Here is a 54,733-nt window from a genome sequence, read left to right as displayed (position 1 = left end):
GCGGGGACGGTTGCGATGACATTTTCCTGGAACCAGGCATAGGGGCGCGTTGTCGCATGCTGGTTGACCGCGGTCGGCGCCTTGCGCGTGTCGATCGGCCCGCCCATCATCGTCAGCGTGCGCGGGCGGCATTTATGCTTTGCCGCCGCCATGATCGCCGCGGCGGCATAGCTCGGCACCGACGGCTGGCACACCGCGAGCATATGCGCGCCCGGCCCGATATGCTCGAGCCAGCCGATGATATAGTCGATATAATCGTCGAGGTCGAAATGCCCGTCCTCGAGCGGGACGTTGCGCGCGTCGCGCCAGTCGGTGATCCACACGTCATGGCCTGGCAGCATGCGCTCGACCGTGCCGCGCAGCAGCGTCGCATAATGGCCCGACATCGGCGCGACGATCAGCAGCTTGGGCGCATCCTTCGTGCCCTTGTGCTTGAAATGCTTGAGCTGGCCAAAGGGCTTGCGCGCCTCGACCGCCTCGGTCACGCGCACCGTCTCGCCATCGACGACGGTGTCGTACAGGTCGAAGCGCGGTTTGCCGCGCGGCGCCGCGGCGTGCGCGAACACCTCGAGCGCCGAGGCGAAGGCGGGGCTGCCGCCGAAATAGCCGAGCGGGTTGGCGGGATGTTGCATGACCTGCGCGCCCGCGGTCGCCAGCGCGCTCGCGCCGGCAAGCCAGCTCTTCTGCATTTCAAATGCGTGATACAGCATCGATATTCCTTGCGTCCGTCTCCGGCGCTCTGACGGCGCCGCGTGTTGGCGGGCATCCTAGGCCATCGGTGTCATTGTGCAACGCATCATTTGGCTGGGCTTCAAAGCGCTTGAAGCAGGGCGCGATTCTGCGGCGTTGAGCGGCTGCGGACGGGCTGCTAGGGCGATGACCGATGGCGACAACAACCGAACAACCCGCCCCGCCCGCCCCCTCCCCCGTGCAGGATTCGCGGCCGCGAAAGCTCGGCAGCCTGCGCATGGTGTGGCATTTTGCGAGCGATTATCCGCTCCAGATCCTGATTGCGGCAATCGCGCTCGGCGTCGCCGCGCTCGCGACGCTCGCGATCCCGTGGCAGTTCAAGGAGATGATCGACAGCGGCTTCGTCGCGGGTGGCGGCGACGTCGCGCCGCATTTCCGCCTCTTCTACCTGATCGTCGTCCTGCTCGCGCTCGCGACCGCGGTGCGCTTCTATTTCGTGTCGTGGGTCGGCGAGCGGACCGTTGCCGACATCCGGCAGGCGGTTCAGCGCAACCTGCTGCGGCTCGCCCCCGGCTTTTTCGAGGAAAACCGGCCGTCCGAAATCGCCTCGCGCATGACGTCGGATACCGCGATCATCGAACAGATCGTCGGCACCACCGTCTCGGTCGCGCTCCGCAACACCGTCATGGGCATCGGCGGCATCATCTATCTCTTCTCGCTCTCGCCCAAGCTCACCGGCGGCATCTTGCTCGGCATTCCCATCATCATCCTGCCGATCGTCCTGCTCGGCCGCCGCCTTCAGAAGGTGTCGCGGTCGAGCCAGGACCGCGTCGCAGACATCGGCGCGACGACCGCCGAACAGCTCGGCGCGATGAAGATCGTCCAGGCGTTCGGACAGGAAGGGCGCGAAGCCGAGCGGTTCGCCGGCGCGGTCGAGGCGAATTTCGCGACCGCGCGCCGCCGCATCCGCCTGCGCGCGGTGATGACCGCGATCGTCATCGGGCTGCTCTTCGGCGCGATCACGACGCTGCTCTGGTACGGCGCGGCGGGGGTCGCGGCGGGGACGATCACCGGCGGCACCATCGCGGCCTTCGTGCTCACCGGCGGGCTTGTCGCGGGTGCATTCGGCGCGCTCACCGAAGTCTATGGCGACCTGCTCCGCGCCGCGGGCGCCGCCGAGCGGCTCAACGAGCTGCTCGTCGCCGAACCCGATATTTCGGTGCCCGCCGCGCCGCGCGCCTTCCCGGTACCGCCGCTCGGCACGCTCGAATTCGAGCGCGTCGAATTCCGCTATCCGACGCGCCCCGATGCGCCCGCGCTCCACGACTTCACGCTCGGCATCCGCCCGCGCGAGACCGTCGCGATCGTCGGCCCGTCGGGCGCAGGCAAGTCGACGCTCTTCCAGCTCGCCGAGCGCTTCTACGACCCGCAGGCGGGCGAGATCCGCCTCGACGGCGTTCCGCTCACCGCGGCCGACCCCGCCGACATTCGCGCGCGGATCGCCATGGTGCCGCAGGAAACGGTGATCTTCGCGGCGTCGGCGCGCGACAATCTGCGCTACGGCAATTGGGACGCCGATGACGACGAGCTGTGGGCCGCGGCACGCGCGGCGAATGCCGAGGAGTTTCTGCGCAAGCTTCCCGACGGGCTCGACACCTTCATGGGCGAGGGCGGCGCGCGGCTGTCGGGCGGCCAGCGCCAACGCGTCGCGATCGCCCGCGCGCTGCTGCGCCGCGCACCGCTGTTGCTGCTCGACGAGGCGACTTCGGCACTCGACGCCGAGTCCGAACGGCTCGTTCAGGACGCACTCGAAGCGCTGATGCACGACCGCACGACCATCGTCATCGCGCACCGCCTCGCGACCGTGCGTGCGGCCGACCGCATCGTCGTCATGGACGAAGGCCGCATCGTCGAGGAGGGGCGCCACGATGACCTCGTCGCCGCCGACGGCCTCTATGCGCGGCTCGCGCGGCTGCAGTTCCAGGACAATCTCGTCGCCTGACCAAAGGACACATCATGCTCTATGAATCGACCGTCCCTGCTTACGCCAACGGCCTGCGCGCGTTGTCGGCGCAGCTCGACAAGGCGCTGGCGTGGGGCAAGGACAATGGCGTCGGCGAGTTGCAACTGCTTGCCGCGCGGATTGCCCCCGACATGTTCCCGCTCGCGGCGCAGGTTCGCTTTTCCTGCCTCCAGGCGCTTCAGTCGCCGACGCGGCTGGGGGCGACCGGTGCCCCGGCGTTCGAGGAGGATGCCGCCGATTTCGCGGGCCTTCAGCAGCAGATTGCCGACAGCCTCGGCTGGCTCGAAACCGTCGACCGTGCCGCGCTCGACGCAGACCCTGATCGCGCGGTCGGCTTCACCCTCCCCAACGGGATGGCGTTCGACATGACCGCGGCGACCTATGTCCGCGACTGGGCGCAGCCGCAATTCTACTTCCACCTCGTCGCCGCCTATGCGGTTCTGCGCCATATGGGCGTCCCGCTCGGCAAGGCCGACTATGTCGGCTATATGATGCAATATCTGCGCCCCGGCACCGCTCCGGCGTCCTGAATCGACCGGCGCGGGCCGCACGCGCGACAGATTAGATGCTGTCGCGATACTGGTGGATACCGGGAAAGCCGACCGATTTCGCGCCGTTGCGGCGGATCGCCCCGATTGCCTGGTCGACGCGCAAATAGCGCGCGCGGGCATCGGGTTCGAGCAGGATCGCGGCGGGCTGCGCGCGCTCTGACGCGCGCTTGACCAGCATGCCCAGCTCCGCAACATCCACCGCCTCGTCGTTCCAGCGGATGACATCGGCCGTGTCGATCGTCACCCGATTCTCGTCGGCGACGGGAATATCGGGACCACCCGAAGGCAATGTGATGTCGACGACATGCGTCGGGGCCGGGATGGTGATGACGAACATCACCAACATCACGAGCATGACGTCGATCAGCGGCGTCGTGTTGATGTCGGGGCTGGCGTTCGGATCGGCACGGAAAATGCTGCGGCGCTTGCGCATGGCGCTCTCTCCCTTTCGGGCACGGGCCGCGGCGCGCTGTCGCCGGCGTCCGCGGCGTCGTGCAACCGGCGACGCTTCCGCGACAGTCGCGACCGCTCCTCACCGGCATTGAGACGATATAACATTTTTACCACGCTGCCAAATGAATAAGCAGCGCGGCTGGCAGCGCGGCGATCAATGTGTCGCGGCGCTTGACGCACGCGCCAACGAACAGCGCACGCATAAAGAAAGGGCGGCACCTTTCGGTACCGCCCCTCTTTTCTTCCAGTCCCCGTCGGGAATGGAAACCGGTCTTACATGCCCGAGTTCGGACCGTAAGTGATTTCCACGCGACGGTTCTGGTCGTTGCGGACGCCGTCGGCGGTCGCAACAGCCGGACGCGTTTCGCCGAACGCTTCCGAGCTGATCGAACCGTCGGCAATGCCGCGGGCCGTCAGATAGCTGCGGACCGACGCGTTGCGGCGTTCCGACAGACCGACGTTGTAGCGTGCCGAACCCGAACGGTCGGTGTGACCGGCGAGCATGACCTGCGTACCCGTGCAACCGCGGTTGTAGGCGCTGATCGCATTGTCGAGCGTCGAAGCCGCTTCCGGCGTGATGTTCGACTGATCCCAGTCGAAATACACGATGTACGGCCCAGGCTCGCACTGCACGACCGGCGGCGGCGGCGGCGGCGGAGGCGGAGGCGGCGGGGGAGGCGGCGGCGGCGGCGGAGCCGGCGGCGGCGGCGGTTCCGCTCCACCGAAGTTGTACGTCAGCGTGCCGAGGATCGAGTGCGACCGGAAGCGCGTCGAAACGTCGCGGCCAGCCTGATCGACGAAGTCGAGGCCGCTGGCGTTGAAGAAGCGATACTTCAGGCCGACGTCCCAGTTGCTGCTGAGCGGTGCGCGGATACCCGCGAGCGCCTGCCAGGCAAAGCCCGTGTCCGAATCGTCGATGAACGGACCGGCGAAGACCGGCTCGACCGAAACGCGCGAGATACCGGCGCCACCGCCGACAAAGCCCTGCAGACCATCGTCGGGACCGAAGTCCAGCAAACCGTTGACCATGAAGCTGAGCGCGTTCGAGTCGCCGTTCAGGTCGGTCGAGCCGACGAACGAACCAGTGCCGTTCGCTTGGCTCGGGATGCCCGGAGTGACGAAGCGGCCCGACTTGATGTCGGCTTCGCGCCAGCTGACTTCGACTTCGGCGCGGAACGGGCCGAAATCATAGCCGACAACGCCTTCTGCGTCATAGCCGGTGCGATGGTCCAGCGTGCCAGCGTTGTTGAAGGTTGCGATATCAAGGTCCATGTCCTCGACGATCGTCACACCTGCCCCAACACCGACATACCAGGAGTTGTCGCGCGCCAATGCTGGCGACGCAAGGGCAGTGGAGGCCAACGCCACTGCGACGGCAAGCTTCCTCATAATAAATTCCCCTTTCAATTGAGATTTACGTCTCGTCAGACGTCCTACCCCTGCCTTTGGTTCCGTGCAAGCCAACAAATCGTTAATCTGTTGCCAAAAAGTCGCAGTTTATAGGTCAAGTAATGCAAAATCAGCTTGGTATCATAAGACCCTGCGCGGCAAGCGCCAAAATCACGGCCGCTATTGCGGCGCGCGCCTCGTCGTCGACTGTTGCGCCGCCGACAGGTACGGCGACGCTGTCGGGCGCCACCCATAAACCGGCAGCGAAGCGAAGCATCACCCCGTCCGAAAGGCGTGCAGCCCGCATGCCGGCGCGTGGCACGACGAATCGCCACCCGCCGGCGGTCCAGATGGCGATCGTCATGTCCTGCCCCGCCCAGGCGCCGGTGGCCGCGGCCCCGACAAGCCAGGCATCGCCGGGCGTCGGCGCCGCCGGTGGGTCGGATTGCGGTCCGTCGACCACGGCCATTTGCACGAGCGCATCGATCAACACCAGCGCCTCGTTGTGCGTGACTTCCTTTTGCGCCTGCGCGGTCGCGAGCAGCGGCAGCGACAGGCGCGGTGTTGCGGACAAGTCGGTCATGAAGTTTCCTTTCAGGTCAAGGGCATGCGCAGCGGCAGCGACAGGCCGAAATCGCCGACCTGCCGCACCTCGATGGCGGTCCCCGGTGCGACCCCGGCCATAGCCGCCGCGCCGATTTCCAGCCGGGGCTCCGACACGGACCACGGGCCGACGCCCGGCGCGGGCGGGTCGAGTGTGACGCGCCACGCGGCGGCCGCTTCGCCAGGCGGCAGATCGACCGCGTCGCGCCATCCGGTGTCGGCGCGGCTTCGGCGTATCCATTCGACCACCATCCCTCCGCCGTCGGTGCGGATGCGACCGTGAACGGGGGCGAGCGGGCGCAGCGCGGCGGCGCTTCCCGGCACCGCCTCGACCGTCATGTCGACCGCGCCCCGCGCCGCCCAGTGCAGGGTCGCATCGGAAGATTCGGCGAACCGCGCGAGGGCATCGGGCAGCGCCAGCAGCGCGGTATCGTCGAGAAGCACGAACGGCGTCCCCGCCGGATGCGCCACCGCCTCCGTCCCTGCCCGGCCGCGCAGCAGGCGCGACAATCGCCACAATCCGGGGCCAAGCGGCTCGGCATCGCCGAACTGGATCAGCTCGTCGCCGATCATCGCGCGGTTGGCGCCGCCGAGCAGCGCGAAATCGTCGATCGATTCGAGCGTCATCGCCGGATTGACCAATGCCGCGGTCGCACCGTTCGCCGCGTCGAATATCCATGCGCTTCCCGCGCCGAGCGGCGCCGAAAGCGCACCAAGCGCCGCCGCCGGCCGAATCGTCCCGAGCGCGACCGGCTCGCTCCCCGGCGCCGCGACGAACCAGCCGTCGGCGCCGCGCCACCCGTCGTTGCTCCCCGCCGCTGCGACAAGGATGCGCGGCGCCGTCGCGGCCTGTCCGTCGATGCTCGGAAGGTCGAACAACCGCACCACGCCGTCGGCGTCGGGCCAGTCGGGCGCCGCGACCGGTTGGCCCGGGTCTGCCGCGACCGGCGTTGTCGGAACCGGCGCATGACGCCGCAACTCCAGCGCAATTTCGCCGTCGCGCACCGTGCGCGCCGCCAGCCGCCAGATTCCACCCTCTGCTGCCGCAACCAACCCGCCCACGGGCAAGGCGAGCGCCGCCAGATCGCCGCGCACGACCAGCGTCTCGCGCCCGTCGCTTGCCGCTGCGGCAAGCTTTTGCGCCAGCGCGCGCGCCGACGCCGCCCCCAATGCCGCGGGCAGGTCGATACGCTCCTCGCGCACCCCGCCGCCCGCTACCGCCGCCGCCTGCTGCCCCAGTTGATAGTCGCGCGCCGGTTCATAGTGGCGCAGCCGGATCGACGCCGGCAGCGACGCGAGCGGTACGCGCCGCCGTTCGGCCGCCTCATCGGCTGCCCCCGCGCGCCGCGCTTCGGTATAGGCGGCGAGCGGCGCTGGATCGCCGGTCGCCTCGGCGGGCGCAAGCTGCCACGCCGCGCCCGCACTCACGAGCCGCGTCGCGTCGGCCTCGAACAGCGGCGCCAGCGCGTCGCGCACGCCGTCGCCCGACGCGGCATAGCCCGCAAAGGGCCAGTTCCCCGCAACGCGCCCGTCCTCTCCCGTCAGCGCCGCCGCGACCAGCCCCGCGTCGACATCGCCCGCATCGGCCTCGACTTCAAAGGTCAGCGCCGGGATGCGGTTGCCGAACGCGCCCAGCTCCAGATCCTCGAACACCGCATAGGCGAGGCCGCGAAAGGCGCTCGCCGACGCAAGCCCCACCGCCGACGCGACGAGCGGGTCGACCGGCTGGTCTTCGCCGCCGCCATGCCAGCGAAAGGTGCAGCGTTCCTTGAACGTCCCGCTCGCGCCGCGCAGCAGATTGCCGTCGGCCCAGATACGCCGGATCGCCCGGATCGGCCGCGACGACAGCGCGACCGCGATCGACACCGTATAGCTATATTCGGTCGTCGACGGCCGCCCCTTGCCGCCGCCGCGCTTGTTCCGGTGCTCGATCAGGTCGGTCGCCCAGATCACGCTCCCCGCGACGCGCATCGTCCCGAACAGCATCGGGACATGCTGGCCATAGGTTGACGCCTGCACGCGCAGGTCGGCGAGCCGCGGCCCCTCGCGCCCCTTGGGCTTGAAGATCGCCGCATCGACCTGCTGCCCGACCGCCGCGCCGATTGCCGCGCCGACGGGACCGCCGACGATGCCGCCGACCACCGTCAGCACCAGAGTTGCCATGATCCTCTCCCTCAATCGTCGCCGCGCAGCCGCCAGCGCCGCGCCGCGCCATCGGACGCCTCCAGCGGCGTCTCGACCACGCGCCGCAGCCCCGCATGCGCGTGAACCAGGCTCTCCGGCCCCGTCAGCGCCAGATGAAATTGCCCCGCGGGCAGCGCGATCAGCGCCACGTCGCCCGCTCGCGCGCCGCCTTCAACCGCGGCAAACCCCGCCGCCCGCAGCGCCGCCTCGATCCGTTCGCGACTCCACCCGCGCAGCGGATAGGCGCGCGGGCGCACCAGCCGCACCCCCGCAGCGGCATAGGCCGCCCACACCAGCCCTGCGCAGTCGAGCCCCGTCGCCGGCTCGCACCCCTGCGGGCGGAACCGTACCCCGACCAGGGCCCGCGCCGCTGCAAAGGCCCGAACCCCGACCTCAGCCACCCGGATAGCGCGTGAGCAGATCATTGCCCGGCAAATGCGCCTCGCCCCGGAAATTCACCGCATTGCCAAAACGGTCGCGGCACGTCGCAAGCTGCTTGTCGCACCCCTCGACCAGCCGCACGCGCACCGGCAATTCGGGCATCGCCGGCGGTGCCTCGGCGAGGTGCAACACCGCCCCCTCGCTCGCCATCACCGGCACCTCGATCCCGCAATTCGTGCCCGCCATCCACATCAGCGCGCCATAGGTCATCGCCCCCGCCGCAACCGGCGCATCGAGCGTCACCGACCGCCCCGTGACCGCGACCACGCGCCGCACATGCGTCCGCGGCGCGAGGTCGACGCGGCACGCCCGGTCGCCAAGCGCCGCGCGGCACGAGGGCGAGGTCGCGGGACAGGCCGGCGCGTCGAGCCAGCGCGTCACCCCCTGCAATTCCGCCGTGAACGCCGCGCCGCGCCGCTCGACCGCGCCCAGCGACCCGCGCGCGACCGTGATCGGCGCGGCACCCGGCGCGGTCCAGTCGGTCACGAACAGCGTCATCTCGGCCCCGTCCCAGCGTCCCGCATCAAGGTCGCGCGCGGCAATCGCATCGCTCGTCACCGCGCCGCCCAGGTCCATCGTCTCGGCCTCGATCGCATCGCGCGTTTCGAGCGCCGACGGCTTCATCCCCGGCGCGGCGCGATAGACGAGCCCGTCGATGGCAAGGTCGCGGTCGTGCGACGTCAGCCCGATGACGACCCCGTCGCGCCGCGACAGCCGCCAGCACCAGGCGAGCGTCACCACTTCCTCGCGCAGCCAGTCGGGCGCCGCCGTCACCATGGCGCGCGCACCTCGACCAGCGGCACGCTCGCCAGCTCGCCCGCAAGGAAGGTCGCGCGGCTGACCTCGAGCCGGTCCTCGGCAAAGCGCACCGGCACGTCGAAGCGGAACCCCGCGCGCACCGCCGCGCCTGTGGGCGGCGGCGCGTCGAGCAGCACCTCGCCCGCCTCCGTGACCACGAACGCCGCCGTCTCGATCCCGGCCACCGACACGCGCACGCTTCCCGTGACCGGCAGCGCGATCCGCCGCTCCTGCACCGCCGCGCCGTCGCCGTACCGCTTCACCAGCGCAAAGCCGCGCCGCACCCCGTCACCGTCGCCGAGCCATTGGTCGCCGGGTCCGGGCAGCCCGCCGTCGGCCGCCGAACTCTGGTCGAAGGGGTCGCGAAAGCGGAACGCCCGCGCCGCCCCGCGCCGCGCGCGAAAGAAATCGGCGAGCGTCCGCACATCGGCTTCGGACCGCACCCCCGGCCCCGCGTCATAGCGCATCCGCGCCTCGGCCCACTCGCTCGCGCGCTGCTCGTGCCCCGCAGGCGAGCTTATGATCTGCGTCGAAAATTCGGTTGCCGCCACCGCCTCGCGCCCGATGGCGAGCGGAAAGTCGACCGGATCGAAAGCCTGCACCTCATCCTCCCCGTCAAAGCTCACAAAACCGTCGCGCGCGACCTGCGGCAGCGCCCAGACGAAGGCGCGCGCCACCCCCGCGCGCCGCGCGGCATCGGCGGCGTCGGCAATCGGCGCCCATTGCGCGCGATCCGCCGCGTTCAGCACGAAGCCCGCGAAATAATGCTGCCCGGCGACCGGATAGCCGAGCCGCACGGTCATCGCCGTCCGCGCGCCCGCCGTCTCGGCGCCGCGCCCCGCGGTCACCCAGTCATAATCCTCGAGCTGGAGCACATCGAACGCCGGCGTCGCCCAGCCGAGCGGCACATTGGCGCGGCGCAGCTCGGGCGCGTCGGGGTCGAGCGCAGTCGGCAGGAAGACGAGCAAATGGCTCCCCGTCCCAACTGCCCACGCCGCCCCCGCCTCGTCGCGCGCCGCCGCGACGAGCGCAGCGGTCGACGTCGCGAGCAGCGCCCCGAGCGCGTCGAGCATCGCGCACACCGCGCCGTCCTGCGGCCCGCGCACATCGGGAATCGCGACGCTCGCAGCGCCGAGCGCCGCGCTCGTCGCCGCGTCATAGGCGCAAAGCTGCCCGCCCGCATTGGTCCACCACCAGGGCTCGCCGACCTGGAACTTCACCGCCAGCCCCGCATCGCGCGCGAGTCCGACAAAGGCGCGCGCGACGAGCTGCAAATATCCCATCGCCGCCGCATTGGCGGGCGACAGCAGGGTCGAGGGCGGCTCCCACCCCGTCAGCGCCGGGGCGCCCGATGCGTCGCGCTGCTTCCAGTCGTTCCAGCAATAGGCGTCGAACACTTCGTACGACAGCGACCAGATGATCCCCAGCCCGGCATCGCGGCACGCCGCCGCCAGCGCCGCGTGCCACGCGGCGCACGGGCTCGCGAGCGTCCCGCCCGCCAGGCTCACATAATGGCCGCCGCCCAGCGGCTCGAGCCGCATATAATGGCTCATCCCGACATAATGGACGACATCGCCGCGATAGCCGAGCTGGACGATCTGCCGCACGACGCGCGCGGGGGTCAGATGATAGCAATCGTCATAGCCGTTGGTCATGCCGAGCGCCGTCTCGGGCAGCACCGCATCGCCGATCGCGAGCACCGACCCCGACCCCGAGCAGGCTATGCCGCTCATCTCGGCCCAGCCCTCGACGGGCACCGCCAGCACCCCCGCGCTCCCGTCATAAGCGGGCGGCACCAGCGAAATGAACATGCGGTCGACATCGCCCGCCCACACCGGATCGGCCTCGCCCGGCAGCGCAAAGCCGCCGTCGAGCGCGTCGAAATCCAGCGTGACGACAGCATCCTCGCCGCTCCCCGCCGCATAATTCCACAGCCTCACATACCAGGCGCGCGGGTTTCCCGCCGCGTCGCGCCCCTCGATCGTCAGCGTCGGCCCGTGCAGCGCGTCGAGCGGCTTCACCCCGCCCGACCGCCAGCGAAAGCTAAGCTGCGTGTTCCGGAAATCACGCCGCGTTTCATAGGCGAGCAGCGGATGGTCCCAGCGGTCCTCGGCTTCCCAGATCAGCCCCGCCAGATCGTGCCGGTTATAGAAAACCGCATCGACGCGCAGCGCGTCGGGCGCCATCGTCACCGCGCTCGCCATCATCGGCCGCGCGAAATCGACCGTCCAGAAACGCGGGTCGAAGCGTTTGACCCAGCTCCTGCGATGATGCGGCTCGGCCTTCGCCACCAGCGCCCAGCCCATCACTCCTCCCCCGCCGCCACGGCGCGCCGCACCGCGCGCGCAAGCTGCCGTCCCGTCTGCGCCAGCCGCTGCGGATCGGCCCCCGCCTCGCCCCGCACATTGACCGTGATCGCGATGTTGCGCGTTGCCGCGCCCGCAGGCTCGATCCGGCCGCTCGCGGTCGGCACGAAATATTCGGGGCCGCGCTCGCCGACGCGATAGGCGCGCCCGGCGCTCACCGGCCCGCCCGTCGCGCGCCCCGGCGCCCCGAACAGCGCGAGCGCGAGCGACGCGCCGAGCGACGCCAGCCCGCCGCCCCCACCGCCCTGCTGGCCGCCGCCCGCAACGGCGTTCGCAACGGCGGCGCGCGCAATATCGGCCATCACCGACAGCGCGAGCCGCTTCAGATCCTCGAACCCCAGCTTGCCGCTCGTGATCGCGCGCGCCAGCGACCGCTCGATCGCGCGCCCCGCCGCGTCGGCGCCCTGCGCCAGCGGCCCCTCCATCGCGGCGCGCATCGCGGCGATGTCGCGCCGGAACGCCCCCGTGTCGGCGCGCACCGACACGCGCATCTCGTCAAACTCGTCCATCGGGAAAGCTCTCCATCATCGCGCCCAGCGCCGCGCGGTCGACCCCCGCACCGCCCGCCTCCTCGTCGCGCCACCCGCCCAGCACCGCCGCAACATCGGCCGGCGTCGCCGCCCAGAACTCTTCGGGCCGCCACCCCGCAATGCGCGCCATCGTGCCGAGCAACCGGACCGCCGAGACGCCAAACCCAGGATCAGACACAGTAATCCTCCCTGTCGCGCAGCGATGGGGAGGTGGCAGCGGCAAAGCCGCTGACGGAGGGGCGAATGGCACGACATCACGGCCCCTCCACCACCGCTTCGCGGCGGTCCCCCTCCCCATGCCTGCGGCACAGGGAGGATCGCTCCTCCACCCCTCACCGCCCCTGCAAGATCTGCCCGATCAGCACGCGCAGCGCCGGCGTCACCGCCGCCAGCCCCGCTGCCACCACCGCCTCGCCGATCGCGTCGCGCGTCAGCCCGTCGGGCCGCTCCTTCACGCAATGCCAGAACAGCGCCGCAAGCTCGCCCAGCGCCAGCCGTCCGTCCGCCGCGCGCTCGATCAGCGCGAACAACGGCCCCAGCTCGGTCTCCGCCGCGACCAGCGCCGCAAAGCTCGGCCGCAGGACGAGGCACGCATCGCCCACGCGCAGCTCCGCCTCGCCGCGCATCGCATTCGCCGCGCCGCTCACAGGCTCACCACCGGACCGCTCGATTCGAGGTTCAGCGTATATTGCCGCTCGCCATTATAATCGCCGGCATAGTCGAGCCGCGTGACGAGGAAGCGCCCCTGCATCCGTTCGCCGCTCTCGAAACTCAGCTCATAATCGTCGATCGTGCCCGCCAGCGCATGTCCGCGCAGCCGCGCCTCGGCGTCCGATCCGGTAAAGATCCCCGCCGCGCTCACCGACACCGACCGCACCCCCGCGCCCGACAGCAATTCGCGCCAGCCGCCCGAATCCTTGGTCGTGACGTTCACCGCCTCGCCGTTCACCGACAGCTGCGTCGTGCGCAGCCCCGCGACGGTGGCATAGGCGGGCGGCGCCGCGCCGTCGCCGACCTTGAGCAGAAAGGCGCTCCCATTTTCGACGGCCATGGTTTATTCTCCTTTGGACAAGAACATCCGGAACTGGGGAGTAACGGGATGCTTATGACGACAATCGTCCTGGCGATGATGGTCCAGACACCGAGCGCGACGGTCGACCGCACGCGGGTTGTCTTCACCAAATGCCTGAACACGCACATGCTGAAGTCGCTCGACGACAAGAAATCGCCGACCGAATTCGAAATGGGGCTGAAATCGATCTGCACCGCAGAGCGCGGCGCCTTCCATGCCGCAGTCATCGCGCTCAACCGCGCGAGCGGCGATTCGACCGCCGATGCGACCGAAAACGCCGATCTGCAGGTCGAGGATTATCACGCGAATTTCAGCGAGAAATTCAAGGATTACAGCGACACCGGCACGCGCCCCGGCTAGGGCCCTGACCCTAAAGCCCCGCGAGACAGCGGCACCGGACGACCAGTTCGTGCCGCCAGCCGCCGTCGCGCGCATGGCTGAAGCGTGTCCGCACCGGCCGCACGCTGACGATCGACCAGCCGCCCGCCGCACCGCGCAATCCGGCCAGAGCCGCCTCGATGCGCGCGGCTGCATCGCCGACCGGCCCTTCGCCGGCACCGACGAGCGTCACGGTCAACCGGACCTCGCGCCCCGCCCGGTCCTTCGTCCCCCAGTCGTTTCCCTCGGCCGCGCCGACCGACACATAGGGGATGTTCGCGCGCGGCGGCGTTCCGTCGAACACCCCGTGGACGAAGGTGCGCAACGCGGGATCGTCCGCCAGCAGGTTCAACGCCCGCATCCGCACGACCTGTTCCGCACCGCTCATCGCGCGCCGCCCAGGCCGATGCGCCGCCACGGCTGCCATAGCGCCGCAATCGCCGCGGGCGGCGACGCCTGCACATCGTCGCGCGCGGCATAAAGATGCTGCGTCATCCGCAATATGCCGTGCCGGATCGCCTCGGGCACATTCTCCGCCGCTGCGGCGATCCCGGCGCGAAAGCCGATGCGCACTTGTCCTGCTCCCTGCGGATCGTCGATGCGGATCGCTGCGTCGCCGTCGGGGCCGATGACCGTCCGGTATTTGTCCGGGTCGAGCGCAATCTCGCTCCCGTCCGCGGCAATCAGCGCTGCTTCGTCTATCCCGATGACCGGACGCGCGCGCAGCGCAGCGATGCCTCCGCGCACCGCAACGCGCTCCTCGCCCGCGCGGATTACAAGCCATTGGCCGGTAAAGGCCTCGCAGATATTCGTGGCCGTGCGCACCAGCCGTTCGACGATCGCATCGTCGCCCGCCGCGCCCAGCCGCAACCAGGCGCGCGCGTCGTCGAGCGCGACCGGTATCGCCATCATCGTCATGGCAAGTCCTTCAGTCTGTCGTTGGAAAGCAAAGCCCGTGCTGCTTGGCGCCCGGCTGCGTCCGAAAGGGGGGACGGCAGCCGGGCGCCCATCGCGCGCCAGCTCAGCTGGCGGCGAACTTCATCAGCTTGACGGCATTCGAATCGATGATCGCACCGCCGACCCTTTTGGTTGCATAGAAATGCACAAAAGGCTTGTTGCTGAACGGATCGCGCAGGATGCGCGTCTCGCCGCGGTCGGCGATCAGGTAACCGGCGCGGAAATTGCCGAAGGCGATCGACAGGCTGTTCGCCGCGACGTCGGGCATGTCCTCGGCCTCGATCACCGGATAGCCCAGCAGCGTCGCCGCCTGCCCCTCGACCAGCCCCGGCTGCCACACGAACGCGCCGTCCGCCGTCTTGAATTTGCGGATACGCGCGAGCGTGTCCGAATTCATCACCCATACCGCGCCCTGGCGATAGGGGGGCTTCAGCGCATGGACCAGTTCGACCAGCTTGTCCTGCGGGTTCGACGCGGGAAACGCCCCCGCGCTTCCCGTCGCGAGGTGCTGGAGCGTGCCGAACGCGCGCGCCGCATCGCCCTCGTTCGTCGTCGCATAGGACAGGAAGCCCTTGGGCCGGTTCGTGCCGTTGCCGCTCACGAACGCCGTCCCCTCGGCGACCGCGAACTCGCGCGCGATTTCACCCGCCAGCCAGTCCTCGACGTCGAACATCGCATCGTCGAGCATCGCCTGGCTCGCCGCCGGATTGGCGTACAGCTCGCCCGACGGCGGCGCGATTTCGGCAAGGCTGCGCGTCGCCGTTTCGGGGCGCGCCGCCGTCTCGCCGACCCAGCCCGCGCCGGTCGATCCCGTCGCGACCAGCTTGCGATACCCGCTCGTCCCCGTCTGGACGACGCTCGCGATGCTGCGGATCGGCGACAGCGCCTTCAACGTCGCGGCGATGCTGGTGTCGATCTCGCGCGGCACCGCATAGCCGCCCTCGCCGCCGCTCGCCCCCGACAGGCTTTTCATCTCGACCCCCGCATCGAGCCCGCGCCGCAGATAGCGTTCGACAAAGGCATCGCGCGCCGGATCGGCCGCCTTCGCCCCGTCGAGCGGCAACCGCGACGCCGCGACCGCCTGCGCATCGACTTGGCGCCGCAGCGCCGCGACCGACGCCTTCAGCTCGTCGACCGCCTCCGCCGCCAGCACCGCATCGAACGCGCCGTCGAGCGCATCGGCCTTCACTTCCATATCCACTTCCATGCCCGTCACTCCTTCAAAAAAAATCCTCCCCATCGACTTGCGATGGGGAGGGGGACCGCGCCCAAAGGGCGTGGTGGAGGGGCGGCAACGTCGGCGCCATCGCCCCTCCGTCAGCGGCTACGCCACTGCCACCTCCCCATCGCAAGTCGATGGGGAGGATCACCAAATCACGACCTGCGATCCTCCACCCCCACCACCCGCGCCAGCGGCTGCATCGGCATCGCCACCAAACTCACCTCGACCAGATCGAGCGCCAGCAGCTCGCGCGGCCGCGCCCCGCGCGCCGCGCGCACCCGATATCCGAACGACAATCCCGTCAGCGCCCCGCGCGCGACCAGCCGCGCCGCCGTCGGATGCGTCACCCGCGCCACCACGCGCAGCCCGCGCGCATCCTCCGCCAATGCCTCGATCGCGCCGATCACCGCACCCGGCCGATGCTGCCACAGCAAGGGCACCGCGCGCGCTTCGCGCAAACTCGCCGCAAACGCCCCCGCGCGCACCACATCGCCCCCGCGATCGACCCGGTCGAACACCGACGCATAGCCCGCGAACCGAACCTCCCCCTCCCGCAGGCGGGAGGGGGTCGGCGGGTGGGCAGCGGCACCGATCGCCCTCACTTCAGCAACCCCGGCAGCCCCATCTTCACCGCCAGCCCGACCACCAGCAGCGCCAGCATCCCGCGCACCGCCCAGTCGACCGCCGCCTTCCACGCGCTCTTCTTCGCGTCGCGCCACGCGCCGAGCAGCTGGCGCAGATCGTCGATGTCGCCGCGCGCCGCCTCGTCGGCGAGCCCCAGCCGCGCGAGCGCCCGCCGCGCCCCCAGCTCGCTCGCCTCCTCGACCACCGCGCGCAGCAACGCCGCATCGGGCGCACCGGCCACGCCTGTCCCCGCCAGCGCGATCAACCGCGCCAGCGCCTCTTCCTCGTCCATGTTCAAATCTCCTCTTCGTCACCCCGGGCTCGACCCGGGGTCCCGCTATTCCCCGTCGCTGAGCGGGACCCCGGGTCGAGCCCGGGGTGACGGATCGGTCGAGCCCACCCCCAGCAAAACCTTCTTCTCGTCCGCCGTCAGCCAGTCGGCCGCCGACACCTCGCGCCACAGCGCCATCCGGTCGGCGGCCATCGCCGGCACCTTGTTCAGATCGACGCGCAGTTCGGCCCCCTCGAACCACCCCGCCAGCCCCTGCGCCACCGCCCCCAATATCTTCGCGCACAGCGGCAGCACCGTCAGCCGCCACAGCGCGCGGTTTGCCTCGCGATAATTGGCATAGGTCGCGTCGCCCGGCAGGCCGAGCAGCATCGGCGGCACCCCGAACGCCATGGCAATTTCGCGCGCGCTCGCATCCTTCAGCGCCAGGAAATCCATCTCGGCGGGCGACAGCGACAGCGCCTGCCACTTCAACCCGCCTTCGAGCAGCAGCGGCCGCCCCGCATTGGCGCTCCCCGAAAAGCTCTCCGCCAGTTCCTCGCGCAGCCGCTCGACCTGCTCGGCCGACAGCGGCACCCCCTTGTCGCCGGGGTCGTGCACGAGCGCCCCCGACGGCCGCGCCGCATTCTCCAGCAACGCCGCATTCCATCTGGCCGCCGCATTATGCGCGGCGATCGCGCCCGCCGCCGCGCCCAGGCACCCCGCGCCATAATGATCGTCGAGCGGGTGCAGCGCCTTCACATGCACCACCGCGGGCCGCCCCGCGCCATCCTCGGCGGCCAGCACCACCGTCTCGCCCCCCGCCTTGTAGCGATAGGCGACGGGCCAGCCGCGCGCGTCGGCCTCGACCGTCACCCGCTCGGGGCGCAGCGCGAACAGCTCGGCGGGCGCCCCCGCGCCGTCGGTCAATATCTGCACATAGCCATTGCCGTGGAGCAGCAATTGCGCCGCGAGCGTCTCGACCAGCCCCTGCCCGCCCGACGTCGCACCGACCAGCCGCTCCAGCGCCGGATCGCTCGCCTCCAACGGCGCCGAACCCGCCGCCTCGGCCACCAGCCGCACCGCCCGCTGGACGATCGCATTGGAAAGATACCCCTCGCGAACCTGCGCCTCGAACGACAAGGGCGCGGGCGCCGACCAGCTCCCATACACGCGCGACAATTGGGGCCGCGCAGCCCCCTGCGCAGCCTTCCGGCCAAACCAGTTCATGATGATCTCCCTACGCTGCGCCCTGGACAAAAACCCACGTCACCCCGGGCTTGACCCGGGGTCCCGCTTCTATTTTCAAACCAGCACGTCGAATAAATCCAGCCAATCGGGATTGCCCCGTTCGATCAGCTCGAATTTCCATGCCCTATGCCACCGCTTGATCCGCTTCTCCTGCGCGATGCACAGCGCAATATCATCGCCGCGCTCTGCCCAAACGAGGCGGTTCAACCCACGTCACCCCGGGCTTGACCCGGGGTCCCGCTTTCCAGCTAGCAACAAGCTCAAACCACCCGCACCCCCGGCGCCCGTCCTTTCGCCAACCCCTCGCGCAGCGCCGCGACCGCCCACACGCAGGCATCGGCCCGATCCGGCGACCTCCCCGGCCCCGCATAGCCGCCGCCGATCTGCATCCCGCAAAGCTCGTCCTCGAGCGCCGCGAACGCCCCCGCATGGACCACCTGCCCGCGCTCATAGGCGAGCGCCACCGGTTCCGCCCGCCGCGCCTTGCCGACGCTCGCGTGCACCGCGCGCACCGGCAGCGTCACATCGGCCTGCGCGAGCACCGCGGCGACCATCTCGCCGCCCATATTGCTCTCGGCGACCACGCGGTCGGCGTTCCAGCGCGCCGCGGCGCTTGCCACCGCCTGCGCCCAGACGTGCGGCGCGGCCTTTGCGACGCTCGCATCCTCGACCACCGCGACGCGGCCGTCGCGCAGCAGCGCCGCGACGACAATCCCGCACGCATCGCCCCGCCGCGTCGCGGGCGGATCGACGCCGATCACGACGCGCACGGGCTTCGCCGCCGCGTCCGCATCGACGCGGCAGCGCTCGATCAGCGCGCGGCTCCACAGCGCGCCCTCGACATCCTCCAGCATCTCGCCGTCGAGCTCCTGCCGCCCCAGCCGCGTGCCGCCATATTGCGCGATCATGTGCGCGACGAAGCTCGCGGGCAGGTGCGGGTTTTCCGATGTCCGCCCCAATGTCGTCACGCATCCCGGCAGCGCTTCGACCTTGCGCATCAGCGGCACCGGGCGCGGCGTCGTGGTCACCAGGACGCGCGGCGTGTCGCCCAGCCGCATCCCCAGCATCAGATTGTCCCACGCCGCCTCGCCGCGCTGCCCCCATTTGGCCAGTTCGTCGCACCAGGCCGCATGATGTTCGGGACCGCGCAAATTCTCGGGCGTGCCCGCCGAATAGAGCGTCGCGATCGCGCCGCTGTCGAAATGCAGTTGGCGCATCCGCTCGCGCCATTTGGGCCCTTCGTCGGTGCGCGCGACGCCGAGCAGCCCGCTCGGCCCCTCGATCATCACGCGGATACCGTCGGCCTCGTTCGCGGCGACCAGCGCGATCCGTGCGCCGGGCACGCTGCGCGCAACCTCGCTCACCCATTCGGCGCCCGCGCGGGTCTTGCCGAACCCGCGCCCGGCGCGGATCAGCCACACCGGCCAGTCGCCCGGTGGCTCGCGCTGCCCGTCGTGCGCCCATTGATACCAGCGGTCGTGCAGTTCCTGCACATATTTGCGCGGCATGTCGCGCAGCAGCTTTCCGCGCTCTTCGGCTTCCAGTTTGAGCAAGCGGTCGAGGATCGTCTCGCCTTCGCGCAGTTCCAGCCGCGCGGCCCAGCGCTTCGTCACCGCTCCTTTCCTTTCGGCGCGGCGCGCTGCGCCTCGATGATCGCGATGCGCCGCAGGATCTCGGCATCGGTTTCCTCGGCGCTCGGCCGCGCATGGATGTTCAGCCGGACGCGCTTGGCGCGCCCGCCCTCGACGCTCGCGCGGTGCTTCGCCATCACGTCCATCGCCTGCGCGACCGTCATCGCGCCGACGGGCGGCAACGGCGTGCCGTCGTCGCCGCCGTTCAATTTCTCGATCGTGTCGATGGCGCGCTCGACAAGCGCCATTTCCAGCCGCGCATAACCGCTTTCGAGCGCCGCCTGCCACGCGTCGGCAAAGTCGCGGTCGACGCGGCGCAGCTTGTACGCCGCCGAATGGGCAAATCCCGCAACCGCAGCGGCATGGCGCACGTTGCAGCATTCGCCCAGCACCTCGATGAACAGCCGCCGCTGCGTTTCGCCGATCTCGCGGAACCGCGTCACGCATTCGCCCCGCACCAACGCGCGCGGGCAGTCGCGCTTGCACTCGCCGCCTGTGTCCGATGCCATCGCCCGCCCTCCAAAAGCAATCGGGCCGCGCACCCCGAAAGGCGCCGGCCCGAATCGCAATTCTTCATGATGTGACACTTGTGGCGTATATGTAGTTTACAAACCCGCTCACCCGCCGATCAGGTAACGAACCGCAGAAACAAGCCCCGCAACGAATGATCCGGCGACAAAGGCAGCGGCAAGCCAGAACTCAATCGCCAAGGCTCGGGTTTTCCATTTTGGTTCGCGCTTCATCCCCTCACGGTCGCATGGCGCGGGAATGTAGGAAAGGGGGTGGTGATGTTGGAGTCTCAAAATTTCGTCCGTCTTTACGGATTGGTGAGAACAAACTATGTATGCCGCCACCAAGGAAGGGATATTGGTATGCCGTCTGTATTCGATGTGGCGCAGTATATTCTCGCCGCGCACGGCCCCATGACCACGATGAAGCTTCAAAAGCTGGTATACTACAGTCAGGCATGGTCTATTGTTTGGGACGATGATGTGCTCTTTCCGGAGCGCATTGAGGCGTGGAAAAACGGCCCTGTTGTCCGTGATCTGTGGGTGGCGACGCAGGGACGCTTTCGCGTGTCCGCAATCAGCGGCGGTGATGCCGATAGATTAAACCCTGCCCAACGCGAAACGGTTGATCTTATTCTGGGATTTTATGGCGATAAGGATGCTCAATGGTTGAGCGACCTTACGCACATGGAGGACCCGTGGAAAGACGCTTACGCGAAAGCGCAGAACACTGAAATTACGCCTTACGCGCTAATGGAATATTATTCGGCGTTGGGGCCTAATGACATTGCGTCGGACGAAATCGTAGTAGCCTGACGCTGATGACCAAGCGCGAGGCAAGGCTCGCGCGCGAGCATAAAAAGCTGGCACAACAGGAGCTAAAATCGGCTCGCCTGAGAGCGGAGCCGAGAGACCATGAGGTGCGCTCTGAATATGCTAAAGATCGTCCCAAGGCAGTCCGTGTGGGGGTCAATCCAGGCTCCATTTACAACCTAACGGTAACGTGGAGTTGCGAAAGTCCAGATATCGAAGGAGCGTGGGATTCAGGGACGCCGCGAGCATGGACCGACGAATGCTGGAATGAAACAATCCTCCCCAAGCTAAGTGAATTTGCCAAATTGCGCTGGCACGAGGTCGAGGCGCAAACTAGCGACACCGGCCACAGGATGCACCACCCTATGGAGGTGGCAAGCATCACCGAAGAAGCCCAATACCGCCTAGTCGAACTGAAGCACAGCGCCGACACAATCTATCGGTTTCGCCTTGGCAACCTGCCTCGCCTGTGGGGATTCCGGATCGTCGGCGAGTTTCACGTCCTATGGTATGACCCTAAGCACGAGATTTATCCAGTGGATTAGTCGGCCTTGCCCTTCTTTGTCGGCTTTTGCTTGACCATTCGTCCTAGGCGCTCGTCAAAGCGTTCAGGGTCGTCGTCGGTTTCCAAATCACGCGCAGCTTCCTTGAATTTTTCAAGCTGAGACGTCGTTTCCTTTCGACTCATCGCAATTTTCACTCCTTCCGTCCTGCATTTGATTCGTCTACTTTCACAGCTATCAATCAGGCGCTATCAAGATGCTGTGCCCGCATGGCGGAATGGTAGACGCAGCGGTCTTTAAAACCGAAATCCTTGGCGGGATGTGGGGGTTCGAGTCCCCCTGCGGGCACCAAGTCTCACTTTCAAAGGAATCTGACATGGCAACCGCGAAAGAGCAACAAATGAAAATCAAAGCGAAGCTAGAAGCCGTTCGCAAGCAGATCGACGAACTTCGCATCCAGGAGAAGTTGCTGATCGAACTGCTAGGCGATGACGCCCCCGCAAAACCCGTTAGGCAGCGCTCGCCGAGCATTAAGCCTCTCGTCCTAGATTATATGAAGGCGGCTGGCGAGAGTGGTGCGACTACCGCTGAGGTTGATGCCGCCATCAGGGCGCAAGTCCCGACGGTAGCAAAGGATACCGTGGGGTCTATTCTGTCCCGCCTCAAAGGGGACGGTGCGCTCGTCTACGAGGGCGAACGCTACTACGAGAAGAAGTTTGCGCCGCGCCCAAACCCTTTTAGTGACGTTGGGGGGCTTCGCGCCGTAAGCTAACATTGAAAACGCCGGGAGCGCTAACTCCCGGCGTTTTTTGCTGTGTGGCCCTCGTAGCTCAACTGGATAGAGCAGGTTCTTCGTAGGTCCCCGGCTGCTGGTTCGAGTCCAGCCGAGGGCGCGCATAGCGGAAGGCAGATACCTTGGCGGGATGTTCTCACTTCCATCGCCGATTTACGCGATACGCGTAAACAAATCACGTCAATCCTGTTGATAGATGACCGCTTTGATTCGTTGTCAAAGCCATCGTCGCTTCATTGTCCATTGACGTGAGACGTTCACCGAACGCTTCCGTGAACGATTCGCCGACGATTTCAGCGCATTTTCACGCGCGCTTTCCATCAAACTTTTGGAAAGAATCTACGATGCGTATGTCAGGCGCTTGCCAACGATGCCCCGCACCGCTTCGACAGCCCGACCGCGATCATCAATGCCGTTCGCTTCGCGCGTGTTGTAGCGGAACTCAAACTCGGCAAGGTAGCGGTGCAAATGCTGCTCGCCACAGTGCTGATAAACGCCCTTCATGCCGCGCTTGAAAATCGAGAACGCGCCTTCAACGGTGTTCGTGTGAATGGTGCGGTCGCTGTAATCGACATACTGGCGAGCGCCGTGGAGGGTCGTGCCATGCTCGGCAAAGTCGCGGCCAATCTTCTTATACATCTTCGCTTCGTCGGTCATCAAACGGGCTTCGCGGGCGATGTTATTCAGGACGATGGGGTGAACCTCGTCGGCGCGGAACTTGTCGAAGGTGAACGAACGCATGGTGCCGCTGTCGCGGTCCACGAGCGCCAGAACGCCGAACTTGTGAGCCGTGCCAGCCTTCGCACCGCGACGGCCCGACTTGACGCCGAAATAGGTTTCATCGACCTCCACGGCGCCACCGCCCGAACCGAACGGAGTAGCCAGATCGCCCGAGCGCATGGCTTCGCGGATACGGTGGGCGAGGAACCATGCGGTCTTATACTGGACCTCCAGAACGCGGGCGAGCTGGTGGGCGCTGATACCCTTCTTGCTCGACGCGATCAGGTGAACGGCCTGTAGCATCTTGTGGAGCGGCATACGGGCGTGCTCGAAAACAGTGCCGACCTTGACGGTGAACTGCTTGCGGCACTCGCCACATTTTTTCAGGCCGTGACGGACGACGCCCTCAGGGTTCTTCTTGCTCGGCTTCGAGCGGACACCTGACAGGTCATAGACGCGACCGCCCACAACACCGCAATGCGGGCAGACTACGCCGCCAGCCCAAACGATGCTTTCCAGATGCTCGAAAGCCTTGGCTTCGTCGTGGAAATAAGGGGAAGAAAGAACCGACATGGTGATGTGCTCCGTTGATGCACATTCTATAGCCGATCCGGTTGGGTTTGTAAACTACATATACGCCACACTTGTGCCATATCAGCGTTACGATGTCAATAGAAAATAACCTATATGGTTATTCGTTCGCCATCGCCGCTAGTCGCGCGGGGCGTGGTCGCGCGCGATCTCCTCGGGCGACAGGCGCAGGAAGCGCGCGGCATTGTTATAGAATATGTCGCGCCGCTGCTCGGCGGTCAGGAAGGGCGCTTCTTCGATCGACGCGACGCTTTCGCCGATGATCCCCGGCCACTGCATCTGGTCCGATCCCCACATGATCCGCTTGCCGAACCCGGCGTCGACCATCCGTTTCAGATGGTCGTAAAACTGCGCGCGCGGCGCCATCCCGACATTGGCCGAAATATCGACGTACAGATTGGGGTGCGCGTACATCATCGCGATCATCTCGTCGACCAGCGGCGAGGCATAATGCATGACATAGAGGCGCAGCTTCGGATGCGCGTGCAGCACCGCCTCGAGCTGGAAGGGAGAGGTCAGGCTGGCGCGATAGCTTTCATATCCCGGAAAGCGCGCGGTCGCGGGCGGCCCTTCGCCCAGGTGCAGCCCGACCGGAATGTCCCTTGCCTCGGCAAAGGCCCAATATGCCTCCCACTGCGGATCGTCGGCGCGGATACCGCGATATTGGGTAAAGCTTTCGCCGAGCACCGCGAGCCGCCCTTCGTCCGCGAGCGCGGTCAGCGTTTCGACGCTCACCGGCTCCGACGCGCCGAACCCCAGCGCGGGCACGATCAGGTCGGGCGCCGCGGCGCGCCATTTCGCGACGCTGTCGGGATCGCCCGACGTCACCGCGCGGCGGATATTGAAGCGCCGCATCGCGGCGATGCTCTCGTCCATCAACGCGGCGTCGGTCGCGGGCGCGGCGATCGGCGCGGCGCAGCGCGACAGCTCGACGGGATCGAATGCGTCGCGCGGGTCGACCGTCGGGATCGGCACCCCGCTGCTCCCCGGACAGATGCTCGCCCCCGCGACGAAATCGACCGTATAGGCGTGCGCGTGCATGTCGATGACCGGCGCCCCGGCCTGCTGCGCGGCGGCAGGCGAGGCGGCAAAGAACAGCAACGGCAACAGCTTGTGCATGGCGGGCTCCCTCGACCCGTCCATAGCGCAGGCGCGGTGAAAGCCGAAGGAAATCCGGCATATGGGGCGCGGGCGGCCGCCCCCCACACGCCCCGCCAGCCCGATCCTAGGGTCAGGACCCTAGATATTCCCCCGCACCGAAAAGGAGAAGATCGGCCCGATCATGCGGTTGCGGTCCTCGACGAAGGCGATCGGGCTCGCGCCGCGCACGCCGGTATAGACGGTGCGGTCGCGGCGCGAGCGCGCGTTCAATATATTCGCCACCGTCGCGCGCACCGTCAGCCCCAACACATCCTTATGCTCGACAAAGACGTCGGCGAACACGGGCCCTTCCCATATGCGGTCGACCTCCTGCCGGCGATAGGCGGGCTGGTTGTGGGTGTAATGGGCATTGGCGCCCCACGCCCAGTCGCTGCTCGGAATATCGTGGCGCAGCGCCGCCTCGATCACCGTGTCGGTGAAGCGGTTCCACTGCCGCTTCTCGCCGGTGAAGGGGTCGCGCAGCGACGATTTCTGGAACAGGAATGTCGTGTCGAGCTTCATCCCCTTCAGCCCCGCGGGGTCGAGGTTGAAGGTCGACGTCCAGTTCACCGCCCCCGCGGTCGACTTGGCGATATTGCCGACCGCCTCGCCATCGCCGACGGGGATGATGTCGACGCGGTCCTCGACGTCGCGATAGATGAAGATCAGCTTGGTCGATCCCCACGGGCCGATCTTCTTGTTGATCTCACCCTCGACGCTCCAGTCCTGCTGCGGGCGCAGTTCGTTGTTGCTGACATTCTGGTTGCCGTCGTTAAGGAAGGCGCGCGCGAGAAAGTCGTAGAACGACAGTTGCAGCACGCGCCGCCGCAGTTTGAGCGACGCGTCGAAATCGCTCGCCGGCGCCCAGGCGAGCGTCAGCGACCCCTTGGGCCGGAAAAAGCTGCGTTGCAGGCCGTTGACGCCCGTCTGCACGATCGTCGAATGTTCGGCGCCCGCGGTCAGCTGGAACGACAGCTTGTCGGTCAGCTTGCGGCCAAAGCTCAACAGCCCTTCATAACGGTCCTCTTTCACGCCGCCGGTGCCGCCCTCGAACGGCACGTCGACGAAGCGTCCCGACGGGTCGAGCACGGCGATCGACGCGACATTGTCGAGCGTGTTGAACGCCGCCTCGCCCGACAGCTGCCAGTCGCCGCCCAGCATCCGCCATTGATATTCGCCGCGCGCGATCGTCTCGCCAAGGTCGCCCGTTTGCGCGAAACGGTCGCCGGTCACGGTCGACCCGTCGGCGGGGGTCGTCACGACTTCCAGCGCATAGGGCTCGCGCGAGAAACGGCGCAGCCCGATCAGCTTGAGCTTCCCCGGCCCGGCCCCGAACTGGTAATCGCCGCCCAGCTCGTAATTCCAGCTGTCGGATTTCTCGCGAACGGTGCGAAAGCGGTCGGGCAGGCCGGGCGCGACGCGCAGCCCGTCTTCGCGATAGCGATCATATTTGCGTTGGTAATGGCCGCCGAAATTGGCGACCGTGTCGCCCGCGGGGTCCCAGGTGATACGGCCGGCGAGCTTGGGCGTGTCATAATGCGTGTCCCAGACATCGTCGCGCCGCTCGACGACATCGCCCGCGCCGTTGCGGATCAAGGTCAGCCCGCCCGCGCCGCTGCGTGCCGACTCAAGATTGCTCAGCGACGCCTCATATTCGACCTCGCCGCTGCGCCCGCGCAGCGAAATGTCGCCGCGCGTCAGCAGGGGGTCGGTGTGGTGCGCGCGAAACTGCGGCCGCCACGAAAACTGGCCCGACAGCCCGCCGGCGCGATAGATGATATTGGCGACCTGTCCCGACAGGCCGGGAATGTCGAGGCTCGCGCCGTCGACGACCTCGATGCGTTCGACATTGCCCGCGGGGATGCGCGACAATTGGGTGAACATGTCGTCGGCCTTGTTCGACGGCCGCTCGCCGTTGAACAGCACATTGCCCGTCGCCTGCCCCAATCCGCGCAGCTGCTCGTTGTCGCGGATCGTGAAGCCGGGGATCTGCGCCAGCATGTCATAGGCATTTTTGGGGGCGTAGCGCGCGAAATCGACGGGGGCGAAAACCTGCCGCGTCAGGCCGCTTCCCGCGGCGGCGGGCGTGCCTTCGGCGGGCGGAATATCGCCATTCGCGGCCGCTTCCTGCGCGAGCGCCGTCATCGACGCCGTGGCCGATGCGATCGCGCCGGCCATCAGCGCCAACCGCGTTGCGCAGCGCCTGTCCCGCCCGAGGCCGGAACCGGCGATTGAACTGCACATTGTCTTTATTCCTTGCCGAAGAACGGGGATGGCGCGCGCTGCCCGTCGCGCGCGCCAATCCCAAATGCCCTTCGACCAATGCGCGCCGCCGTTCGTCCAATGGCCGAACGACAGGGCGGGCAAGACGAAACCGCGATACCGCCCCTTGCGGAGGAAATTACGCGGCGATCAGCACGCCGCGATAGGCGCTGTCCTCGAACGCGCGCCCGGCGCCCTTGGCGACGCACATCAGCGCGTCGTCGGCGACCACGACCTGCATCCCCGTCGCGCGCGCGATCGCCTGGTCCATCCGGCGCAACAGCGCGCCGCCGCCGGTCAGCGTGATGCCCGCGTCGATGATGTCGGCCGACAGTTCGGGGGGCGTATTCTCGAGCGCCGCCATCACCGCGGCGACGATCTGGCCGACGGGTTCGGCCAGCGCGTCGGCGACTTCGGCCTCGGTCACCTGCACTTCGGCGGGGCGGCCGTTGACGAGGTCGCGGCCCTTGACGCCGATGACGATCCCCTCGTCCTCGGGGGCGGTGGCGCAGCCGATCGCCAGCTTGACGCGCTCGGCGGTCATTTCGCCGATCATCAGATTATGTTTGCGACGGATGTGCGAGGCGATCATGTCGTCCATCTTGTCGCCGCCGACGCGCACCGAATTGGCATAGGCGATGCCGCCGAGCGAGAGCACCGCGACCTCGGTCGTGCCGCCGCCGATGTCGACGACCATCGCGCCCATCGGGTCGGTGACCTGCAATCCCGCGCCGATCGCTGCGGCAATCGATTCCTCGATCAGCTGCACCGACACCGCGCCGGCGTTGGTCGCGGCGTCGCGGATCGCGCGGCGCTCGACCATCGTCGAGCTCGACGGGACGCAGATGACGACATGGCTGCGCTGGCGAAAGCGGCTCGCGCCGCCCAGCGCCTTGTCGATGAAATGCTTGATCATCTGTTCGGCGACGTCGATGTCGGCGATGACGCCGTCGCGCAGCGGGCGGATCGCCTGGATATTGTCGGGCGTCTTGCCCATCATCAGCTTCGCCTCGTTGCCGACGACCTTGACGCGGCGCACCCCGGCGCGCGTCTCGAGCGCGACGACCGACGGCTCGTTCAGGACAATTCCCCGATCCCTGACATAAACAACAGTGTTAACGGTCCCCAGGTCGATCGCCATGTCGTGCGATGCCGAGGAAAAACGGTGAAAGAAGCTCATTGGCGGGGGTGGACCCTTCGATTTTGGACAGGTGGATCGGGCCGCGGCCCCCTTTACCCTCCCGCGACACCAGTCGCCTGCGGGCTTGTGGCGGCGGCGCGGGCGCGTCAACTGTGGTGGGCGTCGGACCGGTGGTTTCTCAGGCCCGAACGAGGTTAATGCGCCTTCCGTCGCGCTCCAGCCACCCCTCGCCGCGCGAATCGCCCGGCTATTCGGCTGTGTTGCCGACGATGAATTTCAGGCCGCGCAGCCCGACGACCGCGTCGCCCGAACAGACCGGCGCCGCGATCAGCCGCATCCAGCGCGGCTCGGCGCGGTCGGGCCGGATCTCGACGTCGATGGTAAAGCCGCGCCGGTGACGGATCGCGTGCGCGCGCAGCCGCTCCATCGCCGCGCGCGAATTTTCGGCATAGAGCGCGACCGCGTCGCCGCGCGCCACCTCGGCGCAGCGCGCGATGCCGAAAATATCGTAAACCTCGCCCGACCAGCTCAGCCGGTTGTCGGACAGCCGGCATTCCCACTGGCCGATGCGCGGGTGGAGCGGCTGCCCCGCCGCGATCGCGTCGACAATGTCCGCCACCGTGTCGAGCCGCGCGCCGCCCTCGAGCTGCCCCAGCGCGAAATAGCGCTCGCGCTCGAAAAGCGGCCAGCTGTGCCGCAGCGGCAGGGGGTCGGTATAGGCCATCGATCCTGTTGGTGCTTTCCCTCGGTTCATCCTGTTTAACCCAACAAGTTTGGAAAGTCTTAATCTTCCGCGACCGACATGGCGCCATGTCGATTTCCGCCTTTCTCGACGAACCGGCGCTCAGCGCGGGCAGTCGCAGCAGTGCTCGCCGCAAATTGCGGCTCGAGGTTCAGGGTGTCCAGGACGGCGTCGGAATAGCCGCCCTCCTCCACGACATATCGACAAGCGGGCTGCTCATCGAAAGCGAGGCGGCGCTGGCGATCGGCGAGCCGATCGACCTCGAACTGCCGCACGCCGGTCCGGTTGCCGCCAAGGTCATCTGGACCAATGGCCGCCTTTTCGGCTGCCGCTTCGACACCCCGATCTCGCAGGCAGCGCTGAGTGCGGCCGAGCTGCGCAGCGCGGTCGGCACCGATCTCGGCGCCGGCCTCGGCAACGACGCCCAGCCTTCGCCCGAAGCGTTGCAGTTCGGGTCGCGGCTGCGCCAGCTGCGCGTCGTCAAGGGGCTGAGCCAGTCCGATGTCGCGCAGCGGCTCGGGGTGCGGACGCCGTCGATATCGGGATGGGAAAAGGGGCGCGCGCGTCCGAAGCCCGACCGGCTGGCGGCGCTGGCCGAACTGCTCGGCGTGTCGCTCGCCGAACTCGAAGGCGCGCCCTCGCCCGACAGGCTGCACGACGTGCTCGACCGCTGCCGGAAAGAAATTGCCGCGGCGGCAGGGGTTGGCATCGACCTCGTACGGATCCGGATCGACCTGTAGCGCCGACGCGCGTACAACCCCGCGGCGTTCGCCCCCGAACGCTTCGGCCCATCGCGTCCGCGGGGCGTCGAAGCGCATCACGCTGGCGCATGAAGCAATTCTCTTGTGTACAAATCTGACGCCAAGACGCCGCCGCGCGTCATTTTCGTTCGATCCGATAACATTTTTTTAACTGTGCGCAGCCGACATATGTCCCCCATGTCTATCCCCGGATTCCTCGAACAATCGTCCGCGACGGCCGACCAAAGGTTCAGCGCGCGCCGCAGGCTCAGTCTCGTAGCGCAGGGCGTCAAGGAAACGGGCGCGGGAATCGAGGTCCTGATCCACAATATCTCCGAAACCGGGTTGCTCGTCGAAAGCGACGTGCGGCTTGCGGTCGGCGAGCGGATCGAGATCGAACTGCCGCACGCCGGGGCGATCCCGGCGCGCACCATCTGGGCCAGCGGCCGGCTGTTCGGCTGCGAGTTCGAATCGCCCGTCTCGCCGGCGACGCTCAGCGCGGCGGAGCTGCGCAGCGCGGTTGGCGCCGACCTTCATTTCGACAGCGACGAACCCTCGCCGCTCGCCGAGCGCTTCGGCGCCCGCCTCCAGCGGCTTCGCGCCGCCAAGGGGTTGAGCCAGGCCGAACTCGCCGACCGGATGGGCGTCAGCGCGCCGTCGATCTCGGGATGGGAAAAGGGGCGTGCGCGGCCCAAGAACAACCGCATCGCGGCGCTCGCCGAACTGCTCGGGGTGCCCGTGTCCGAACTGCTCGGCGACCCGGCTCCCGAACGGCTGCAGGACCTGATCGACCGCAGCCGCGAACAGATTGCGCGCGCGCTCGGCACCGCGTCCGAAAAGGTGCGGATCGTCATCGAACTCTGACCCCGGCCGCCGCGCTTGCCTCGGTCGACAAGCCGCGGTAAACGGCTGCTCCCCGCGCACGGAGCCCGAACAATGGACAAGACACCGACAGCAACGCCGCACCGCCTTGCCGCCGTGAAAGATCTTGTCCATGTCTGCCCCCGCTTCGATCACCCTCGCCCGTCTCGGTTGGACCGCGCCTGACGGCCGCGCCGTCCTTTCGGACCTAGACCTTCAGTTTCCGCGCGAACGCACCGGCATCGTCGGGCGCAACGGCGTCGGCAAATCGACGCTGCTGCGCCTGCTGACCGGCGATCTGCGCCCGAGCGCGGGCAGTGTCGCGATCGGCGGCACCATCGCCATCGTCCATCAGGATGTTCAGGTGGCGCCCGACGCCACCGTCGCCGACCTGTTCGGCGTGCGCGAAGCGCTCGCGCTGCTCCGCAGGGCAGAGGCGGGCACCGCGAGCCTCGACGACATCGCCGACGCCGACTGGACGCTCGAGGCGCGGCTCGACGAGGCGCTCGCCGGCGTCGGGCTTGCCGCGCTCGCCGCCGACACGCGGCTCCTGTCGCTGTCGGGCGGGCAGCGGACGCGCGCCGCGCTTGCGGCCGCCATCTTTGCGCAGCCCGATTTCCTGCTTCTCGACGAACCGACGAACAATCTCGACCGCGACGGGCGCCGCGCCGTCCGCGACCTTCTCGCAAACTGGACCGGCGGCGCGATTGTCGTCAGCCACGACCGCGAATTGCTCGAGGAAATGGATGCGATCGTCGAACTGACCGGCAACGGCGCGGCGCGCTACGGCGGCGGCTGGAGCGCCTATCGCGCGCGCAAGGCGGTCGAGGACGCGGCGGCCGACGCCCGGCTCGCCGCCGCCGAAAAACAGGCCGATCTGGTCCGCCGCCAGGCGCAGGCCGCGACCGAGCGCCAGGACCGCCGCGATGCCGGCGGGCGGCGCAAGGCGGCGCGCGGCGACATGCCGCGGATCCTGATCGGCGCGCGCAAGCAGCGCGCCGAGGAAAGCGCGGGCGCGAACAGCCGCCTCGCCGAGCGCCAGCGCGCCGATGCCGAGGCCGCGCTCGCCGCGGCGCGCGACCGGATAGAGATCATCGACCCGCTGTCGGCGGGGCTCGCCCCGACCGGCCTGCCGGCGTCGCGCACCGTGCTCGAACTCGATTCGGTGACCGCGGGCTATGCCGCGGAACAGCCGGTCGTCCATGACGTCACGCTCACCGTCACCGGCCCCGAACGCATCGCGATCACCGGTCCCAACGGCTCGGGAAAATCGACCCTGCTCGCGCTCGTCGCGGGAACGCTCGCGCCCTGGTCGGGACGCGTCGATACGCGCGTGCCCTTCGCAATGTTCGACCAGCGCGTGTCGCTGCTCGACCCGGCGCGGTCGATTGCCGACAATTTCCTCGCGATCAATCCCGGCACGACGAACAACCAGTGCCGCGCCGCGCTCGCCCGTTTCCGCTTTCGCGCCGACGCCGCCGACCGCATCGTCGGGACGCTCAGCGGCGGCCAGATGCTGCGCGCCGGCCTCGCCTGCACGCTGGGCGCACCGCAACCGCCGCAGCTTCTGATCCTCGACGAACCCGGCAACCACCTCGACCTCGACACGCTCGCCGCCATCGAATCCGGCCTCGCGGCCTATGACGGCGCGCTCCTCGTCGTCAGCCACGACCCCGCCTTCCTGGCCGCCATCGGCATCACCCGCGAGGTCGCGCTGGGCGTTTAGCCGGACAAGACGGCGGGGTGGGAAGCTGCTGCTAAATCCTCCCTGTCGCGCAGCGATGGGGAGGTGGCAGCGCGCAGCGCTGACGGAGGGGCGACTGACGCAACGGCAGCGCCCTCCCCACGGCTATGCCGCAGGGAGGATCGGGCGCCGCGGCCGCTCAGGCCGCGAGCACCTTCGCCATCATCCGTTCTTCCTTTGCGACCCACGGCGCCATGCTCGGGCGCGCGAGGATGGCTTCGCTCCATTTGGCGATGCGCGGGTGCGTCGCCGCGTCGATGCAGCTTCCGCAGTGGCGCAGGTTCACCAGCGGCGACACGACCGCCAGGTCGGCGATCGTCAGCCGGTCGCCGACCAGAAATCCGCTGTCGGGGATCGCGCTTTCCAGATAGTCTAGCAGCTTGGGCAGTTCGACCGTTTCCGCCTCCGCCGCGGCGGCAAGGTCGCCTTCGCGCTGCAGGAATTTCGGCGCGACGATGCGGTTGAAGAACATCTTGCCGCCGCACGCCGCGAACACCGTGTCGGCAAACTCGTCCCACCAGATGACCTGTCCGCGCTCGGCGGGATCGGCCGGGATCAACGCGGGTTCGGGGTGCTTCGCCTCCAGATAGTGGATGATCGCGCTCGAATCGGCGAGCAGATAGCCGTCATCGTCGATCGCGGGCATCTTTCCCAGCGGCGACGCCGCGCGGAACCCCGGGTCGGGATCGCCGATCCCCACGCCCTTGAGCTCGAACGCCAGCCCCTTCTCGCCCAGATAGGCGATCAGCTTGCGAACGAACGGCGACACGATAGACCCGTAAACAATCATTGCGACTTCTCCTTTTGACGCCGCACCATAGAAAAAAGGTTGCAGACTGCAACCATAATCACATGCGTTTCCAGAGGTCTGAATCCGCTTGCGTTCGCCCCGTGCGCATGGAACAACCACGGCCGGAGGGGGGACGCTGCTGCGGCAGCAATCAGGCAGGACTCCAACAATGCGCCCTTCGACCTGGGCAGACCGGCTGTTGGCCGTGCTGGTCCGTTTTGTCGGCATCCTCATCCTGCTCGCGACGATTGCCGCCGCGACGGCGAGCTTCCTTTACAACAAGGCAGAGGATTCGGCCCGCGCCGACCGCGTGGCCATTCAGGTCAACCAGCGACTTCGCGACCATATTGCGGTGCTCGAAGGCGTCCGCGCCCTCTATCAATCCGACACGACGTCCAGCGGGCCGGGAATCCGCGCCTATCTCGCCGCGCTCCGCCCGCAACAGCGCGCGCCGGGGATGGAGGGTATCGGGATCGCAATTGCAATCCGGCAGGATACCCCTGCGGCGGCCGAAGTGATGCTGCGCGAAAATTACGGCAGGGACATATCGGTCTGGCCGACGACCGACCAGCCGATCGGCTTTCCGATCGTGCTCGTCGAACCCGCGAACCCGCGGCGGGACAATGCGCTCGGATATGATATGTTCAGCGAGCCGGTGCGGCGCGAGGCGATGCGGCGCGCGTGGCGCACCGGCCAACCCGCCGCGAGCGGCATCGTCCAGCTCGTCCAGGAAAAGGGGCTTGCGCACAAGCAGCCCGGCTTTCTCGTCTATATCCCGGTCTATGCCGACCGGGATCTGCCGCCGGACGCCACCCGGCCGGAAACCGTCACCGGCGACACCGGGACGCGCCCCATCGAAGCCTTTGTCTATGCCCCTTTCCGTACCGGGGATCTGATGACCGCGGTGCTCGGCGCGCAGCTCGATGCAATCGAGGGGATCGAGATTTACGCCGGCGACGGCCCCGCGGCGATGCCGGTGTTCCGCCACGGCCGCATGGGCTGGGATGTCGAGGAACGGCGGCTGCGCGTCGCCGACCGCGAATGGACGATGCGGATTTCCTATGGCCGCATCCTCGAACGGATCGGGCGGCCGGTGGCGATCTTCCTCTTCGGGCTCGCGCTGGCGCTGCTCGCGACCCAGTTGCACCGGATGCAGCAGCGGCGCGTCGGCGCGGCGCAGGCGCTCGCCGAGGAAAAGGCCCGCCACGCCGACGATCGCGAACTGATGATCGGCGAAATGGCGCACCGGATGAAAAACGCCTTCGCGCGGATCGGCGCGCTCGCGCGGATCACCTTGCGCGAATCAAAGGGTCTCGACGATTTCGAGGTGCGCTTCGACGGCCGGTTGCGCGCGCTGTCCGACGCCAAGCAGATGCTGGTGACCGGAACGGTCGACGCGGTCGAGCTTTCGGCGATCGTCCACCGCGAACTCGAACTCGCGGGCTGGAACGAGGAAAGGCTCCGCGCCGTCGACGGCCCTGCGGTGCTGCTCGACGAGGAGGGCGCGCAGGCGATTTCGCTCGCGATCCACGAATTTGTGACCAACAGCATCAAATATGGCGCGCTGTCGGGCACCGGCGCGCTCGCGGTCGACTGGTCGCGCGGCGAGGGCGAGGTCGTGCTGCGCTGGACGGAGACCGGGCTCGCCACCACCCCCGACGTCGCGCGCGAAAGCTTCGGGACGCAGTTCATCCGCTCGATGATCGAGCGTCAGCTCAAGGGCAGTTGGGAGCGGAGCGCCGCCGATCGCAGCCTGTCGATCGTCATCCGCTGGCCCGACGCACCCGCTGCCGATTGACAATCCCGACCCCCGCGGCAAGAGACTGGCGACAGGGGAGGACGATATAGGTGACCGCACGCATGCTGCGCCCGACCAGCTTCGACGTCGCCGAGCGCGCGGGCGTGTCGCAATCGACCGTGTCGCGCGCGCTGCGCGGCAGCCCCGGCGTCAATGCCGAGACGCGCGCCCGCGTGTCGGCGGCTGCGCGCGAGCTTGGCTATGTCGTCGACCGCCACGCCTCGTCGCTGCGCCTCAAGAGCAGCGAGACGCTCGCGCTCGTCACCATCTGCCGCCCCGGCGAGGATCGCAGCGCGATCAACCCCTTCTACTTCGCGCTCCTCGGCAGCATCGCCGCCGCGACGTCGGCGCGCGGCTTCAACCTGCTCGTCAGCTTCCAGGAAAGTCCCGCCAATTTCCGCGCCGATTTCGTCGCCTCGGGGCTTGCCGACGCGATGATCGTCATCGGCACGACCAGCAACCGCGCGGCGTGGGACTATTTCGCCGAGGCGCAGGCGTCGGGGCTCGAATTCGTGTGCTGGGGCAGCCCCGGCGATCCCTTTCACTGGATGCGCAGCGACAATGACGCGGGCGGGCGCATCGCCGCCGAGCATCTGGTCGCGACCGGCCGCCGCCGCCCGGCCTTCGTCGGCCCGCAGCGCTCGCCGCAGCGCCAGTTCGACGAGCGGCGCGACGGGTTCGCCGCCGCGCTCGCCGCGCACGGCATCACCCCCGCGATCGTCTCGCCGCCCGCCGGCGCCGACCGCCATGCGCAGGGGGTCGCCGCGGCGCGCGCGCTGCTCGACGCGCATCCCGACACCGACGCGATCTTCGCCGCCAGCGACATGCTCGCGCTCGGCGTGCTTCAGGGGCTCAAGGATGCGGGGCGCAGCGTGCCGGGCGACGTCGCGCTCATCGGCTTCGACGGCATCCGCGCGGGCACGCTCGCCGACCCGGCGCTGACGACGCTCGAGCCCGACCTCGACGCCGCGGGCGAGGCGCTCGTCGCGATGGCGCTCGAGGATGACGACCACCGGCTCGGCGGAACGCGCATCCCCGTCCGCCTCGCGCGGCGCGGCACCGCCTGAGCGCGGCTCAGCGCTGCGCGCGCCGCGCTACCACCTTGATCTCGACGACCGCATTCGGGTCGTAAAGCGCGCTGACGCCGATCGCGGTCCACGCCGGAAAGGGCGCCTTCACATGGCGGTTCTTGACCGCCGCCAGCGCGTCGATCGACCCGCGCAGGTCGGTGTGAAAGGTCGTGAGGTCGACGACGTCGGCCCAGCTCGCGCCCGCGCGCGCCAGGGTCGCGCCGATCCGCTGAAACGCCCGCTCGAACCCCGGCTCCAGCCCGTCGTCGCCCTCGCGCGGCCCCGCGACGACCCCCGACAGATAGATGGTGTCGCCCGCGATCACCGCATCGGCATAGCCGAACTCTTCCTGGAACGCCCGCGCGCGCGGGTCTTCGGGCATCAGCACCGTCGTCGGCTCGCCCGCCAGCGCCGGCGCGGCCATCGCGCCTCCCATTCCCGTCATCGCAGCCCCCGTCATCGCCGCCACCAGCAGCGCCCGTTTCATCGTCTGCATAATATCTCCTCTCGATCCCCGGCCGCGCCAAGCGTGGCAGCAAGTCGCGGCGCGCGCAATCGCGAACGCAGCGCTCAGGCGGCGGGGTCCGGACCGTCGCCCTCGACGTCGTCATCGTCGTCGCCGCCGTCATCGTCGGCCATGCGATGGTCGGCAACGCGCGGCGACACGGTCCACACCGGGTCGCGCGGCGCGATCACCTGAGTCGCCTTGGCCTCCAGCACCGCGCGCCCGACCGCGCCGATCGGCTGGCCGCACATGCGGCAGCATCCGGCGTTCAGGTCCTCGCGGCTGCGCGAGCGTTCGATGATCGCGATGCGGCGCAGGATTTCGGCGTCGGTTTCGTCGGCGGTCGGGCGCGCGCATTTGCCGCCCTTTGGCCCCTTGTCGAACGTGACCCCGCGGAAAAATTCCTCGCGCGATAGAAAGCGGTGCTGCACCGCCTCGGGCAGGACATAGGCCTTGGCCTCTTCGGGGGTCAGATGGACATTCTTCCCGTTCTTGAGGTCGCCGCGCTTGATGAGCAGCCCGAGGATCGAATCCGACGGCACGATCCGCCGCTCGACCTCCTTGCCGCCCCGCAGGATCACCATCTCGCGCCCCTCGACCGCGCGCTCGTACGCGACCGCCTCCAGCCCGCGCAGCGCCTTGGCGATCGCCTCCTCGCACGCCTTGTCGAACGGCGCGAACAGCGCGCGCGAGCGGTTGACGGAGGTCGTGCTGACCCCCGCCACCCGCGCCGCGTCGGTGATGCACCCGGTGCGCGCCAGCGTCGCAAGGAACACCCGCGTCCGCGCCGCCGTCCACCCGTCGCTGCGCACGCGCAGCCCCGGCATCAGGGGATTGGAGTGCCTGGCCCCGGCATCGCCGCCCGCCTTGCTCCCCTCCCGCCCCGCCTTGACCCCCTCCCGCTTGCGGGAGGGGCAGCGAGGCTTGCGGGCTTGCCCGCTAGCCGCCGCGGGGAGGGCATCCTCACCCACACCACGCTTGGACACCCCCGATTTCCCCCGCGCACCGCGCTCCACCACACGCGCCATAGCTCAACCTCCCGAATCACTTGGAATGAATCAGAGCTATTTTGAACCTATTTGGATAATGTAGGAAAGGGTCCTTAAACTCTAGCCAGTAATATATTCACGTTATGTTCTTGCCAACCGGGAAGATGTACGCCACAGTGGCAAAAATCGACCCAGGGAGCGCCGAATGCAGAATAACGCCGACACCGAGTTTTCTTTGCTACGTCAACGCGCAGGGATGTCGATAGACCAAGTGGCAGATGTGGCAGGTTTTTCAAAGCGAACCGTTTATCGATGGGAGAATGGCGAAACCGAACCAAGGAAGGCGGCCGTCCAACTCCTGCATGACCGTTCGGAAAACTTCCGCCCTGCTCCCGCCGAAAACCCGGCTTTCCGCTTCATAGACTTGTTCGCTGGAATCGGCGGGCTTCGCCGTGGCTTTGAACCGTTGGGTGGAAAATGTGTGTTCACGAGCGAATGGGACAAGCATTCGCAACGGACCTACTTGGCCAACTACGACTGCGACCACGATGTGAGAGGTGATATCACCCAGGTGCCGCTCGACGAGATTCCCGAGCACGATCTGCTATTGGCCGGCTTTCCGTGTCAGCCCTTTTCCATCGCCGGAGTGTCAAAAAAGAATGCCTTGAATCGGCCTCACGGCTTTCTCGATCAAACTCAGGGCACCTTATTCTTCAATGTAGCGAAGATCATCGAACACCGACGTCCCAAAGCATTTCTACTGGAGAATGTTAAGAACCTAGTGAACCACGATAAGGGGCGCACTTTCGAGATTATTTACGATACGCTGACCAAAGATCTAGGTTACGATGTCTATTGGAAAGTCATAAATTCTAAGTCTCTTGTTCCACAACAGAGAGAGAGAATTTTCATCGTCGGATTTCGCGATAAAATGGATTTTTCATTCGACGATCTTGAACTCCCTGACGCATTTGCAGGGCCGAGGCTCGGAAGCATTCTGCATCCAGAGGACGGCAGCGAGGCGCCGGAGGCGCCTTACACGAAAGGAAATATTGGCTCTGTTTCCGAGAAATACACACTCACTGACCATCTGTGGAGCTATCTGCAGGGCTACGCCGCCAAGCATAGAGCGGCAGGAAACGGCTTTGGCTTCGGCTTGGTTGGACCAGACGACATAGCTCGGACGCTGTCAGCTCGTTACTACAAGGATGGATCGGAAATTCTGGTGAGACAGGATGGGAAGAACCCACGCCGGCTGACTCCTCGTGAATGTTCGAGGCTGATGGGCTTTGACAAGCCTGACGGTCAGGATTTCATTATCCCCGTCTCGGACACTCAAGCATACCGACAGTTTGGAAACGCTGTCGTCGTGCCTGTGGTTGAAGCGGTAGCGGCCCACATGAGGCCTTGGCTCACCGGGTCACATGAGGAGACAGAAAGGCCGACAGGCTTAGAAGAGATGTCGCTTGCCGGGTGACATAGTTGATCCGGCAACACGAAGCCGGATGATGGGCGAAATAAGGTCGAAAAACACCCAACCTGAGCTTGCAGTTCGTCGGGCCCTTCACGCTTCGGGGTTTCGCTTCCGACTTCATTCAAGGGACCTTCCCGGCAAACCCGATATTGTCTTGTCCAAATGGAAGGCCGTAATTCTCGTCCATGGCTGTTTCTGGCATGGCCACGATTGCCCGCTTTTCAAACTGCCTTCGACCAAGCGTGAGTTTTGGAACGAGAAGATCGGACGAAATAAAGAACGCGACAGGGAGACAATCGAGAATCTGCGATCTCTCGGGTGGCGCGTACTCACTGTGTGGGAGTGTTCACTCAAAGGAAAAGAGAGACTGGGCATACAAATGGTAGCCGACCTTATCGATCATTGGCTACGGGAGAAACCGGGCGACATGGAAATTCGGGGAATGGCAAATGCCGATCGGTGACATCGTCGAATGGTTGGATGAACATAGCGGCGCCAATTTCACTTGGTACATCAAGCGCCTTTCAGGGAACGATACGCTCGCCAACGGAAGCCACCAAGCGGGGCCGTATTTTCCCCGTGAAGTCCTTTTCGGTTTTTTCCCATCCCTCGCTCGCCAAGAGATAAAGAATCCCGACGTTCATTTTGATTTATACTTGGATTCCCATGCCGACCACCGGAACGTTCGGGCGATATGGTACAACAACAAGTTCCACGGAAATGCCACGGGAGGCCGAAACGAAACCAGATTGACGGGCTTCGGTGGTAGCGCGTCAGCCTTGCTCGATCCCGAAAGTACAGGCGCACTTACGATATTCGCATTCAAAATGCCCTCCTCGTCCGAACAGGCTATTTGCCATGCTTGGGTTTGCCGGGACGAAATCGAGGAAGAATTAGTCGAGGACCGTGTTGGCCCTGTAGAACCTGGAAGATGGATGACTTGGCCCCCTCAGCAGGGACATTTGTTCAATAAGCCTCCGGTTCGCGCTAGTTGCTGGCTTCAAAGCCACGAGATTCCTACCCCTTGGCTGACCAAGTTTCCAAGTAGTCGCGAGATTATTCACAAGGCTGTCGAACTCCGCTCAGATAGCACTCTCAATCCGGACCGGAGACTGCTTCGCCGCCGGGAGTGCGAGTATGAAATCTTCCTGAGCGTTGAAGAGGCGATCGAACTTCCGTTCATCAAGGCGGGCTTTCAAAACGTCGACAGCTTTGTCTCCCGCGCGCAAACCATCCTGCAACGCCGCAAGGCAAGATCGGGGCGTTCTCTTGAACTGCATACGCGCGAGATTTTTATCGAAGAACGGATGATCGAGGGCGCCGATTTTGTTCATCAGCCTGAGTCTGAACCCGGAAAACGCCCCGACTTTCTGTTTCCTTCGGCCGAGGCTTATCACGACTCTACCTTTCCAAGTGAGCGGTTGAAGATGCTCGCAGTCAAAACGACCTGCCGTGATCGATGGCGACAGATACTCAACGAAGCGGACAGGATTCCCGCAAAGCACCTCCTCACGTTGCAAGAGGGTGTATCCGAAAGTCAGTTTCGCGAAATGACCGGAGCGGGTGTGCGACTCGTCGTCCCTGAAGGTCTGACGGAGAAATTTCCCAGATCCGTCCAACCCCACCTCCAGTCACTCGAAAGCTTTATCGCCGATATGCGTCTTCTGAAGAAATGACTTCGGTCGAAGCCCTCCCATCCCCCACCCCCCTTGCAATTCCCCGCCCCCGGCGTAAGGCGTCGCCAACACAAACCGCGCGCGCGACTCCGCTTGCCCCGCTCTCCTGAAACGGGCCGGCGTCCGTCATTCCCCGCCGCGCCCGAACAGGGAAACTGCACATGACCACGACCGGCAACGACACGCTTGGCACCCGCTCGACGCTCGACGTCGGCGGCAAGACATATGCCTATTACTCGCTCGACAAGGCGGCGGCGAAGCTGGGCGATGTGTCGCGGCTGCCGTTCAGCATGAAGGTGCTGCTCGAAAACCTGCTGCGTTTCGAAGATGGCGGCTTCACCGTGTCGACCGACGATGTGCAGGCGATTGTCGACTGGCAAAAGGACCCGCGCTCGAACCGCGAGATCCAATATCGCCCCGCGCGCGTGCTGCTTCAGGATTTCACCGGCGTTCCCTGCGTCGTCGATCTCGCCGCGATGCGCGATGCGATTGCCAAGCTTGGCGGCGACACGTCAAAGATCAATCCGCTCGTCCCCGTCCACCTTGTCATCGACCACAGCGTGATGGTCGACGAATTCGGCCATCCCAAGGCGTTCGAACAGAATGTCGAGATCGAATATTATCGCAACGGCGAACGCTATGACTTCCTGAAATGGGGCTCGAAAAGCCTCGACAATTTCAAGGCGGTCCCCCCGGGCACCGGCATCTGCCACCAGGTCAACCTTGAACATATCGCGCAGGCGGTGTGGTCGAGCGAGGATGGTTCGGGCGAAATGGTCGCCTATCCCGACACCTGCGTCGGCACCGACAGCCACACGACGATGATCAACGGGCTGGGCGTGCTCGGCTGGGGCGTCGGCGGGATCGAGGCCGAGGCCGCGATGCTCGGCCAGCCCGTGTCGATGCTCATCCCCGAAGTTGTCGGCTTCAAGCTGACGGGTAAATTGAAGGAAGGCGTCACCGCGACCGACCTCGTGCTCACCGCGACGCAGATGCTGCGCGCCAAGGGCGTCGTCGGGCGCTTCGTCGAATATTTCGGGCCGGGCCTGTCGACGCTCAGCCTCGCCGACCGCGCGACGCTCGCCAATATGGCGCCCGAATATGGCGCGACCTGCGGCTTTTTCGGCATCGACGACAAGACGCTCGATTACATGCGCCTCACCGGGCGCAGCGACGACAATATCGCGCTGGTCGAAGCCTATGCGAAGGCGCAGGGGCTGTGGCTCTCGGCCGACATGCCCGACCCGGTGTTCACCGACACGCTCGAGCTCGACATGGGCAGCGTCGTTCCGTCGCTGGCGGGGCCGAAGCGGCCGCAGGACAAGGTGATCCTGACCGCGGTCGACGACGAGTTCAACGCCGACCTCAAAAAGGTCTACAACAAGGACGCGGCGCAGCGCGTGCCAGTCGCGGGCAAGGATCATGACATCGGCGACGGCGACGTCGTGATCGCCGCGATCACCAGCTGCACCAACACGTCGAACCCCGGGGTGATGGTCGCCGCGGGGCTCGTCGCCAAAAAGGCGAACGAGCGCGGGCTGAAGCCGAAGCCGTGGGTCAAGACCTCGCTCGCGCCGGGGTCGCAGGTCGTCACCGACTATCTGGTCAAATCGGGGCTGCAGGATCATCTCGACGCGGTCGGCTACAACCTCGTCGGCTATGGCTGCACGACGTGCATCGGCAATTCGGGGCCGCTCGCGCCGCCGATTTCGGAGGCGATCAACGGTAACAACATCGTCGCCGCCGCCGTCCTGTCGGGCAACCGCAATTTCGAAGGCCGCGTGTCGCCCGACGTGCGCGCCAACTATCTCGCCTCGCCGCCGCTCGTCGTCGCCTATGCGCTCAAGGGCACGGTGACCGAGGATTTCACCACCACGCCGATCGGGCAGGACCAGCAGGGCAAGGACGTGTTCCTCGCCGACATCTGGCCGACCAATCAGGAAGTCGCCGACGCGATCGCCGGCGCGGTCGACCGCGACATGTTCCTCGGCCGCTACGCGCATGTCTATCAGGGCGACGAGCATTGGCAAAAGATCGAGGTCGAGGGCAGCGACACCTATCAGTGGCGCGCGGGCAGCACCTATGTCGCGAACCCGCCTTATTTCGAGGGGATGGAAATGACCCCCGCGCCGGTGTCCGACATCGTGAATGCCAAGCCGCTCGCGATCCTCGGCGACAGCATCACCACCGACCACATCAGCCCCGCGGGCAGCATCAAGGCGGACAGCCCGGCCGGAAAATGGCTTATGGAACATCAGGTTAGCAAGGCCGACTTCAACAGCTACGGCGCCCGCCGCGGCCACCACGAAGTCATGATGCGCGGCACCTTCGCCAACATCCGCATCAAAAACGAAATGGTCCCCGGCATCGAAGGCGGCATGTCGCGCTATGGCGACGAAGTCATGCCGATCTACGACGCCGCGATGCGCCACAAGGCCGACGGCACCCCGCTCGTCGTCGTCGCGGGCAAGGAATATGGCACCGGCTCGTCACGCGACTGGGCGGCAAAGGGCACCAACCTGCTCGGCGTCCGCGCGGTGATCGTCGAGAGTTTCGAGCGCATCCACCGCTCGAACCTCGTCGGCATGGGCGTGCTGCCGCTCCAGTTCACCGGCGGCGACACGCGCGAAACGCTCGGCCTGACCGGCGACGATCAGTTCACGATCCGCGGGGTGGCCGATCTCAAGCCGCGCCAGACGGTGACGGTCGAAGTGACGCGCCCCGACGGCTCGACCTTCAGCTTCGACACGCTCTGCCGCATCGATACCGCGAACGAGGTCGAATATTATATGAACGGCGGCATCCTGCACTACGTCCTGCGCAAGCTGGCGGCGTAAGGCATAGGCGAGGACGATGGGCGCATTGATCCTTTTCGTCCTCGGCCTTGTCGCGGGCATTGCGCTGACGCTCGCTCTCCAGCGTCGCGGCGGCGACCGGCGCGACCTGACCACACCGCCGCCCGCCCGGCTCGCGCCGCCGCGCGCGACCAGCAGCGACATCGATGAGGCCGAAATCATCGTCCTCCTCCGCCTTGGCCGCAAGATCGAGGCGATCAAGCGGATGCGCGAACAGACGGGCATGGGGCTGGCCGAAGCCAAGGACGCCGTCGAGGCGATCGAGCGCGAGCAGCGCTGAATTTCAGGGACGTGGCCTTCCGCACATGGTGGGCGCTGACGGGCTCGAACCGCCGACCCTCTCGGTGTAAACGAGATGCTCTACCAACTGAGCTAAGCGCCCCCAAAGGGAAGCGCGCCCCTGCCACAGCCGGACGGCGCTGGCAAGCCGCTGCTTACTCGTCGAGCGCCTCGAAAAAGCGCGCCATCGCGTCGAACGCGCCCTCGGCGAGCGCGATGAAGATGCGCCGTCCGTCATCGGGGTCGGCCTCGCGCAGGAACAGGCCCGCGTCGGTCATTGTCTTGATCCAGCGCAGCGCGGTCGTTGCGGGAACCGCGGCGGCGATGCACAGGCTCGATACCGATACCGGCTGACGTTCGAGCCGCGCGGCATAGAGATCGAGCAGCATGTCCCACGCCGGGTCGGCGAACAGGTCGGCCGGGAAATATTGCTCGCGCATCCGCCGTTGCCGGATCATCCGGCGCACCAACTTTGCACGCTGACGGTCGAGCGCACGGTCTTCGGGGACGAAGCTTCGCGGCATGGCGGCGAAATCGCGCAGCGGCGACCGCACGCCGCCTGCAAATCCACTATATTCTTCGTGGCTTGCCGAAGAAGCTGCCGCCGGCGTCCCGCTGAGACCACCCTGGCTCGCGATGTCGCCGAGCATCCGCGAAATCCGCGCCACCTCTTCCTGCAAGCGATCGATCCGCTCCATCGCCGCATCGCGCGCGACGTCGCAGACGACAAGTTGACGCGGCGCGCGGACTGCGGCGATCGCGGCAAGCCGGTCGGCCGCGTCGGCGTCGACCAGAAATTCCGCACGGAGCGCGTCGGGGACCAGCGCGACGACACGGTCGAGCGCCGCCATGGTTGTTTCGCAGACCAGTCTGCACCCCCGCGCCGCCGCTGCATCGCATAGTTCGGTCAGCAATTCGTTCTCGATCGATTCGGACGCGGCGAGCCAAACGATGTCGACCCGCGCCATTTGCCTGATCCACCCGGCCGCCTGCACCGGCGCGACGGCCGCAGCGAGCCGGACGCCCCCAAAAGCATCCGGCGCCGCAAATTCGTCGTGCGGCCCGACGAACAACAAGGGGGCCGCCCCGACGTCCGGCTCGTCCCACTGTCGCATGCCGGATTTCAATTCGAGACTGGCCGGATACCGCAGCGACCGTGCCTCGGATTGCAGATCCACCAATTGCTCCATTCCAGCGCCCTCCCCCATCATTCGCTCCACCCTGACACCACTATGTCGTCAATGCGGTGTCAACCGCATCCTGTTCGCTCCTCTTTGTCGCCAAATCGGACCAAAGAGGCGCTGATCGTCGCCATGCGTCCGACCAGCGCGTTCAGCGTCACTCCATTTTGGACACGATTTGTTCTCATCGTCAATCCCATTTGATGCTTGCCATCGATGCGGGCTGCGGCCAGTCGCCGCGCTATGCGATTGTCCGTACCCCGATTGCGTTGGCGCCGGCGGCTGCGGGCGACGGGTGCGCTGTTGCTGCTGGCGGCGATGCTCGCGCTCATTTGGACGCGGAATCCCGAACCGGTCGAAACCGTCGCGCCGATCCGCATCGTCGACGGCGACAGCCTGATTATCCGGTATGACGGCCGCGCTCTGGCCGTACGCCTGCGTGGAATCGATGCGGTCGAGTATCGCCAATCCTGCTCGCGCCAGCGCGTCGACTGGCCGTGCGGCATCGAGGCGCGCGACGCGCTGCAGCAGATCGTCGGGCGCGGCGCGCTGCATTGCCGCTTCCTGGCCAAGGACAATTATGGGCGCACCCTGGCACAATGTCGGACCCGAACCGCGCCCGACGGCGTCGACATCGGCGCCGAAATAGTCCGCCGGGGCTGGGCCGTTGCGACGAGCGACGACTATCTGGCCGAAGAAGCCGCCGCGCAGGCCCAACGGCGCGGCGTCTGGCAAGGCGATTTCCTTCGCCCCTCCGATTGGCGGGCACGGCAAGCTTCGTCGGCAAAGGCTGCGCGCGAATAATGATGGCGATGCTTTTCGCGCGCGATCTTTCGGGCTAGGGCGGCGGGATGAACGGGCTTTTCCCAGTGATGGTCGGCGGCGCGATAGGCGCGGGCGCGCGGCATTTGGTCGGCTATGCGATGCTTGCGCGGCTCGGCCCCGGCTTTCCATGGTGGACGCTCGCGGTGAATATCGGGGGCAGCCTGGCGATGGGGCTGCTGATCGGCCATTTCGCGCGCAGCGGAGCGACCGAAGCGGCGCGGCTGTTCCTCGGCGTCGGCCTCCTGGGAGGTTTCACGACCTTTTCGTCGTTCAGCATGGAATTCTGGCTGCTCTTCGAGCGTGGCCAGACTGCGCAGGCGGTGGCCTATGCAGTCGCGTCGGTCGCCGGAGCGATCATGGCCTGCGGGATCGGCATGCTGGTGATGCGGCAGGTGCCGGCATGAGCGGCGGCACGAAAATGGACGGCGCGACCATCGGCGAAGAGGATGACGGCATCCGGCTCGACCGCTGGTTCAAACGGCACCGGCCGGGAACCCCGCATGCCCTGCTCGCGCGCTGGGCGCGGTCGGGGCAGCTCACGCTCGACGGGCAAAAGGCCGACGTGTCGGACAGGATTGCTGCAGGGCAAACGCTCGCCATGCCTACGCCGCCGGTCGAACGCACGGCGCCACCCGCGCGCAAGGACCGTCCGCTGACCGACGCCGACGTCGCACTCGCCGAATCGATGCTCGTCCACCGCGACGCGAGCGCATTGGTGCTCAACAAGCCTCCCGGCCTCGCGACGCAGGGCGGGACAAAGACCGACGCGCATGTCGACGGCTTGCTCGACGCCTTCAAATATGATGCCCCCGTGCGTCCCAAGCTCGTCCACCGGCTCGACAAGGACACATCGGGGGCGCTGCTCGTCGCACGCACGCCGCGCGCCGCCGCCTGGTTCGCCAAGAGCTTCTCGAACCGTAGCGCCAAGAAAACCTATTGGGCGATCGTCGTCGGCGTCCCCGACATTGCGCAGGGCGAGATCGACCTGCCGCTTGCCAAACAGCCCGGTTCGGGCGGCGAGAAGATGCATGTGCACGACAGCGGCCTGCCGTCGAAAACGCGCTATCGCGTCATCGAACGCGCGGGGAACAGTGCGGCGTGGGTCGAGTTGCAACCGCTCACCGGGCGCACGCATCAGTTGCGCGTCCATATGGCGGCGATCGGCCATCCGATCGTCGGCGACGGCAAATATGGAGGCAAGGGTGCGTTCCTGACCGGCACGATCAGCCGCAAGCTGCACCTCCACAGCCGACGGTTGCGGATCGATCATCCCGACGGCGGCCAGCTCGACGTCACCGCCGACCTGCCCGAACATTTCGCCGCGAGCCTCGACGCGCTGGGCTTCGACCTGCTGCTCGGCGACATCCACACCGATGAAGAGGAACGGGGGCCCGCCCCCAAGGCAGCGATGAAGGCCGCCGCCAAGGCGCACAGCAAACAGATCCGCAAGGCGCGCCGCGGCGAACGCCGCGGACGCACCGCAACGAGCAAGCCCACCGACAATGTCGGCAAACCCAAAGCAAAGACCGGAAAGCCCCCGGCCCGCCGCGGCCCCGCCAAGCCCGGCGCGCGCAAACCCGGCCCCCGAAAGACACGCTGATGCACCCCAACCAGATTTTTCGGCCCAAGGATGACCAGCTTGCACCCATGTTCGTACGCGAGATCGGCTTTGCCGCCTTGTTCGCTGCGAGTCCCGACGGCCCGCGCGTCGCGCACGCGCCCGTGCTGCTCGGCGACGACAACGCGACGCTGCGCTTTCACATCTCGCGCGGCAATGCGCTCGCCAAACATATCGACGGCGGAACATTGCTCGCGGTCGTGCAGGGTCCTGACGCTTATGTCAGCGCCAATTGGTACGCCGCCGCCGACAAGATGGTACCGACATGGAATTATGTCGCAATCGAAATGGAAGGCGAGGTTCGCAAGCTCGACGACGCGGGGCTCGTCGCGATGCTTGATGACCTTTCGGCGCTCCATGAGGCCCGGATCGGCGAAAACCCGCCGTGGACACGGGCCAAGATGGAACCCGCGCTGTTCGCCAAGATGACGGGTGCGATTGTCGGGTTCGAAATGCGCATCACCGCGTGGCGGCCGACGCTGAAACTGTCGCAGAATAAATCGCCCGACGAACGCGAACGCGTCGCGGCGGGGATCGAGGCGTCGGGCCACGGCGCACTCGCACATTTGATACGCCAGCTTGGCGGCGCTAGGGAGAGCGCATGACCCAGACCGACGACGCCCTCGCCAAAAAGCGCTTTGTGGCGCTATCCAGCATGCGCATCATGGGCGCAATTCTGGTGCTGGCAGGTTTTGTCCTTATCCGCGGCGGCATTGAACTGGCGGGTCAGCCAACCGACCGTTGGATCGGGGTCGCCGTTGTTCTCGTCGGCGCCTTCGATTTTGCGGTCATGCCGAAAATCCTTGCACGCCGCTGGCGTTCGCCGCGCGACCTGTGAAGCGGTTCTGGAAGGCCGCCGCCGCCGTCCGCGAACCGGACGGCTGGAGTATCGCGCTCGACGAGCGGCCGGTGCGCACCCCGGGCCGTGCGCCGCTGTCGGTACCAAGCGAGGCGCTCGCGCAGGCCATCGTCGCCGAATGGGACGTGCAAGGCGACACGCTCGATCCAGCGCGCATGCCGATGACCGGCATCGCCAATGCCGCGATCGACCTTGCGCTTCCCGACCCCCGCGCCTTTGCCGCACCGATTGCCGCTTATGCCGAAAGCGACCTTTTCTGCTACCGCGATGACCGCGACGCCGCGCTTCAGGCCGAGCAGGCGGCAAGCTGGAACCCGCTGCTTGCATGGGCCGAGTCGCGCTATGGCGTGGAGTTCAACCTCGCGCAGGGCGTGCTGCCGGTCGACCAGCCCCCGGCGACATTGGCTGCGTTGCGGGACGCCGTGCTCGCGCAAACGCCGTTTCGGCTCGCGCCATTGGCGCCGCTCGTCACCATCGGTGGCTCGCTCGTCGCAGGTCTCGCGCTGATCGAACGGGCTTTCGATGCCGATATCCTATGGTCCGCTGTCACCCTTGACGAACTTTATCAGGAACGCCGCTGGGGCGCCGACAGCGACGCGCAAAAGGCGCGCGCCGCGAAACAGCGCGACTGGAACAATGCGGTGCGGTTTCTGGAGTTGCTGGCAGTCTAATCGACGAAGTTTGGCGCGCGTTTCTGCATGTGCGCCATCACCGCCTCGATCTGGTTGGGGGTGCGGATGACCTTGACCTGCTCGTCGCTTTCGGCCTGCAGGATTTCGGCGTCGCTCGCGTGGCCCAGCATGTTGCACAGCCGCTTCGCACCGCGGACCGCATGGGGATTCTTGCCCGCAATCGCGCGGGCGAGATCCATCGCATGCGCCAGCGGCTCGTCGGAGACATGCGTCGCGAAACCGAGCAGCTTCGCCTCGCTCCCGTTGAATTCGCGGTTGGTATAGATCATCTCGCGCAGCACATCGTCGGCGACCTGCGTGCGCCACAGCGCCATGCCCCCGACGTCGGGGACGAGGCCCCAGCGCATTTCCATGATCGCAATCCGCGTGTCGGGATGGACGATGCGGATGTCCGCCGCCGCCATGATCTGGCTGCCCGCGCCGAATGCGACGCCATGCACGGCCGCGATGACCGGAACGGGAAGTTCGCGCCAGCCCCAGGCGACATATTGGGCGTTATTCGCAATCCCCTTGGTGCGGTCGGACAGGCTGCCGCCCGCGCTGCTCGCGCCCGGATCGCGGTCGGCCGACAGGCTGGAGAGGTCGAGTCCCGCGCAAAAGGCGCGCCCCTCGCCCGACAGCACGACGACGCGCAGCCCGTCGGTGGCCTTCAGCGTGTCGATCGCCTCGGCGAGCGCCTCCCACATCGCGCCGTCGAGCGCGTTCATCTTGTCGGCGCGGATCAGCCGGACGTCGGCGATGCCGTCCTCCAGCATGGTGATCGAAATGCGGTCCTTCATGGGAGAGTCCTTTCAAGCGCCGCCTCTACGAGCGGGAGCTGGTCGTTTCCGAAATACATGTCGTCGCCGTCGACGAAGATCGTTGGCGATCCATAGCCGCCGCGCGCGATCAACTCGTCGGTGTTGGCGCGCAGCCGCGCCTTGGCGTCGTCGCCCACCGCAGCCTGGGCGACCGCTGCACCGTCGAGCCCCGCGGAATCGGCAACCGCGATCAACACCGCGGGGTCGTCGAGATTCTCCTGCGCGCCGAAATAGCTCGCAAAGGCGCCGCGCGCAAAGCGCACCAGCGCCGCCTGGTCATCCTCCAGAGCGCAGCAGAAGCGCATCGCCGCGACGCTCTTGGCCGGATGCCATTCTGACGGAAAGTTCATCGGCACGCCCGCAAGGCGCGCCCAGTCCTTCAGCACCTTCCAGCTATGCGCGAGCCGCCGGTTGTCGGCCTGTTCGCGCGCGGCATAGACCGCCGGATTGACGGCATTGAACACCCCGCCGACCAGGATCGGGCGATAGCGTGCGCTCGCGCCCGTCCGCTCGAGCAGCGCAGGCAGGTTGTGAAAGGCAAGGCACGTCCAGGGCGACGACAGGTCAAAAAAGAACTCGACCCGATCGGTCACGCGCTTACGCCTTCGGCCTTCGCCTTCTCCCAATATTTGTCGCGGAGCAGGCGCTTGTAGAGCTTGCCCGTGTCATGCCGCGGCAGGGCTTCGACGAAATCGATCCGGCGCGGGATTTTGATCCCCGACAGCTTCTGGCGCGCAAAGGCGACCAGTTCGTCGCGAAAGGCGTCGGTCGCGTCGGCCATGTCCGAGAGCTGGATGACGGCGATCACTTCCTCGCCCATCTCCTCGTGCGGGCCGCCGACGACCGCAACGTCGGCGACCTTCGGGTGCGTCACCAGATGATTCTCAATCTCCTGGGGATAAATGTTCACCCCGCCCGAAATGATCATGAAGCTCTTGCGGTCGGTGAGGTAGAGGAACCCGTCGGCGTCGACCTTTCCGACATCGCCGAGCGTCGTCCAGCCGCGGCTGTTGCGGCTCGCCGCCGTCTTTTCGGGATCGTCGTGATACTCGAAAACATTCTCGCTTTCGAAAAAGACGATGCCCTCCTCACCGGCAGGCAGCTCGCTTTCCTTGTCCTCGGCCATGATATGCACCGCGCCGTTGAGCGGACGCCCGACGGTCCCCTTGTGCGCGAGCCAGTCGGCGCTCGATGCGAAGGTCATGCCATTGCCTTCCGATCCCGCATAATATTCGAGCAGCACCGGACCCCACCAGTCGATCATCGCCTGCTTGACCGGCACCGGACACGGCGCGGCCGCGTGGATTGCGCCCTTCATCGACGACACGTCATATTTCGCGCGCACCGCTTCGGGCAGCTTGAGCATCCGCACGAAATGGGTCGGCACGAACTGCGCGCTGTTGCAGCGATAGGTCTCGATCGCGGCAAGCGCGCCTTCGGGGTCGAATTTCTTCATCAGCACGACCGTCCCGCCGAGCCGGTGGATCGTCATCGACCAGCGCAGCGGCGCGGCATGATAGAGCGGCGCGGGCGACAGATAGATGCTGTCGGGACCGATGCCAAACGCCGCCGCCGCCAGCATGACGAGGCTGTTGGGCGCATCGATTGCGCGCTCCTCGGGCAAGGGAACCTTGACCCCCTTGGGCCGCCCCGTCGTCCCCGACGAATAGAGCATGTCGACTCCGGCGCGTTCGTCGGCGATCCGCTCGGAAGGCATTGCGGCAAGCGCCTCCTCGATCGCCGGCCAGCCCGCAATCTCCCCTCCCATCGAGAAGCGCGCGATCGTCGTCTCCAGTTCGAGCGCCGCGGGCGCGAGGCTCGCCGATACGACGAGCAGCTTTGCCCCCGAATTTTCGAGGATATAGTCGGTCTCGTCCTGCGTCAGCCGTGACGAGATGCAGACATAGCGCAGCCCCGCGCGCTGCGCGCCCCAGGTCAGTCCGTAATAGCGCGGCGTGTTGTCGAGCATGAAGGCAACGACATCCTCATGCCCCAGCCCCCGCGCGCGAAACAGCTGCGCGGCGCGGTTCGACAAGGCATCGAGTTCGGCATAGCTCAGCGTCTCGCCGGTCTCCGCGACGATCACCGCCGGTTTGTCGGGATGCGTTTGCGCGTGGACAGAAGGGTGCATCGGGCATCGTCTCCGGAATCATGTTTATCGTGTCGCCAAATGAGTAGCGGACTGAAACTTTTGGTCAAGCGAGGCGGCCCCGGCGTGCGCCGCCGAATGCGATGGGGCGCCATTGCGCGCAGATATTGCTGTGCTACCCCGATGCGATGACCAGCACCGCCATGCTCGAAAGCGCTTTCGCCACCCTGCCCGACCTCGTCCGCGCGCACGCCGTCGAGCGCCCCGATGCCGTAGCGGCGGCGGACCCCGAACGGCGCCTGAGCTGGGCCGAACTCGACGCGCTCACCGACCGAATCGCGACGCGCCTGCAGGCCGATGGCTTTGCGAAGGGCGACCGCACGGCGATTGCGGGGCTCAACAGCGTCGAGCAGGTGGCGGTCATTCTCGGCACCCTCCGCGCCGGCGGCGTCGCGGGGCTGATTACCAACAGCGCGACCGGCGAGCAGATGGCGGCGATGATCGCCGACACCGGCGCGCGCCACCTCTTCCTCGACAGCGCTGCCGCCGCGAGCCTTGCGGGGCAGGATGTGCGGGCGTCCGATCGCATCGCGATGGACGAAAGCGACGCGGGCACGCGGCTTTCGGCATGGATGGCCGCCCCCGGCGCGCGCCCTGCGCCGGTCGCAGTCGCGCCCGAAGACGGCTTCAACATCATCTATTCGTCGGGGACGACCGGCACGCCGAAGGGCATCGTGCAAAGCCATGCGATGCGCTGGCAGCATATCGTCCGCGGCGCGCCCGCCTATGGCCACGGCGCGGTGACGATCCTGTCGACGCCGCTCTATTCGAACACGACGATGGCAAGCTTCATGCCCACGGTCGGGTCGGGCGGGCGCGTCGTGCTGATGAAAAAGTTCGACGCACGCGGCTTCCTCGAACTTGCCGAGCGCGAGCGCGCGACCAACACGATGCTCGTCCCCGTCCAGTATCGCCGCATCATGGCGCTCGACGATTTCGACCGCTTCGACCTGTCGAGCTTTGTCATGAAATATTGCACCTCGGCGCCCTTCCCCGCCGCGCTCAAGGCCGACATTTTGAAACGCTGGCCCGGCGGGCTCGTCGAAATCTACGGCATGACCGAGGGCGGCGCGGCCTTTTTGCTCGAAGCGCATAAATATCCCGACAAGCTCCACACCGTCGGCCAGCCCGCGCCGGGTCATATCGCCAAGGTCATCGACGAGGCGGGCAACGAACTGCCGCAGGGCGAGGTCGGCGAAATCGTCGGGCGCAGTCCGGCGATGATGACGGGATACAACAACCGCCCCGATGCGACGCAGGCGATGCACTGGCGCGATGCCGAGGGGAATCTCTTCTATCGCCACGGCGACATCGGACGCTTCGACGAGGACGGCTTCCTGACCCTGATGGACCGCGCGAAGGACATGATCATCTCGGGCGGGTTCAACATCTATCCGAGCGATCTCGAGGCCATCCTGCTCGCAGACGAACGCGTCGTCGAGGCCGCGGTGGTCGGGATGCCGAGCGAGGAGTGGGGCGAGACCCCCGTCGCCTTCGTCGTTCTGGTCCCCGGCGCCGATGCCGGGGCGGTGCGCGCCGACTGCAACGCAAAGGTCGGCAAGACTCAGCGATTGAGCGCGATTCGCACTGTCGCCGAGCTGCCGCGCAGCCCCATCGGCAAGGTGCTCAAGCGCGAATTGCGCGACGCCTATCGCTGAGGCGCGGGGCGGAGATCGCACAAAAGCGTCAAGGCGACTTTGCGCAACCACGCCCCCGTGCCTATATCGCGCAAATGACAAGCCTCACCGATCCTCGCCGCTTCCTCTATCGCACCGATGCGCTCGACCCCGATTTGGCGCAGCAGCTGACGCGCGAGGCGCTGGCGAGGGCCGACGATGGCGAACTCTACCTGCAATATCGCGCGACCGAGAGCTTCGGCTTCGACGACGGCCGCCTCAAGACCGCCGACTATTCGACCGACGCGGGCTTCGGCCTGCGCGCGGTGTCGGGCGAAATGACGGGCTTTGCGCACGCCAGCGACATCAGCGCGGGCGCAATCCGACGCGCCGCCGAGACGCTGGCGCTGCTCGACCCCGCGAAGGCGCCGCACGCGCCGCCGCCGCCGCGCACCAACCGCCACCTGTATGACGAGGCGAACCCGCTCGACCTCGTCCCCTTCGCCAAGAAGGTCGCGCTCTGCCAGCAAATCGATGCCGCGGCGCGCGCGCGCGATCCGCGCATCGTCCAGGTGTCGGTCAGCCTTGCCGGCAGCTGGTCGGTCGTCGAGATCGTCCGCGCCGACGGCTTCCTCGCGACCGACATCCGGCCGCTCGTGCGGCTGAACGTCAGCATTGTGGTCGAGGAAAACGGACGGCGCGAGAGCGGCTATTTCGGCCTCGGCGGTCGCTATATGTACGATCATCTGTTCGAGGAAGCGCAGTGGAACCGCGCGATCGACGAAGCGCTGGCGCAGGCGCTCGTCAATCTGCGCGCGGTCGACGCGCCGGCGGGCGAAATGACCGTGCTGCTCGGCCCCGGCTGGCCCGGTGTCCTGCTTCACGAAGCGGTCGGCCACGGGCTCGAAGGCGATTTCAACCGCAAGGGAACGAGTGCCTTTTCGGGCCGCATCGGCGAACGCGTCGCCGCACCCGGCGTGACGGTGGTCGACGATGGCGCAATGGCAAGCCCGGTGGGCGGCGGTCGCCGCGGCTCGCTGTCGATCGACGACGAAGGCACCCCGACGCGCGAGACCGTGCTGATCGAGGACGGCATATTGAAGGGCTATATGCAGGACCGGCTCAACGCGCGGCTGATGGGGGTCGAACCGACGGGCAACGGGCGCCGCGAAAGCTTTGCCCATGCGCCGATGCCGCGGATGACCAACACCTTCATGCGCGGCGGCCACGACGATCCCTCCGAACTGCTGAGCCGCGTGAAGAACGGCATTTTCGCCAAGAGCTTTGGCGGCGGGCAGGTCGACATCGTGTCGGGCAAGTTCGTTTTCAGCTGCACCGAAGCCTACAAGATCAAGGACGGCAAGCTTGGCGACCCGATCAAGGGCGCGACCTTGATCGGCGACGGGCCGAGCGTGCTGACCAAGGTTACAGGCATCGGCAACGACATGGCGATCGACGAAGGCATCGGCATCTGCGGCAAGGGCGGGCAAAGCGTCCCCGCGGGCGTCGGCCAGCCGACCTTGCTGGTCAGCGGGCTCACCGTCGGCGGCACCGCCTGACCCTAGGG

General features: G+C 66.9%; 59 protein-coding genes and 2 tRNA genes (1 of these 61 running past the window's edge). 25 read left to right on the top strand and 36 right to left on the bottom strand.

The window, feature by feature from the left end; all coding sequences use genetic code 11:
• Nucleotides 1-710: the 5' portion of a polyhydroxyalkanoate depolymerase gene (locus JI743_RS13715; protein WP_201928906.1), read on the bottom strand. 511 nt of this gene lie to the left of the window's left edge; 710 of the gene's 1,221 nt are visible here — the first part of the coding sequence; its start codon is at nt 708-710; the stop codon falls past the left edge of the window.
• Nucleotides 711-883: 173 nt separating this feature from the next.
• Here JI743_RS13715 and JI743_RS13710 point away from each other — a divergent pair, with 173 nt between their 5' ends.
• Together JI743_RS13710 and JI743_RS13705 are read left to right on the top strand one after the other, a co-directional pair.
• The gene (locus JI743_RS13710) at nt 884-2,692 is read left to right on the top strand and encodes an ABC transporter transmembrane domain-containing protein (RefSeq protein ID WP_201928905.1); all 1,809 of its coding nucleotides are present in this window, start codon (nt 884-886) and stop codon (nt 2,690-2,692) included.
• Between the two features lie 14 nt (nt 2,693-2,706).
• The gene (locus JI743_RS13705) at nt 2,707-3,243 is read left to right on the top strand and encodes a DUF1993 domain-containing protein (protein WP_201928904.1); all 537 of its coding nucleotides are present in this window, start codon (nt 2,707-2,709) and stop codon (nt 3,241-3,243) included.
• Nucleotides 3,244-3,274: 31 nt separating this feature from the next.
• Here JI743_RS13705 and JI743_RS13700 read toward each other — a convergent pair whose 3' ends face one another.
• The 11 genes from JI743_RS13700 to JI743_RS13650 form a co-directional block, all read right to left on the bottom strand.
• On the bottom strand, nt 3,275-3,697 hold the full coding sequence (locus tag JI743_RS13700) for an ExbD/TolR family protein (RefSeq protein ID WP_201928903.1): 423 nt from the start codon (nt 3,695-3,697) through the stop codon (nt 3,275-3,277).
• 293 nt (nt 3,698-3,990) lie between these two features.
• Complete coding sequence (locus JI743_RS13695; RefSeq protein WP_201928902.1) at nt 3,991-5,106, bottom strand: OmpA family protein; 1,116 nt, start codon at nt 5,104-5,106, stop codon at nt 3,991-3,993.
• Nucleotides 5,107-5,236: 130 nt separating this feature from the next.
• A complete protein-coding gene (locus JI743_RS13690; protein WP_201928901.1) occupies nt 5,237-5,689 on the bottom strand; it encodes a DUF2793 domain-containing protein in 453 nt (150 codons plus the stop codon).
• Between the two features lie 11 nt (nt 5,690-5,700).
• Complete coding sequence (locus JI743_RS13685) at nt 5,701-7,872, bottom strand: GTA baseplate fiber-binding domain-containing protein (protein WP_201928900.1); 2,172 nt, start codon at nt 7,870-7,872, stop codon at nt 5,701-5,703.
• Between the two features lie 11 nt (nt 7,873-7,883).
• Nucleotides 7,884-8,294 (bottom strand): NlpC/P60 family protein, encoded by a 411-nt coding sequence (locus tag JI743_RS13680; protein ID WP_330902886.1) that lies wholly within the window; start codon nt 8,292-8,294, stop codon nt 7,884-7,886.
• The gene (locus JI743_RS13675; protein WP_201928898.1) at nt 8,287-9,111 is read right to left on the bottom strand and encodes a phage/gene transfer agent baseplate hub protein; all 825 of its coding nucleotides are present in this window, start codon (nt 9,109-9,111) and stop codon (nt 8,287-8,289) included. The genes JI743_RS13680 and JI743_RS13675 overlap by 8 nt, the downstream gene beginning before the upstream one ends.
• Entirely contained in the window at nt 9,105-11,438 is a 2,334-nt protein-coding gene (locus tag JI743_RS13670) for a DUF2460 domain-containing protein (RefSeq protein WP_201928897.1), read from the bottom strand. Before JI743_RS13670 ends, JI743_RS13675 begins: the two co-directional genes overlap by 7 nt.
• Entirely contained in the window at nt 11,438-12,007 is a 570-nt protein-coding gene (locus JI743_RS13665) for a tail tape measure protein (RefSeq protein WP_201928896.1), read from the bottom strand. The genes JI743_RS13670 and JI743_RS13665 overlap by 1 nt, the downstream gene beginning before the upstream one ends.
• Nucleotides 11,994-12,206, bottom strand: coding sequence for a phage tail assembly chaperone (locus JI743_RS13660; protein WP_314816760.1), 213 nt, complete (start codon nt 12,204-12,206; stop codon nt 11,994-11,996). Before JI743_RS13660 ends, JI743_RS13665 begins: the two co-directional genes overlap by 14 nt.
• Before the next feature lie 154 nt (nt 12,207-12,360).
• Complete coding sequence (locus tag JI743_RS13655; RefSeq protein ID WP_201928895.1) at nt 12,361-12,675, bottom strand: gene transfer agent family protein; 315 nt, start codon at nt 12,673-12,675, stop codon at nt 12,361-12,363.
• Nucleotides 12,672-13,079, bottom strand: a complete 408-nt coding sequence (locus JI743_RS13650) for a phage major tail protein, TP901-1 family (protein WP_201928894.1) — start codon at nt 13,077-13,079, stop codon at nt 12,672-12,674. Before JI743_RS13650 ends, JI743_RS13655 begins: the two co-directional genes overlap by 4 nt.
• Nucleotides 13,080-13,133: 54 nt before the next feature.
• Here JI743_RS13650 and JI743_RS13645 point away from each other — a divergent pair, with 54 nt between their 5' ends.
• Nucleotides 13,134-13,460 (top strand): hypothetical protein, encoded by a 327-nt coding sequence (locus tag JI743_RS13645; RefSeq protein WP_236660007.1) that lies wholly within the window; start codon nt 13,134-13,136, stop codon nt 13,458-13,460.
• A 10-nt stretch (nt 13,461-13,470) separates the two neighbouring features.
• Here JI743_RS13645 and gp17 read toward each other — a convergent pair whose 3' ends face one another.
• The 10 genes from gp17 to JI743_RS15300 form a co-directional block, all read right to left on the bottom strand.
• A complete protein-coding gene (gene gp17 / locus JI743_RS13640) occupies nt 13,471-13,866 on the bottom strand; it encodes a tail completion protein gp17 (RefSeq protein ID WP_236660006.1) in 396 nt (131 codons plus the stop codon).
• Nucleotides 13,863-14,396, bottom strand: a complete 534-nt coding sequence (locus tag JI743_RS13635; RefSeq protein ID WP_201928892.1) for a head-tail connector protein — start codon at nt 14,394-14,396, stop codon at nt 13,863-13,865. Before JI743_RS13635 ends, gp17 begins: the two co-directional genes overlap by 4 nt.
• A gap of 103 nt (nt 14,397-14,499) precedes the next feature.
• On the bottom strand, nt 14,500-15,642 hold the full coding sequence (locus tag JI743_RS13630; RefSeq protein ID WP_201928891.1) for a phage major capsid protein: 1,143 nt from the start codon (nt 15,640-15,642) through the stop codon (nt 14,500-14,502).
• A 167-nt stretch (nt 15,643-15,809) separates the two neighbouring features.
• The gene (locus JI743_RS13625; protein WP_201929099.1) at nt 15,810-16,250 is read right to left on the bottom strand and encodes an HK97 family phage prohead protease; all 441 of its coding nucleotides are present in this window, start codon (nt 16,248-16,250) and stop codon (nt 15,810-15,812) included.
• Between the two features lie 5 nt (nt 16,251-16,255).
• Nucleotides 16,256-16,573, bottom strand: a complete 318-nt coding sequence (locus tag JI743_RS13620) for a DUF6127 family protein (protein WP_201928890.1) — start codon at nt 16,571-16,573, stop codon at nt 16,256-16,258.
• 45 nt (nt 16,574-16,618) lie between these two features.
• A complete protein-coding gene (locus JI743_RS13615; RefSeq protein WP_201928889.1) occupies nt 16,619-17,779 on the bottom strand; it encodes a phage portal protein in 1,161 nt (386 codons plus the stop codon).
• A gap of 75 nt (nt 17,780-17,854) precedes the next feature.
• Nucleotides 17,855-18,007: a GIY-YIG nuclease family protein gene (locus JI743_RS13610; RefSeq protein WP_201928888.1), complete on the bottom strand. Its 153-nt coding sequence runs from the start codon at nt 18,005-18,007 to the stop codon at nt 17,855-17,857.
• A gap of 53 nt (nt 18,008-18,060) precedes the next feature.
• The gene (locus JI743_RS13605) at nt 18,061-19,413 is read right to left on the bottom strand and encodes a DNA-packaging protein (protein ID WP_330902876.1); all 1,353 of its coding nucleotides are present in this window, start codon (nt 19,411-19,413) and stop codon (nt 18,061-18,063) included.
• Nucleotides 19,410-19,940 (bottom strand): hypothetical protein, encoded by a 531-nt coding sequence (locus JI743_RS13600; RefSeq protein WP_201928887.1) that lies wholly within the window; start codon nt 19,938-19,940, stop codon nt 19,410-19,412. Before JI743_RS13600 ends, JI743_RS13605 begins: the two co-directional genes overlap by 4 nt.
• 108 nt (nt 19,941-20,048) lie before the next feature.
• Nucleotides 20,049-20,174 carry a hypothetical protein gene (locus JI743_RS15300; RefSeq protein WP_269090320.1) on the bottom strand — a complete coding sequence of 42 codons (126 nt, stop codon included), beginning with the start codon at nt 20,172-20,174 and terminating at the stop codon, nt 20,049-20,051.
• A gap of 45 nt (nt 20,175-20,219) precedes the next feature.
• Between JI743_RS15300 and JI743_RS13595 the strand changes: the two genes are divergently transcribed.
• Nucleotides 20,220-20,756 carry a Panacea domain-containing protein gene (locus JI743_RS13595; protein WP_236660005.1) on the top strand — a complete coding sequence of 179 codons (537 nt, stop codon included), beginning with the start codon at nt 20,220-20,222 and terminating at the stop codon, nt 20,754-20,756.
• A 5-nt stretch (nt 20,757-20,761) separates the two neighbouring features.
• Nucleotides 20,762-21,298, top strand: coding sequence for a hypothetical protein (locus JI743_RS13590; protein ID WP_201928886.1), 537 nt, complete (start codon nt 20,762-20,764; stop codon nt 21,296-21,298).
• On the opposite strand, the gene JI743_RS13585 is transcribed toward JI743_RS13590, so the two are convergent.
• The gene (locus JI743_RS13585) at nt 21,295-21,453 is read right to left on the bottom strand and encodes a hypothetical protein (RefSeq protein WP_201929139.1); all 159 of its coding nucleotides are present in this window, start codon (nt 21,451-21,453) and stop codon (nt 21,295-21,297) included. The genes JI743_RS13590 and JI743_RS13585 overlap by 4 nt on opposite strands.
• A 179-nt stretch (nt 21,454-21,632) precedes the next feature.
• Between JI743_RS13585 and JI743_RS13580 the strand changes: the two genes are divergently transcribed.
• Nucleotides 21,633-22,028: a hypothetical protein gene (locus tag JI743_RS13580; protein WP_201928885.1), complete on the top strand. Its 396-nt coding sequence runs from the start codon at nt 21,633-21,635 to the stop codon at nt 22,026-22,028.
• A gap of 47 nt (nt 22,029-22,075) precedes the next feature.
• Nucleotides 22,076-22,149, top strand: a tRNA-Thr gene (locus tag JI743_RS13575).
• Between the two features lie 239 nt (nt 22,150-22,388).
• Here JI743_RS13575 and JI743_RS13570 read toward each other — a convergent pair.
• From JI743_RS13570 to JI743_RS13550, 5 genes are all read right to left on the bottom strand, one after another.
• Nucleotides 22,389-23,342, bottom strand: coding sequence for an IS1595 family transposase (locus JI743_RS13570; RefSeq protein ID WP_201928884.1), 954 nt, complete (start codon nt 23,340-23,342; stop codon nt 22,389-22,391).
• A 138-nt stretch (nt 23,343-23,480) separates the two neighbouring features.
• Nucleotides 23,481-24,479 (bottom strand): amidohydrolase family protein, encoded by a 999-nt coding sequence (locus JI743_RS13565; protein ID WP_201928883.1) that lies wholly within the window; start codon nt 24,477-24,479, stop codon nt 23,481-23,483.
• A gap of 120 nt (nt 24,480-24,599) precedes the next feature.
• Nucleotides 24,600-26,678, bottom strand: coding sequence for a TonB-dependent receptor plug domain-containing protein (locus JI743_RS13560; protein WP_201928882.1), 2,079 nt, complete (start codon nt 26,676-26,678; stop codon nt 24,600-24,602).
• Nucleotides 26,679-26,901: 223 nt separating this feature from the next.
• Nucleotides 26,902-27,942: a rod shape-determining protein gene (locus JI743_RS13555; protein ID WP_201928881.1), complete on the bottom strand. Its 1,041-nt coding sequence runs from the start codon at nt 27,940-27,942 to the stop codon at nt 26,902-26,904.
• Between the two features lie 208 nt (nt 27,943-28,150).
• Entirely contained in the window at nt 28,151-28,627 is a 477-nt protein-coding gene (locus JI743_RS13550) for a hypothetical protein (RefSeq protein WP_201928880.1), read from the bottom strand.
• Nucleotides 28,628-28,713: 86 nt separating this feature from the next.
• Between JI743_RS13550 and JI743_RS13545 the strand changes: the two genes are divergently transcribed.
• From JI743_RS13545 to JI743_RS13535, 3 genes are all read left to right on the top strand, one after another.
• A complete protein-coding gene (locus tag JI743_RS13545) occupies nt 28,714-29,385 on the top strand; it encodes a helix-turn-helix domain-containing protein (RefSeq protein WP_201928879.1) in 672 nt (223 codons plus the stop codon).
• Nucleotides 29,386-29,583: 198 nt separating this feature from the next.
• On the top strand, nt 29,584-30,249 hold the full coding sequence (locus JI743_RS13540) for a helix-turn-helix domain-containing protein (RefSeq protein ID WP_201928878.1): 666 nt from the start codon (nt 29,584-29,586) through the stop codon (nt 30,247-30,249).
• Nucleotides 30,250-30,379: 130 nt separating this feature from the next.
• Entirely contained in the window at nt 30,380-31,972 is a 1,593-nt protein-coding gene (locus JI743_RS13535) for an ABC-F family ATP-binding cassette domain-containing protein (protein WP_201928877.1), read from the top strand.
• A 157-nt stretch (nt 31,973-32,129) separates the two neighbouring features.
• Here the strand turns inward: JI743_RS13535 and JI743_RS13530 are convergent, their stop codons facing one another.
• A complete protein-coding gene (locus tag JI743_RS13530; RefSeq protein ID WP_201928876.1) occupies nt 32,130-32,780 on the bottom strand; it encodes a glutathione S-transferase family protein in 651 nt (216 codons plus the stop codon).
• A 169-nt stretch (nt 32,781-32,949) separates the two neighbouring features.
• Here JI743_RS13530 and JI743_RS13525 point away from each other — a divergent pair, with 169 nt between their 5' ends.
• Nucleotides 32,950-34,578, top strand: coding sequence for a CHASE domain-containing protein (locus JI743_RS13525; protein WP_201928875.1), 1,629 nt, complete (start codon nt 32,950-32,952; stop codon nt 34,576-34,578).
• A 50-nt stretch (nt 34,579-34,628) separates the two neighbouring features.
• Nucleotides 34,629-35,645: a LacI family DNA-binding transcriptional regulator gene (locus JI743_RS13520; protein ID WP_227340001.1), complete on the top strand. Its 1,017-nt coding sequence runs from the start codon at nt 34,629-34,631 to the stop codon at nt 35,643-35,645.
• A 7-nt stretch (nt 35,646-35,652) separates the two neighbouring features.
• Here the strand turns inward: JI743_RS13520 and JI743_RS13515 are convergent, their stop codons facing one another.
• On the bottom strand, nt 35,653-36,144 hold the full coding sequence (locus tag JI743_RS13515) for a RidA family protein (protein ID WP_201928874.1): 492 nt from the start codon (nt 36,142-36,144) through the stop codon (nt 35,653-35,655).
• 74 nt (nt 36,145-36,218) lie between these two features.
• Entirely contained in the window at nt 36,219-36,980 is a 762-nt protein-coding gene (locus JI743_RS13510; RefSeq protein ID WP_201928873.1) for a hypothetical protein, read from the bottom strand.
• Nucleotides 36,981-37,347: 367 nt separating this feature from the next.
• Here JI743_RS13510 and dcm point away from each other — a divergent pair, with 367 nt between their 5' ends.
• The 5 genes from dcm (at nt 37,348) to JI743_RS13485 (ending at nt 43,427) form a co-directional block, all read left to right on the top strand.
• Nucleotides 37,348-38,619, top strand: a complete 1,272-nt coding sequence (dcm, locus tag JI743_RS13505; RefSeq protein WP_201928872.1) for a DNA (cytosine-5-)-methyltransferase — start codon at nt 37,348-37,350, stop codon at nt 38,617-38,619.
• Nucleotides 38,609-39,079, top strand: a complete 471-nt coding sequence (locus JI743_RS13500; protein ID WP_269090319.1) for a very short patch repair endonuclease — start codon at nt 38,609-38,611, stop codon at nt 39,077-39,079. The genes dcm and JI743_RS13500 overlap by 11 nt, the downstream gene beginning before the upstream one ends.
• Nucleotides 39,066-40,292 carry a type II restriction endonuclease gene (locus tag JI743_RS13495; protein WP_201928870.1) on the top strand — a complete coding sequence of 409 codons (1,227 nt, stop codon included), beginning with the start codon at nt 39,066-39,068 and terminating at the stop codon, nt 40,290-40,292. Before JI743_RS13500 ends, JI743_RS13495 begins: the two co-directional genes overlap by 14 nt.
• A 161-nt stretch (nt 40,293-40,453) precedes the next feature.
• The gene (gene acnA, locus JI743_RS13490; protein ID WP_201928869.1) at nt 40,454-43,129 is read left to right on the top strand and encodes an aconitate hydratase AcnA; all 2,676 of its coding nucleotides are present in this window, start codon (nt 40,454-40,456) and stop codon (nt 43,127-43,129) included.
• 16 nt (nt 43,130-43,145) lie between these two features.
• The gene (locus JI743_RS13485) at nt 43,146-43,427 is read left to right on the top strand and encodes a ribosomal protein L7/L12 (RefSeq protein ID WP_201928868.1); all 282 of its coding nucleotides are present in this window, start codon (nt 43,146-43,148) and stop codon (nt 43,425-43,427) included.
• 26 nt (nt 43,428-43,453) lie between these two features.
• Here JI743_RS13485 and JI743_RS13480 read toward each other — a convergent pair.
• A tRNA-Val gene (locus JI743_RS13480) sits at nt 43,454-43,529 on the bottom strand.
• Between the two features lie 52 nt (nt 43,530-43,581).
• Nucleotides 43,582-44,541 carry a helix-turn-helix domain-containing protein gene (locus JI743_RS13475; RefSeq protein ID WP_201928867.1) on the bottom strand — a complete coding sequence of 320 codons (960 nt, stop codon included), beginning with the start codon at nt 44,539-44,541 and terminating at the stop codon, nt 43,582-43,584.
• 309 nt (nt 44,542-44,850) lie between these two features.
• Between JI743_RS13475 and JI743_RS13470 the strand changes: the two genes are divergently transcribed.
• Genes JI743_RS13470 through JI743_RS13445 form a run of 6 tightly spaced genes read left to right on the top strand, consistent with a single transcriptional unit; the run spans nt 44,851 to nt 48,580 of the window.
• Nucleotides 44,851-45,411 carry a thermonuclease family protein gene (locus JI743_RS13470; protein ID WP_201928866.1) on the top strand — a complete coding sequence of 187 codons (561 nt, stop codon included), beginning with the start codon at nt 44,851-44,853 and terminating at the stop codon, nt 45,409-45,411.
• 47 nt (nt 45,412-45,458) lie between these two features.
• On the top strand, nt 45,459-45,836 hold the full coding sequence (crcB, locus tag JI743_RS13465; RefSeq protein ID WP_201928865.1) for a fluoride efflux transporter CrcB: 378 nt from the start codon (nt 45,459-45,461) through the stop codon (nt 45,834-45,836).
• Nucleotides 45,833-47,032 (top strand): RluA family pseudouridine synthase, encoded by a 1,200-nt coding sequence (locus tag JI743_RS13460; RefSeq protein WP_201928864.1) that lies wholly within the window; start codon nt 45,833-45,835, stop codon nt 47,030-47,032. The genes crcB and JI743_RS13460 overlap by 4 nt, the downstream gene beginning before the upstream one ends.
• Nucleotides 47,032-47,655, top strand: coding sequence for an FMN-binding negative transcriptional regulator (locus JI743_RS13455; RefSeq protein WP_201928863.1), 624 nt, complete (start codon nt 47,032-47,034; stop codon nt 47,653-47,655). The genes JI743_RS13460 and JI743_RS13455 overlap by 1 nt, the downstream gene beginning before the upstream one ends.
• Nucleotides 47,652-47,888, top strand: coding sequence for a hypothetical protein (locus tag JI743_RS13450; protein WP_201928862.1), 237 nt, complete (start codon nt 47,652-47,654; stop codon nt 47,886-47,888). Before JI743_RS13455 ends, JI743_RS13450 begins: the two co-directional genes overlap by 4 nt.
• On the top strand, nt 47,885-48,580 hold the full coding sequence (locus JI743_RS13445) for an ATP12 family chaperone protein (protein WP_201928861.1): 696 nt from the start codon (nt 47,885-47,887) through the stop codon (nt 48,578-48,580). The genes JI743_RS13450 and JI743_RS13445 overlap by 4 nt, the downstream gene beginning before the upstream one ends.
• Here JI743_RS13445 and JI743_RS13440 read toward each other — a convergent pair.
• From JI743_RS13440 to JI743_RS13430, 3 genes are read right to left on the bottom strand one after another with little or no spacing between them, the layout of a single operon-like run.
• Entirely contained in the window at nt 48,577-49,380 is an 804-nt protein-coding gene (locus JI743_RS13440) for a crotonase/enoyl-CoA hydratase family protein (protein WP_201928860.1), read from the bottom strand. The genes JI743_RS13445 and JI743_RS13440 overlap by 4 nt on opposite strands.
• Entirely contained in the window at nt 49,377-49,994 is a 618-nt protein-coding gene (locus JI743_RS13435) for a 2-hydroxychromene-2-carboxylate isomerase (RefSeq protein ID WP_201928859.1), read from the bottom strand. Before JI743_RS13435 ends, JI743_RS13440 begins: the two co-directional genes overlap by 4 nt.
• Nucleotides 49,991-51,532, bottom strand: a complete 1,542-nt coding sequence (locus tag JI743_RS13430) for an acyl-CoA synthetase (RefSeq protein WP_201928858.1) — start codon at nt 51,530-51,532, stop codon at nt 49,991-49,993. Before JI743_RS13430 ends, JI743_RS13435 begins: the two co-directional genes overlap by 4 nt.
• A gap of 146 nt (nt 51,533-51,678) precedes the next feature.
• On the opposite strand from JI743_RS13430, the gene JI743_RS13425 reads away from it, so the two are divergent.
• A complete protein-coding gene (locus JI743_RS13425; protein ID WP_201928857.1) occupies nt 51,679-53,208 on the top strand; it encodes a class I adenylate-forming enzyme family protein in 1,530 nt (509 codons plus the stop codon).
• Nucleotides 53,209-53,282: 74 nt separating this feature from the next.
• Nucleotides 53,283-54,725, top strand: coding sequence for a metalloprotease TldD (gene tldD, locus JI743_RS13420; RefSeq protein ID WP_201928856.1), 1,443 nt, complete (start codon nt 53,283-53,285; stop codon nt 54,723-54,725).
• Nucleotides 54,726-54,733: the final 8 nt, after the last annotated feature.

Source organism: Sphingopyxis jiangsuensis (assembly GCF_016734905.1).
Lineage (GTDB): Bacteria > Pseudomonadota > Alphaproteobacteria > Sphingomonadales > Sphingomonadaceae > Sphingopyxis > Sphingopyxis jiangsuensis.
Note: the sequence above shows the minus strand (reverse complement) of the source record. Positions and strands in the feature narration are given on the sequence as shown.

Coding starts and splice junctions, on each gene's coding strand:
- JI743_RS13710 (WP_201928905.1), top strand. CDS start 884: ATGGCGACAACAACCGAACAACCCGCCCCGCCCGCCCCCTCCCCCGTG.
- JI743_RS13705 (WP_201928904.1), top strand. CDS start 2,707: ATGCTCTATGAATCGACCGTCCCTGCTTACGCCAACGGCCTGCGCGCG.
- JI743_RS13700 (WP_201928903.1), bottom strand. CDS start 3,697: ATGCGCAAGCGCCGCAGCATTTTCCGTGCCGATCCGAACGCCAGCCCC.
- JI743_RS13695 (WP_201928902.1), bottom strand. CDS start 5,106: ATGAGGAAGCTTGCCGTCGCAGTGGCGTTGGCCTCCACTGCCCTTGCG.
- JI743_RS13690 (WP_201928901.1), bottom strand. CDS start 5,689: ATGACCGACTTGTCCGCAACACCGCGCCTGTCGCTGCCGCTGCTCGCG.
- JI743_RS13685 (WP_201928900.1), bottom strand. CDS start 7,872: ATGGCAACTCTGGTGCTGACGGTGGTCGGCGGCATCGTCGGCGGTCCC.
- JI743_RS13675 (WP_201928898.1), bottom strand. CDS start 9,111: ATGGTGACGGCGGCGCCCGACTGGCTGCGCGAGGAAGTGGTGACGCTC.
- JI743_RS13670 (WP_201928897.1), bottom strand. CDS start 11,438: ATGGGCTGGGCGCTGGTGGCGAAGGCCGAGCCGCATCATCGCAGGAGC.
- JI743_RS13665 (WP_201928896.1), bottom strand. CDS start 12,007: ATGGACGAGTTTGACGAGATGCGCGTGTCGGTGCGCGCCGACACGGGG.
- JI743_RS13650 (WP_201928894.1), bottom strand. CDS start 13,079: ATGGCCGTCGAAAATGGGAGCGCCTTTCTGCTCAAGGTCGGCGACGGC.
- JI743_RS13645 (WP_236660007.1), top strand. CDS start 13,134: ATGACGACAATCGTCCTGGCGATGATGGTCCAGACACCGAGCGCGACG.
- gp17 (WP_236660006.1), bottom strand. CDS start 13,866: ATGAGCGGTGCGGAACAGGTCGTGCGGATGCGGGCGTTGAACCTGCTG.
- JI743_RS13635 (WP_201928892.1), bottom strand. CDS start 14,396: ATGACGATGATGGCGATACCGGTCGCGCTCGACGACGCGCGCGCCTGG.
- JI743_RS13630 (WP_201928891.1), bottom strand. CDS start 15,642: ATGGAAGTGGATATGGAAGTGAAGGCCGATGCGCTCGACGGCGCGTTC.
- JI743_RS13620 (WP_201928890.1), bottom strand. CDS start 16,573: ATGGACGAGGAAGAGGCGCTGGCGCGGTTGATCGCGCTGGCGGGGACA.
- JI743_RS13615 (WP_201928889.1), bottom strand. CDS start 17,779: ATGAACTGGTTTGGCCGGAAGGCTGCGCAGGGGGCTGCGCGGCCCCAA.
- JI743_RS13600 (WP_201928887.1), bottom strand. CDS start 19,940: ATGGCATCGGACACAGGCGGCGAGTGCAAGCGCGACTGCCCGCGCGCG.
- JI743_RS15300 (WP_269090320.1), bottom strand. CDS start 20,174: ATGAAGCGCGAACCAAAATGGAAAACCCGAGCCTTGGCGATTGAGTTC.
- JI743_RS13595 (WP_236660005.1), top strand. CDS start 20,220: ATGTTGGAGTCTCAAAATTTCGTCCGTCTTTACGGATTGGTGAGAACA.
- JI743_RS13590 (WP_201928886.1), top strand. CDS start 20,762: ATGACCAAGCGCGAGGCAAGGCTCGCGCGCGAGCATAAAAAGCTGGCA.
- JI743_RS13580 (WP_201928885.1), top strand. CDS start 21,633: ATGGCAACCGCGAAAGAGCAACAAATGAAAATCAAAGCGAAGCTAGAA.
- JI743_RS13570 (WP_201928884.1), bottom strand. CDS start 23,342: ATGTCGGTTCTTTCTTCCCCTTATTTCCACGACGAAGCCAAGGCTTTC.
- JI743_RS13565 (WP_201928883.1), bottom strand. CDS start 24,479: ATGCACAAGCTGTTGCCGTTGCTGTTCTTTGCCGCCTCGCCTGCCGCC.
- JI743_RS13560 (WP_201928882.1), bottom strand. CDS start 26,678: ATGGCCGGCGCGATCGCATCGGCCACGGCGTCGATGACGGCGCTCGCG.
- JI743_RS13555 (WP_201928881.1), bottom strand. CDS start 27,942: ATGAGCTTCTTTCACCGTTTTTCCTCGGCATCGCACGACATGGCGATC.
- JI743_RS13550 (WP_201928880.1), bottom strand. CDS start 28,627: ATGGCCTATACCGACCCCCTGCCGCTGCGGCACAGCTGGCCGCTTTTC.
- JI743_RS13545 (WP_201928879.1), top strand. CDS start 28,714: ATGTCGATTTCCGCCTTTCTCGACGAACCGGCGCTCAGCGCGGGCAGT.
- JI743_RS13540 (WP_201928878.1), top strand. CDS start 29,584: ATGTCTATCCCCGGATTCCTCGAACAATCGTCCGCGACGGCCGACCAA.
- JI743_RS13535 (WP_201928877.1), top strand. CDS start 30,380: ATGTCTGCCCCCGCTTCGATCACCCTCGCCCGTCTCGGTTGGACCGCG.
- JI743_RS13530 (WP_201928876.1), bottom strand. CDS start 32,780: ATGATTGTTTACGGGTCTATCGTGTCGCCGTTCGTTCGCAAGCTGATC.
- JI743_RS13525 (WP_201928875.1), top strand. CDS start 32,950: ATGCGCCCTTCGACCTGGGCAGACCGGCTGTTGGCCGTGCTGGTCCGT.
- JI743_RS13515 (WP_201928874.1), bottom strand. CDS start 36,144: ATGCAGACGATGAAACGGGCGCTGCTGGTGGCGGCGATGACGGGGGCT.
- JI743_RS13510 (WP_201928873.1), bottom strand. CDS start 36,980: ATGCCGGGGCTGCGCGTGCGCAGCGACGGGTGGACGGCGGCGCGGACG.
- dcm (WP_201928872.1), top strand. CDS start 37,348: ATGCAGAATAACGCCGACACCGAGTTTTCTTTGCTACGTCAACGCGCA.
- JI743_RS13495 (WP_201928870.1), top strand. CDS start 39,066: ATGCCGATCGGTGACATCGTCGAATGGTTGGATGAACATAGCGGCGCC.
- acnA (WP_201928869.1), top strand. CDS start 40,454: ATGACCACGACCGGCAACGACACGCTTGGCACCCGCTCGACGCTCGAC.
- JI743_RS13485 (WP_201928868.1), top strand. CDS start 43,146: ATGGGCGCATTGATCCTTTTCGTCCTCGGCCTTGTCGCGGGCATTGCG.
- JI743_RS13475 (WP_201928867.1), bottom strand. CDS start 44,541: ATGCGACAGTGGGACGAGCCGGACGTCGGGGCGGCCCCCTTGTTGTTC.
- JI743_RS13470 (WP_201928866.1), top strand. CDS start 44,851: ATGCGATTGTCCGTACCCCGATTGCGTTGGCGCCGGCGGCTGCGGGCG.
- crcB (WP_201928865.1), top strand. CDS start 45,459: ATGAACGGGCTTTTCCCAGTGATGGTCGGCGGCGCGATAGGCGCGGGC.
- JI743_RS13460 (WP_201928864.1), top strand. CDS start 45,833: ATGAGCGGCGGCACGAAAATGGACGGCGCGACCATCGGCGAAGAGGAT.
- JI743_RS13455 (WP_201928863.1), top strand. CDS start 47,032: ATGCACCCCAACCAGATTTTTCGGCCCAAGGATGACCAGCTTGCACCC.
- JI743_RS13450 (WP_201928862.1), top strand. CDS start 47,652: ATGACCCAGACCGACGACGCCCTCGCCAAAAAGCGCTTTGTGGCGCTA.
- JI743_RS13440 (WP_201928860.1), bottom strand. CDS start 49,380: ATGAAGGACCGCATTTCGATCACCATGCTGGAGGACGGCATCGCCGAC.
- JI743_RS13430 (WP_201928858.1), bottom strand. CDS start 51,532: ATGCACCCTTCTGTCCACGCGCAAACGCATCCCGACAAACCGGCGGTG.
- JI743_RS13425 (WP_201928857.1), top strand. CDS start 51,679: ATGACCAGCACCGCCATGCTCGAAAGCGCTTTCGCCACCCTGCCCGAC.
- tldD (WP_201928856.1), top strand. CDS start 53,283: ATGACAAGCCTCACCGATCCTCGCCGCTTCCTCTATCGCACCGATGCG.